The organism is Vibrio sp. PSi01, assembly GCF_054960695.1.
In genome coordinates, this window is the sequence record NZ_JBHNYN010000008.1 from 1 (window position 1) to 57,671 (window position 57,671).

Here is a 57,671-nt window from a genome sequence, read left to right on the forward strand (position 1 = left end):
CAGAGTTTCAGCTCTTTAAAACTGAAAATAGGGGTGTAGCTCCAATTGGCAGAGCAGCGGATTCCAAATCCGCGTGTTGGGAGTTCGAATCTCTCCACCCCTGCCATATTTAAGGCTCTAGCAGAAATGCTAGAGCCTTTTTGCTTTCTGGAGCTTGATAAATTATAGAAAGTAACTTGGTCTAAATAGCTCATTACGCTTCAAAATTCATCTATACCGAAATTTTTCTGTTTTCTCTTTTCCTACTTTATAGCTTTAACCCGTCTCATTCACTGGCTAGCACCAAAAATTTAAATACGATATGCACCTAATCCTAAATGACGACTAATATAATGAGTAAGCGTCAGTAATTTAGGATTATTATGAGGTTTTTTTTCGCACTGTTTGTATTCTTTTGTTCCTTTTCTTCATCAGCAACTTCGTGGGAGAAAGAGAGTCACCCTACTAATAACTCACCCTCATCAATTGGAAGTTATGCTAATGGCTGTCTAGATGGTGCGCAGGCTTTGCCTATTAATGGTTTGGGATATCAGATCATTCGTCCTCAAAGAGGGCGCTATTATGGCCATATAGAAGCTATAAGGTTTATTGAAAGGTTAGGTGGAACGACCAGCGAAAAACTCAATACTAATTTATTGGTCGGTGATATTTCACTTCCTAGAGGAGGGCGCTTTTCTTCGGGTCATTCAAGTCACCAAACTGGATTAGATATTGATATCTGGTTAAGGTTGACGAATAAAAGGCTATCTGAGAATGAACTTGCTGTCCCCAAGCCAATGAGTGTCGTGGATCTCACCAACTACAAGTTGCGTGAGTCGAATTGGACTGATGAGCATTTTCAGGTGATTCGCTATGCAGCTAGAGATGAAAAAGTAGTGCGTATATTTGTCCATCCAGTTATTAAACAAATCCTGTGTAACCAAGAGTCCTCAGATATGAAAGACAGAGCTTGGTTGGGGAAAATTAGGCCTTGGTGGGGGCACCATTCACATTTTCATGTACGCTTAAAGTGCCCCGAAGGTAGTTCGAACTGTATCGCGCAAGCAAACCCTCCAAAAGGTGATGGCTGTGGAGATGAACTTGCAAGTTGGGCTCCGAAAAATATTCCAGTCTCCCCCCCGAAAAAAGTCGCTAAGACTACTAAAAAGAAAAAAATAAAAGTGATGCCTAGTCAGTGTTTAGCTTTGATATCCAAGAAGTAATTTTAGTTACTAGGCTCAACTAGAGTGGTAATGCCATTGGTTTTCTCATTTCTAAAACTGGAGAAATGTCACACTTTTGTCTAGAGTTTATAAACACAAGATTAAGAACATCGTTTGATATTAATAAGAACAATAATGAGAATAGTACGAGCAGTTACGAATTTGATAACGTTTGGTCAGGAATGGAGTGTTTTTGGGGTGAAAGATGCGGCTTATGTGCAGTATGCGAAATCAGAGTCTGATGCCCGTCGATAGATAATTCAAGGATAAGACTATGACTATGATTTGTGCAAAGGAATTTTCAGAATGGTTAAGACATAGATTCAGTACAGAAAATTCAGGTATTTCTATTTCAAGAGATGACATTAATCACCTGACTGGTAGACAACGCTTAGACCCGAGTTTTGTTAATGATGTCCATTATGAGTTGATGCAGTATGGAATGGCATTTGTGACAGATACCAGTAGGGAAAATTTCTATCTTATTCCTATCGCGCAATCGATAAATTGGCGAGAGAGACTTGAATATCAATTTGAAAAGGAGCTCTTTTGCAATATTTATCCAATCGGAAAATCAGGTTAAAAAAAAGGTTCAGCTTATAATAAGTTGAACCTTTTCTTTATTAGGTCAAGCCTTGAATAATGACAAACTTTTCTAGCAGCTCGTCATCAGTTTCAATATGGTTTGGGTCAGTGATGATGCATTTTGTAATGGGGCACACTGACTGACATGTTGGCTTCTCATAGTGACCTTTACACTCAGTACATAAATCAGGATCGATCTCAAAGATACTGTCGCCCATAGTGATTGCACCATTTGGGCATTCAGGATCACACATATCACAGTTTATGCACTTGTCGGTAATTAACAGAGCCATATATTATTCTCAGCAAAAGTTTCTCAAGTAAAGGTTATTTACCTGATGCGTTACGTGTATCTTGACCTGCGCTTAAGTTACGCATCAGTAAGCCGTACTCTAAATCCAAATCTGCTGGTACAGGGATAAATACAAAGTGACCGTTACCTTTTGCATCGTCTACTGCTTCAGATTTACGGTTTTCCATAACTTCTAGTTTGAAAACAATGTTACCTTTCGGTGTCATCATTTCTAGGCTGTCACCAACTAGGAATTTGTTTTTCACTTCTACTTCAGCGAGGTCGCCACGGCGTTTACCTGTGAATTCACCAACAAACTGTTGAGTATCAGAGATAGAGTAACCGTATTCGTAGTTTTGGTATGAATCGTGAGTGTGACGACGAAGGAAGCCTTCAGTGTAACCACGGTGAGCTAGGCTCTCTAGTGTACCCATTAAGCTTTCGTCGAATGGTTTGCCTGCTACAGCATCGTCGATAGCTTTACGGTAAACCTGGGCTGTACGTGCACAGTAGTAGAAAGACTTAGTACGGCCTTCGATTTTTAGAGAGTGAACTCCCATCTTAGTTAGGCGCTCAACGTGTTGGATTGCGCGAAGGTCTTTCGAGTTCATGATGTAAGTACCATGCTCATCTTCAAACGCCGCCATTTTCTCTTCAGGTTTGTGTGATTCAGAAAGTAAAACGACTTCATCAGTTGGCTTACCAAGGCCTAGTGTGTTGTCAGGGCGCTCGTCTTGAACTTCAATACCTTGAGTTTCGACTTCTTGAATAGCAACGCCTGTAGGGTTAGCTTCAACGATCTGACCGTTTTCGTCTTCTTTTGCTGCTTCTGTCTTGTATTCCCAACGACAAGCGTTAGTACAAGTACCTTGGTTTGGATCGCGTTTGTTCATGTAGCCAGAAAGTAGGCAACGACCAGAGTAAGCCATGCATAGTGCACCGTGAACAAAGATCTCTAGTTCTGTTTCTGGACAGTGTTCGCGAATCTCTTCGATCTCTTCAAGTGAAAGCTCACGAGATAGGATCACACGCTCAACGCCTTGAGTTGACCAGAACTTAACGGTCGCCCAGTTTACGGCATTTGCTTGAACTGAAAGGTGGATCGGCATTTCAGGGAATGATTCACGTACCATCATGATAAGACCTGGATCTGACATGATAAGAGCGTCTGGGCCCATCTCAACAACTGGCTTAAGGTCGCGAATGAATGTTTTTAATTTAGAGTTGTGTGGCTGAATGTTACATACAACATATAACTTTTTGCCTTGAGCATGAGCTTCATCGATACCGATTTGTAGGTTTTCGTGATTGAACTCGTTGTTACGAACACGAAGGCTGTAACGTGGCTGGCCAGCGTAAACTGCATCTGCGCCGTAGGCGAATGCGTAACGCATGTTTTTAAGGCTTCCTGCCGGTGATAATAGTTCAGGTACAAATGGTTTTTGTGTAGTCATTGCTTCGTTCTCTAATCTGATCTCAAGTCAGGTTGATACCACCAAGTGATATCAAAGGGGCGCAAATTTTACGCTAAAATGAGTTTGGTTGATAGCCCTAAAGATAACAATGGTATTGCGAAGAGTGTTGTTAGGTGTTGATAAGCGGGGTGGCGAAGAAAACAAGCTCAGATATCGTCGACACCTGAGCTCTAAATCGAAACAATTAAGCGTTAGGTTGAGTTAACCCGCCTAATGATTCAAATAGGTTTGGAAGGAAAACACTGAACTCACCACAAAGTAGAGAGAAGTCTGCATCAAAACGTGCAGCTTGATCTTCACGAGGAATATCGTCGTTCTCATCTTTTAGTTCATCACTGAATTTCAGGCGCTTGATGCTGCCATCTTCAGCAAGGATGAACTCAATGCGATCTTGCCAGTTGATAAGAAGCTTAGTCACAACTTTGTTGGCTTCAATGTGGTTTTTAATCTCATCCGTTTCTAGTTCTTGTTTCTTAACTCGGACAATACCGCCGTCTTCTTGGATTGATTTTAGTTCAGCTTCATCAAGCATGGTGATTCCTTTAGGCGTATCACCTGATTTCACCCACTCTGTCAGAGTCGTTTCAATCGCTTGCTCTGGAATAGCTGGCACTACTGGTAGGCTACCCATAGTTTTACGTAGTAATGCCAATACGTCTTCAGCTTTTTTGTAGCTGCTAGCATCAACCACAATAAAGCCTTCTTTCGGCATGATCAGCGCGTAAGTGAAGTTACTGCGGCTGAAAGCTCGAGGAAGAAGGTCGATGATAATGTCTTCTTTTAGGCTATCTTTCTCTTTCTTTTTCAGAGGAGTACCAGACTCCGCTTCAAGTGTTTCTACTTTTGCATTTAATGAATCTTTGATCACAGAAGCAGGAAGCATTTTTTCTTCTTTCTTTGCACAGATTAGAATGCGGTTTTCTGATACGTGCGTCATCATATCGCCGTGTCTACCCATCGCATTTACCCAACCAAACTTCTGTTTGTCTTGGCTACCACAAGGGGTAAAACGGAACTCTTCAAGTTGTTTCTCTAGCTGATCTGCATTGAAATCAATATCACGGTTGAAGCGATAGACTAGGCAATTTTTAAACCACATAAATTTTTCTCATACCTTTTTAGAAGTGCCTCATGATATGAGATCTAAGTTGATTTGTCCCTAGCTCTGTATCAAAAGTTATAAAGTGAATTGTTTGAGACAGTTATATGAAAATTTGTTTTCAAAGGTCACAAAAGTGTCATAATTAACTCAGATAATGCAATGCGTTGATTAAATACAAAGGCTATTCAATTATGTCGAGAAGGATTCTGGTCGTTGAAGATGAAGCACCTATTCGTGAGATGCTGTGTTTTGTCCTTGAACAAAAAGGCTACCAAGCAGTAGAGGCTGAAGATTACGATACAGCGGTAAACAAGCTATGTGAACCTTTCCCAGATCTAGTATTACTAGATTGGATGCTACCTGGCGGTAGTGGGATAAACTTTATCAAGCACATGAAGCGTGAAGAGTTAACTCGCAACATCCCAGTAGTGATGCTGACGGCTCGTGGTGAAGAAGAAGACAAGGTTCGTGGATTAGAAGTCGGCGCTGATGATTACATCACTAAGCCATTTTCGCCAAAAGAGTTAGTGGCGCGTCTTAAAGCCGTTATTCGTCGTGTAACGCCAACTGCACTGGAAGATGTGATTGATGTTCAAGGTCTTAAGTTAGACCCTGTATCTCACCGCGTTACCGCAAGCGAAGGTCCGGTTGATATGGGACCTACAGAGTTCAAAATGCTGCACTTCTTTATGACTCACCAAGAGCGTGTGTATAGCCGAGAGCAACTATTGAATAATGTTTGGGGCACCAACGTTTACGTTGAAGATCGTACTGTTGATGTACATATTCGACGCCTGCGTAAAGCACTTGAATCCGCAGGTCACGACAAGCTAATCCAAACGGTTCGCGGCGCGGGCTACCGTTTTTCTACAAAGGCTTAGTGTGGCTTCGCTACCCAGTTTACGGAGTCCTGAATGGTTGAAAAGTTAACCTGGAAAAAGCTGGCTTGGGAGCTGGCTTTTTTTTACGCACCTTGGATTTTAGTCGGATGGATATTCGGTTACTTACCATGGTTACTGCTGGCTGCTACGGTATTGCAGCTCGGCTGGCATCTACACAATCAAATGCGTTTGTCCGCATGGTTGTGGGATGAGAAGCGTCTAACGCCACCATCAGGTTCTGGAAATTGGGAGTCTCTGTTCAATGGTATATATCGTATGCAGCAGAGGCAGCGTCGCAAACGCAAAGAGTTGACTAACCTAATTCGCCGTTTCAGAAACGGTGCGGAATCTCTGCCCGATGCCGTTGTGGTATTTCGCGGTGAAGGCAATATCGTTTGGTGTAATAAGCTCGCTCAGTATTTACTGGGCTTTCGCTGGCCAGACGATTCAGGGCAACCTATTTCCAACTTAATCCGCACGCCGGACTTCATCAAGTACCTTAACAAACAAGATTTCTCAGAGCCGTTAGAAATGCCATCGCCACTCAATGTGGAACGTATGCTTGAGCTGCGTATCGTGCCTTACACTGAAGGTGAGCACTTGATGGTAGTACGTGATGTTACTCAGCTAAAACAGCTGGAAGGCATGCGTCGTAACTTCTTTGCTAACGTTTCCCACGAACTGCGTACTCCAATGACTGTACTTCAGGGCTATCTTGAAATGACGGAAGATCCAGACATGATCGTTGGACCTATGTGGCCTAAAGCCCATGGCGTGATGATTGAACAACTGAATCGCATGAACAGCCTAGTGAACCAGCTCTTAACACTGTCAAAAATTGAAGCTGCTCCGATGCATGAGTTGGATGAAGTCGTCAATGTACCGGCTATGTTGGAAGTGCTTGAAAAAGAAGCCGCAAGTCTAAGTGGCGATCGGGAGCACAAGCTAGAATTTGATATTGATAAGAGTTTACGAGTTCTAGCTGATGAAGATCAGCTAAGAAGTGCTATATCGAATCTTGTGTACAACGCAGTCAAATACACACCGCCAGGCGCTACAGTTAAGGTTCGTTGGTATCAAACTAGCCAAGGCGCATGTTTGGACGTATCAGACACCGGAGACGGAATCGAGCCACAGCACCTGCATCGACTCACAGAGCGTTTTTATCGTGTTGATAAAGCCCGCTCACGCGATACGGGTGGTAGTGGGCTTGGGTTAGCGATTGTAAAGCATGCACTTAGTCATCATGACTCGCATTTAGAAATTCAAAGTGAAGTTGGTGTTGGTAGCCGATTCCATTTCACGCTTCCAAATAGACTAACCGTGTCATGAACAATTTGATACGCAGGATGCGTTTACCCATTAGTACATTATTAGCGTTTGCTGTGGTTAATCCTAGCTATGCTGAACAGAGCGTTGAGTCGCTTCCTAATTATTCTAAGGTACCAGGTATTTCTGGGAGCTTATTATCGGTAGGCTCGGATACTTTGGCTGGTATGACAACGTTATGGGTTGAAGAATTTAAATCTTACTATCCGAATGTTAACGCTCAGGTCCAAGCTTCAGGTTCTGCAACGGCACCTCCTGCTCTAACGGAAGGCACGGCTCACCTTGGTCCTATGAGTCGACCAATGCGCCTAAGAGAAGTAGAAGCATTCGAAAGAGAGCATGGCTATAAGCCAACAGCGCTTCGAGTTGCTATCGATGCTATTGGTTTGTTTGTACACCGTGATAATCCAATTGAAGGGCTAAATTTTCACCAGATAGACGCCATTTTTTCTGAGACATTACGCTGTGGTGCGACGAAACCTCTGAACAATTGGCAAGATCTAGGCGTAGACCAACCTTGGGCAAAACATCGATTCCAACTGTTTGGGCGTAATTCCGTTTCGGGAACCTACGGCTATTTCAAACAAAACGCATTGTGCGGTGGTGACTTTAAGAATCGAGTCAATGAACAACCAGGTTCTGCTTCAGTGGTTCAATCTGTCGCATCATCCGTCAGTGGGATAGGTTATTCAGGCATTGGTTATCGAGTCGCTGGCGTTAAATTAATTCCGATTGCAGAGCAAGGTTCGCAATTTGTTGAGCCTACTCGTGTCAATATTTTAAGCGGTGACTATCCATTGTCTCGCTTTTTATATGTATACGTGAACAAGCATCCCGATAAGCCGCTTTCTCCTGTTGAGAGAGAGTTTCTTACTTTTATATTCTCAAAGCAGGGGCAAGAGCTTGTAGAAAAAGATGGTTACTTAGCGATACCGTCTGAGTTTGCAGAGAAAGAGTTGGCAAAAGTCGGGCTCTGATTAAGGCGACTGGACGTAGAAAAAACGTATGAACAGCTTGCGAAGTCGCAGGCTGTTTTTGTGTTGAAGCTCTATCATTTAAGTATCAATGACCATCCTGCACACCCCCAGCGTTTTTGTTCTTCTCTGAGTTCATAATTAAGCAGTTGATTTTCAGCTAACCAGTTGCTGCAGGTACCTTTTAATACCCAATCACCATGTAGTTCAATCGTTAGGGTGACGTCAGGGACTAGTGCTTGACTTCGCTGTCGATTGAGTAAAATTGCGAGTCTTAATATGCGGATTAGCAGCGTTATTTGTTGTGGATCAAACAGGGAAAGTTCCGGTAAATCTTGTGGCTTGAGTGCTTTTCTTTGGTAACGAACCAATGTTGAGATCAGGCGTTGCTGCTCGATATTGAAACCGGGCATTGTCGTATGTTTGAGTAGATAAGCTGAATGGCGGTGATAGCCTTGAAATGCAATGCTTTGTCCAACCTCATGAAGCAATGCTGTCCAACCAACCAGATCATATAGCTCATTAGTGACTGTAGTAGTCACTTGAGGCTGCACTTGTTTCAATAATGCAAGAGCGAGTACTTTGACTTTCTGGCCATGGGCTACGTCAACATGGTATCGAGAGACTAGCGTTTCGGCAGTTCTTGTTCGAACATCAATATCTTTAAATCTATCCTCCATGTCATAAAGAACGCCTTCTCTCAGGGCACCATCAGAAAAATGTAACTCCTTGATGTCTAACGTATCCATGGCTGCTGAAAGAATGGTAACACCAGCTGCAAACACTGACTTTCTCTCATCATTTAGACCTGATAGGTCTAATTTCTCAGATGATGGAAATTCACATAAGTGGTTTTTTAAATAGGACAAACGTTGCGGCGTAATGAGGCCGTCGTTAAACCCTAATTCAGTGAGTACCTCTTTGATTGATTTAGTAGTACCCGATGAACCAAAGGCGATATCCCAAGTTAAAAAGTGGAAGTCATCAACCAAAGGAGTTAATAGTTGAATAGCTGCAGAATAGGCTTCGGAGAACTGTTGCGATGAGAGCTTACCATCAGCAAAAAAACGCTGAGTGAAACTGACACACCCCATTGATAAGCTATGCGTAATCTTGGGTGTAAAGCCTTGCCCCGCAACTATTTCGGTACTTCCTCCTCCGATATCAATCACGAGCTTAGTGTTGGAGGTTACTTGTGTATGCTCGACACCATTATAGATAATCCGAGCTTCTTCTGGGCCTGAAATTATTTCTATAGGAAAGGGGAATATGGTCTTCGCTCGTTCCAAAAATTCTTTTGAGTTCTTCGCTTTTCTTAGCGTGTGTGTGCCAACCACTCTGACATCATCAATTTTAAAGTCAGTGAGCCTTTCGGCAAAGAGTGTCAGGCATGCCAAGCCTCTTTCGATAGAACTTTCGGTTATACATTGATGCTCATTGAATCCGTCGGCTAATTTGACTTTTTGCTTATGTCGACTAACCAATTGTAGGTGTTGTTCAAAAACTTGAGCGACCACCATATGGAAGCTGTTCGAACCTAAATCGATAGCTGCGATACATCTGGGGCGTTTACTTTCGATTAACTGCATGATTTGTTCTCTTGCTTGTATTTCTTACGAGCCAGTTTCTCAATATGTTTAATATAGTGGTAAGTCGCAAGCTGTGACGTTGAATCATCTAAGCGGTTAGATTGTGGTGGTAAGTAATGGTTGCTCATTGTTCGGTCAAGTCTTCGGGCTTTGTTGCAGTCGTCAAAATGAAACTCAGTGATGTCGATAATAGTTTGCTTGATCTTTGGATCTAAAATTGGCGTCGCCACTTCGATTCTACGGTCAAAATTTCTCGTCATCCAATCAGCAGAAGATATATAGACTTTGGGATTATCATTATTACCAAAGATCATTACTCTTGGGTGTTCAAGAAAACGGTCTATCACGCTAATGATCTCTATATTGTCACTGACGTTGGGGAGCCCTGGAACCAAAGAACACATACCACGAATGATCATTCTCACTTTTACGTTTGCCTGACTGGCTTGATACAGTTTTTCGATGATCTCACGGTCGACTAAGTTGTTTAATTTCAGAGTGATCGATGCTGGTTTGTCATTTGCCGCATTCTGAATTTCATTGTCGATCAACTGATAAAGACGCTTTCTGGTATTTTTGGGTGAAACAATAAGCTGCTTAAATTGTACTTTTTGATAAGGGTTTTCAATGTATCTGAATACTTGCCGAACCTCTTGCGTTAACTCCTCATTTGCAGTCAGTAAAGAGAAGTCAGTATAGACGCGAGCCGTCACTTCGTGAAAATTGCCCGTTCCAATATGAGCATAATGTTCCAGCGCTTTGCCGTTTTTTCTTTTAATGAGCAGTAGCTTGGAGTGAATTTTTAAACTTGGTAGGCCATGGAGTACTTTGACACCAGCGTCTTGAAGAGTCTTCGCCCATTGAATATTGGCTTGTTCATCAAAGCGGGCTTGCAGCTCAACCACGACCGTCACTTTCTTACCATTATGTGCAGCATCAATAATGGAGTTAAGCAGCTTTGAGCCTTTAGCTACACGATAGACATTGATCTTTATAGCCTTTACCTTCGGGTCAAATGAGGCTTGTCTAACCAGTTCCGTGATGTGGTCAAAGGTGTGATAGGGATAATGTAATAAGATATCGCGTGCTTTGATAGCTTCAAAATAGTTAGGGTAATGGTTGAATTGAGCGCATTTAATTGCTGAGAGAGGGCGATTAATTAAGTCGTGTCGATTGAGGCTTGGGAACTCAGAAAAGTGTTTGAAGTTATGATATCGCCCACCTGCAATGACGCTGTCATAATCTGATAGCTTGAGCTTTAGTCGCAAATAACTCAGCATCTTTGATGGCATTTCAGATTCATAAATGAGGCGAATTGGCAGTGCTGTGAGACGCTGTTCTAAGCCTAATGACATTGCCTCTAGTAGGCCGTTGCTTTTCTGAAAATCGTAGTCTTTTTGCAGATCGTAATCGGCATCGCGAGTCATTTTAATGGCAAAGCAGCTCAACGAATCATAATCAAAGAACCCTTTTAGCAGGTCGTCTAAACAGAATCGAACTATATTATCTAATAAGATCAAAGTTGTACGTTGTGAATCTGAAGTCTCTGGAAGTTTGACAAAACGAGGGAGTTGTTCAGATGGGATCTCTAGTAAGGCATATTGAGAAGATCTATTACGGTTGATGTCGATGGCTAAATAGCTCTGATCATCTTTTAGGGTGTTGAGCAACAAGCTATCTTCGTTTAGCAATAAAGGGGTTAAGTGCGGGAGTATTTTCTTTCTAAAATATTTTCTAACCCATTCACTTTGTTCTGTGCTGATTTGCTGTTCGTTGACCAAAAAAATACGGTTACGTGCTAGTTCCAATAATAAATCATTATAAAGTTCATGGAAGTGAACCTCTAGATCTCTGGTTTTGTTCTGCATTTGGGTCAGCAAGGTTTTGGGAACATTTGTTGACGGTGGATCTTTTAACAAGATCTTACGTTTTACATCAGCAAATCGGACTTTGTAGAACTCATCGAGATTTTTGGAGTAAATGCCCAAAAAACGGACCCTTTCGATCAATGGAACCGATTTATCTGCCGCTTCTTGCAGTACTCTTTCATTGAAAGATAACCAGCTAAGTTCTTTTGTGACATAGTCTTTTTCCATCGTTATGATTAGTCCTAGAATGCAGGTTATTGAGGCGGTATTTTAATTTAGAACAATAAGATTCACAAAATGCACGATCTTATTTTAAGAAATAAGGTGAACAAACTTGTTATTAGTATCAGTTGTTTAACGTTACTTGTAATATAACTGTCATCTAAGGTACATATTATGTCAGTAGCTAAAAAAAGGTAGATAAACAGATGGCTTCAGCCCAATTTTCATTGAAAGAACGCGACAAAAAAAGATGGTTGAAAGATCGTCTCGTCCGTTTTTCCGTGACATGTGGCGGCGTCAGTGTTTTAGCTGCTTTGGTTTTGATCTTTGTTTACTTGGCGATGGTTATTTTACCCGTATTTTCTGATACCGGTTTAGAGACGGCTCAAGTCGTTAAAACCGTTGGTGTAGAAGAGCCTATCGCTTTATCTGTTGATGAATATGGCCAACATGCATTTACCATCGAAAAATCTGGTTTGGTACAATTTTGGGATTTAGACTCTCAAAAAAAACACTCTTACTTTGAGCGTAGTGTTGTAACCAATCCAATAGCTTTTTCTCGAAATACCCCTTCTGAAAATTGGTTTGCCTTTGCGGATGGCGCAAGCAACATGACTTTTTTCTACCCAGAGTATAGTGCGCCTGTGCTGCAAAAGGGCACAGAGACAGAGCCAAAAATAGAACAGATCACGCTCCCTGAGCCTTTTTTACACGATGAACCTGCAAATGGTGCTGTGATCGAACAATTCGCGTTTTCTAAAAGTGGACGTGATATCACCGTTATTGCTCAGTTAACAGATCAGCGAGTCCTTGTTAAGTGGTACCAGAGTGATCTTGCAGGTGCATATACTTTTAAAAAAAGCCAATGGCTATCGGACAAGCTAGGTTTACAGCAACAGCTGCTCATTACCCCTGATGGGCAAACTCTATACCTAAGATCTCAATCTGATCTCGTGATATTAAAGCGATCGGACGTTGGTTTTGATGTTCGCGAAGTCATTGATCTTAGTTTGAATGACGCGAAGCACGCCGTTAAAAGCATCGATTTATTATCGGGTGCTTACTCCCTGTTAGTAACGCATCAGGACGGACAAGTTTCCCAATGGTTTGATGTGCTGAAAGATGAACAGCGTAGTCTGACTCACATCCGCGATTTCCAACTGGCTGAAGAAGTGCAATTTATTTTGCCGGATACTTACCGAAAGGGTTTCTACAGCTTCTATAAGAATGGCACATTACAAAGCCATTATACGACCAGCGAGAAGCTCTCTCTATTTGAACGAGCATTTGATAAATCACCTACATTAGCAGCCATGTCTGCTAATGAATTACATCTGGCAACGCTAATTGACAACAAAATAAGCGTGGCTAAGGTCGACAATGAATACCCACAAATTTCGTTTTCATCGCTGTGGCAAAAAGTTTGGTATGAAAGCTATCCAGAGCCTCAATATGTTTGGCAATCAACGTCTGCCAATGATGATTTTGAAGAGAAGTTCAGTTTAGTCCCTATCACTTTCGGTACCATCAAGGCGGCTCTGTTTGCCATGATGTTTGCAGTACCGGTTGCTGTACTCGGAGCTATTTATACCGCTTACTTTATGTCTCCACGGATGAGAAGAGTAGTGAAGCCTTCGATTGAACTGATGGAAGCTTTACCGACAGTTATCATTGGCTTTTTAGCTGGCTTATGGTTTGCCCCAATCGTTGAAACCCATTTAACGGCTGTATTTTCATTAATGGTGTTGCTGCCATTAAGTACGCTATTGACTGGGCTAGCTTGGTTCTGTTTACCTAAGGTGGTGACGAGTCGCTTCTCTAATGGCTGGCATGCGCTGATTTTGATACCCGTTTTGATTGTCACTGTGGTTGCGGTATTTGCTGGTGGCAGCAGCATTGAAGCTTTGTTGTTTGATGGTGATATTCGAACTTTCCTGGCTAGTTATGGCGTCGATTTTGATCAACGTAACGCGTTGGTCGTTGGTTTTGCTATGGGCTTTGCGGTCATTCCTACGATTTTCACCATTGCAGAAGATGCTATTTTCTCAGTACCTAAGCACCTGTCAGATGGATCATTAGCTTTAGGCGCAACAGCGTGGCAGACCCTGATTTACGTCGTATTACTCACGGCCAGTCCCGGTATTTTTTCAGCAATTATGATGGGGCTAGGGCGTGCTGTCGGTGAAACGATGATCGTTTTGATGGCAACAGGTAATACACCGATCCTCGATTGGAATATTTTGGAAGGGATGAGGACGTTATCGGCAACGATCGCTGTCGAATTGCCAGAATCTGAAGTGGGCGGGTCTCATTTCCGCTTGTTGTTCTTAGCTGCACTCCTGCTGTTTATTTTTACGTTCGCGGTGAACTCAGTTGCTGAGTGGGTAAGACAAAGATTGAGAGATAAATATCGTGCTCTGTAGTTTTGATGTTTTGTCTCATTGCGTGCTTGAATCTCGTTGTTTCACTAAGGACACTGAGCGTTGTGCTATTCATGAAAACGATGACAGCTTTGTTTATGTGGACAACGTTCGAGGTTGGTGGTGATGGATAAGCTAAAATCATTAATATCTTGGATTAAATCTGGCTCTCCATGGATCTGGTTAACCGGCGGTGCAGTGAGTATTAGTATGCTTTCTGTTCTTGGTTTAATGTTATTGATTGGCTGGAAAGGGTTAACTTATTTTTGGCCGGCCCCGCTGTACCAATGGCAAGTTGAGTCTAAAGATCTATCTTTGGTTGTCGACCTTGATGAAACGGTGTCAAAGCAAGATGTGCTAATTGGTCAGTTGTATGAACGAAAATACATTCCGATAGAACAGGTACCACAAGCTCATGATCTTTTATCGCCACAAAACATTTCTACTGGGTTAATACAGCGCTTAAATATCAAAGTCGCAAACAGAGAACTTTACCCTGCTGATTTTGTATCAATACTGGATGTGAATTTACTAGAGCCAACCACCCCCTCTGAATGGGCTGTGATTGAACGCAGTCGTGGTGGGTATTTCTTTGGTAAACCCGTTGGCTTTAAAACGGCTTCTGGAACCTTTTACTCGAACATTGACCAAAAGCTTGAAGACGGTTTGGCGTTTGCCGATACATTGCGTGAAGAAACGTCACGTGTTGTAAATCAAGAGATACGTAACGTTAGTTGGCAATTAGAAAATTTACGTTTAGAAAAGCGTAAGCTAGAGCTAAATGAGTCAGTGAGTGATGACTATCTTAAAACATATACAGAAACCAAACTTGAATTAAACCGTCAATTAGATGAAGCCGAATTAAAGCTGGAGCATCTCAGAACGCAATTGAATGTGGAAAGTTTGCTGGTGGAAGATATGACAGGCGAAAAGGTAGAAATACCGCTCAGTCATATACTGGATTACTGGTATCCCAATAAAATGTCTTATCCTGAAAAGGTCGGGCATTGGGGTAAGCAAGTTTGGAAATTCTTATCTGAAAATCCGCGAGACTCCAATTCTGAAGGCGGGGTTTTTCCTGCTATTTTTGGTACTGTGTTGCTTGTAATACTGATGTCGATCGTAGTGATGCCTTTAGGCGTTGTTGCGGCTATTTACCTACATGAGTACGCAAAAAGTAACGCATTGACTCGTTTAATTCGTATTGCCGTGATCAATTTGGCGGGTGTTCCATCGATCGTATATGGTGTTTTTGGTTTAGGCTTTTTTGTTTATACCATTGGCGGATCAATCGATAGCTTATTTTATGCAGAGCGTTTACCTGCTCCAACATTTGGGACTCCTGGACTGCTTTGGTCTGCACTGACTTTAGCGGTATTGACGCTTCCGGTTGTTATTGTGACAACAGAAGAAGGTTTGACGCGAATTCCTAGCTCTGTAAGACATGGCTCTTTAGCGCTTGGTGCAACTCAATTTGAGACGCTATGGCGTATTGTGTTACCGATGGCAAGCCCTGCGATTATTACGGGGTTAATATTAGCGATTGCTAGAGCTGCGGGAGAAGTTGCCCCATTGATGTTAGTAGGGGTTGTTAAACTCGCATCAAGTTTGCCTGTTGATAGTCAGTTCCCTTACATACACTTAGATAGAAAGTTCATGCATTTAGGCTTTCATATCTACGATGTTGGTTTTCAGACTTCGAATATCGAAGCGGCACGACCTTTAGTGTATGCGACTTCATTTTTACTGGTTACGGTGATCGTTGGTTTGAATTTAACAGCCATCAATATCCGTAATAACTTGCGTGAAAAATATCGAACCTTAGGACAAGATTAAATGTTCTCAATTAATGAAACCTTGGGTTACCAAGCTCCACTAGATGTTCATAACCTAACTGACGAGCAAACCGCTATCTCAATTGAAGGGTTGAATCTTTATTATAAAGAAAGCCAAGCGCTCGATGATATCTCAATGCAGATTCCTAAAGGACAAGTGACCGCATTTATCGGCCCATCTGGGTGTGGTAAGTCGACCCTATTACGCTGTATTAATCGTATGAACGATTTGGTTGAGGGGTGTAAGGTTTCAGGGAAAGTAAAACTTCATGGTAAGAATGTCTATCACCCTAAGGTTGATGTGGCTACATTGAGACGTCGTGTTGGAATGGTTTTTCAACGCCCAAACCCTTTCCCTAAGTCTATTTATGAGAATGTGGTTTACGGTTTGAGACTACAAGGCATGAGTAACAGTCGAGATCTCGATGATGCTGTTGAACGTTCTTTGCGCGCAGCTGCGCTATGGGACGAAGTGAAAGACCGATTGCATGAGAATGCCTTTGGTTTATCTGGCGGTCAACAGCAGCGTTTGGTCATTGCCCGTGCAGTGGCGATTGAACCAGAAGTTCTGTTGTTAGATGAACCGACATCAGCATTGGATCCTATCTCTACGTTGACCATTGAAGAGTTGATTAACGATCTGAAAACCCAGTATACCGTAGTGATTGTTACTCATAACATGCAGCAGGCTGCTCGTGTTAGTGATCACACTGCCTTTATCCATATGGGAAAATTGATCGAGTACTCAGATACGGATTCAATCTTTACGTCTCCATTGAAAAATCAAACAGAAGACTACATAACAGGTAGGTATGGCTAACGTTTAATCGGAGCCACTCAGAGCTAAGCCACTCTTATATCAATGGCTTGTTTCATTTCTTTTCAAGGAGCTGATATGCATTTCGGTCGTCATATTTCAGGGCAATTCAACGTAGAACTAGAGTCTATCCGTACTCATGTACTTACCATGGGCGGGTTGGTGGAGCAGCAACTTTCGTTTGCGATGCAAGCTCTCCATAAAGATGACGTGGAACTGGCCAAAAAAGTGATTCGTGACGATCACAAAGTGAATGCAATGGAAGTATCTATTGATGAGGCTTGCACTCGTATTATCGCCAAACGTCAGCCTACAGCGAAAGATCTACGTTTGATTATGGCGATCATCAAAACAATTACTGATCTCGAAAGAATTGGTGATGTTGCTTCTAAGATCGCTCAAGGCGCGATAGAGATTCCATCGACCAAAGAACAAAAGTTCCACGTATCGCTAGAGCCACTTTGTAGACAAGCGATCACTATGCTACATCAAGTCTTGGACGCATTTGCTCGAATGGATGTTGATGCTGCGGCTGAGGTTCATAAGCTTGATGACAAATTGGATGCTGAATACGAAGCGGTGATTCGTCAGTTAATGACTTATATGATGGAAGACCCTAAGAATATCCCCAACATCCTACAAGTGATGTGGTCAGCCCGCGCGATTGAGCGAGTGGGGGATCGTTGCCAAAATATATGTGAATACATTATTTATTTTGTGAAGGGTAAAGATGTACGTCACCTTGGCGATCAAAGCCTAGATGACGCGCTCAAATAGAACTTATCTTCAGAACCTAACGATGGCACCTAGGTTGAGGTTGATGGTCGTATCGTAAGGCACAAAGGTCTTATTATGATCAAAAATATTCATATCAAAACCAGCGCGTAGCCCAAGCACTGGTGTTGCTTGGTAAACGTAGGCACCGCCTAGACTTAAACCATGCGCTGTCTTCTCTTCTATTTCAGTTGAACGTGTTTTCGCACCGTCATAACTGGCCATTCCGATCTCAGCTTGAAAACCGTGAATTTGATTTCGCCCAAACATATTTTGAATACCAATACGGTAAGCATCCACTGTTTCATCATAGCGACTGCTGTCATACCAAAGGTGGGAGTAGCTTAAGTACAGTGCCCCCGAGTTTGCCACATCAGTAATACCCGCCTGGATCCCAAAACCATGATAAGCGCCGATTTTTACTTCAGGAGATAGGTGAAGGCCGTTTGAAAATGCAGATGTTGAAAATAAAGCGGAAGTGAGAAGGAGTGTTTTTAATTTCATGGTACCACCGAGGTAAATTTAGCTCTCCTTAGCATTATGTCGCTCCATGTGTAAAACCAGTGAAGCAATTGAATAACACTCATATTGTAATATTTTAGAAAGAGTAGGCTAATTCGTATTGGTTATATCGGTGATAATGCCTACTTATTGGTACGCATGATTACTTTGCTCACAACCCAAACAGATTGTGAACAAAGTGTTTAATTGATGGAAAGCTATTCTTAGAACTTGTATCCGACAGTGAAAGATAACTGATCGATGTCATAGTCATCCATCATGATGAAGTTGAAGCGTAGGTCGGTATAAAGACCGAAATCAAAATTTGCTCTAACTCCGGTGCCTAGCAATAGAGAAGTATTGTTGTCTTTGATACTTGCACTACCGTCAGGCGTATTTAACGTGATCTTTTCCTCTACACGAGCAAAACCAATAGCACCGTATGGCTTTACATCAAAGCCATTGAGGAAGAATGCATAGCCGATGTCTGTGTCTATTTTGAAGGTTGAAACTTTAGTCTCATATCCATAGCCTTCAAAATTTTCATCTTCTTTACTCGTATCTGATGAGATATTCACACCAAAGATTCGGTTAATGTCATAACCATATTCGAGCTTTAACCCATTACCTAAATCGCTTCGAGAGAAATTTGAATCTAGATGATCGACTTCACTAGAAACAATACCGAAACCAATACGATGTCCAGAATAGTCTTTCTGAGCATAAGCTGATGAAGCAGAAGTGATTGCGATAACGGTTAGTGCTGTAGTTAGTAATTTCATATAAATAACGCTCTTAATGTTTAATTATTGCATCCTTATATTTGATTGACTCCCTGTCGATGGAGTGAATATTAAACAGTGTTATATTTTTAAGCTAAATAGGTTCTCGTATATCTGTAATAAGCATTACTTATTAATTTGTTGTAGTAGCGCATCTTTGATTACATCGAAAAGCCAGGATATGAGAGGGTTATTACGGTTTTTAGTGTGTATATGGCTGTAAACGCTGACATTTTTGTGTTTAGTGTCAAGATCTACATCTATAGCTCGCAGCGTTGGGTAGTTATCTATGGGGAATAGGTTGGAATGTGGCATGTACATATCTGAGTTCGCCACGACATCGATGATAGCCATCAAAATCTCGGAACGAAAGCCAATACTGTGTGGAATTGAACGTGACTCTAATATGTTGGCTGCATGGCTAAAATTGTCGTTCCAGCCAGGAGATATCATTGATGCTATTTCATAACCTGCTAACTCTTCGGGACTGACTGAAGCTTGCTTTATCGGATGATCCTTTCTTACAAATAATCGGCCGGTAATTTCCACCAGTTTTTTTACATAAATCTCTTTTGATGTAAAAGGAAGCTCGTAAGCAACGCCTAATAGAACCTCTCCTTTCTGTATATCTTCACAAGATGAGGTAGACCAACTTACAAGCTCGAGTTTTGAATTTGGTGCTTGTCTCATAAGCTCTTTATATAAGGTACCGGATAAACAAGCGAGTACTACAGGTGATAACGCTATCTTTAAGGGGTAGTCAATTTCACTTGGATTAAATCGATTGGATGCATTCACAGCTGTCATTAGGCCATCAAAGTGTGGTGTTATTTCATTGATGAGTTGCTCACTGAATGAGGTAGGTTGCAGGCCACCATGAACCTTTACGAAGAGGTCATCATTGAAGTGATATCTTAGCTTCTGTAGGGCTTGGCTGACTGCTGGCTGTGAAACAAAGAGTCGCTCCGCAGCCTTTCTGGTGTTTTTTTCTTGATAAACAATGAGGAATGTTCGTAACAGGTTTAAATCAAGAGTACTGAATAAGTCTTTAGCCATATCTATCCATGAAAATTTTCGGCACTATTAAATCTAATATACGTCAGTTAGTTAGATTAGTCGCGAGGTTCTCTTAGATTTGTGTTAGTGATTATTGCCCTAAACAATGAGGGCTTCTCTTACATCGGATATCTTATTAGCGTCGGTCACTGGGATCTGATAATCATCAATATCATCACTGCCCATTTGAGCACTTGAGTTGTTTTCCATTAGGCTTGGTCTTGTTGATTTTCCTGAAAGGTGAAGAGCTGGCACTTGGGTATTGCTTTGAATAATCTTAGCATTTGTTGCGTTGACGCCAGCCCCAGCCATGATATCGATTCTGCTATCGGCTTGTTTGACCATTGCTGCCAATACATCGATGCCTTGCTCTGCATTAACAGCAAGCCCTGACGTTAGGATTCTTTCGCATCCAAGTGTAATGATTTGTTCTAATGCTACTTGGTAGTCAGAACTTTGATCAATGGCTCTGTGGAACGTAATTCCAAGCTTTAATGAGTGCGCTTTGTCAGCCAGTTGCTGCATTTTTGGCATATCAATACTTCCATTAGGCTCTAACACGCCAAGTACGACCCCATTTACCCCGGCACTTGCACAAGCTTCAATATCTTCAAGCATACAGAGCATGTCGTCATCATCGAAAATGAAGTCGCCTTGTCTTGGCCGTATCATGGCATATACTGGAACTGACGAAACTTTTGCTGCTTGCTTCATCATTCCGAAGCTTGGAGTTAACCCGCCAAGTGACAAGGAAGAGCAAAGCTCAATTCGATTCGCACCGCCAGATAGTGCGTTATGTAGAGATTCTAAGTTATCGATACAGACTTCAATTTCGGTGTTCATCAGATTTATTCGTTCAAAAAGTTATTGATGAAATAATAGCAATCTAGATGTGATTCTGAATAGATGTTTGAAGAGGGAAATAGGGGTAAAGTTTTGCTTTGCAGTTACCCCTATTCATTGTGAGAAAGGGAATGGATTAAAGCGTGTAAAAACAAAAAGCCCGAAGCGTTAACTTCGGGCTTTTAATAGGACTTTACTTCTTAACTGATTGGCGGTGCGCTTTGCGCTATTAGCTTATGCTTTATTTCTCTTTATAGAGAGTCTTCCAACCATTAACCCGCGTTGAGTTCGGGCTTAAGAGGTAATTACTTGCTTAGGTCGCCAGCGTGCTCAGATAGGAATGCTGCAACACCTTTTGGAGATGCGTCCATACCTGATTTACCTTCTTCCCATTGTGCAGGACAAACTTCACCGTTCTTCTCGTGGAAGTTTAGTGCGTCTACCATACGTAGCATTTCGTCGATGTTACGACCTAGTGGAAGATCGTTCACTACTTGATGACGTACAAGACCGTCTGCGTCGATTAGGAAAGAACCACGGAAAGCAACGCCTGCTTCTGGGTGCTCAACATCGTATGCTTTGCAGATTTCGTGCTTAACGTCAGCAACTAGAGGGTATTTAACTTGACCGATACCGCCATCAGCGATAGCAGTGTTACGCCATGCGTTGTGAGAGAATTGTGAATCGATAGAAACACCGATTACTTCAACGCCTTTAGCTTGGAAATCTTCAAGACGGTTGTCGAAAGCGATTAGCTCTGAAGGACAAACGAAAGTGAAGTCTAGTGGGTAGAAGAAAACTACCGCTTTCTTACCTTTAGTGAATTCTGCGAAGTTGAAGTTATCAACGATCTCGCCGTTACCTAGAACAGCTGCTGCAGTAAAGTCAGGGGCTTGACGACCTACTAGTACCATTTGGAATCTCCTAAAAAATTAGTTGGCCCAACACATCTTTGTTTGGGCTCCGTTTCTACGGGACAAACTATAGTACAATCGGTACTATAGAAAAAAGCGAATTAAATAGATTAAGTTAATCGAAAAAAGCGATAAGCTTATTCTTTGCTCAGTCCTTAGGTCTGCTGACCTTTGTCCAACTTATCCTACTCATATTACAAAGTAATTTCATGAATAAATGGCCAAGTCTTAAGCAACTTTATTATCTCGTTACTCTTCACGAAACACGCCACTTCAGCGATGCTGCTGATCGCTGTTTCGTCAGTCAATCCACGCTAAGTAAAGGTATTCAAAACCTCGAAGAGCTGATTGGTTGCCCTTTGTATGAGAAAAAAGATAAAAAGAGTCCATTAGTATTTACACAAGCGGGTGAGCTGGTGGTTAAGCATGGTCGAGAGCTACTGGCGAAAGGGCAAGACCTTGTCGAGCTCGGAAACTTATGCAATGGGGATGCAATGCAAGGGCAGCTACGAGTAGGGTGTATTCCTACCATCGCGCCGTTCTTGTTGTGCGATTTAGTACAAGAAGTTAACCAACGCTTTCCACAGTTAAATTTGCTGTTACGTGAAGACACAACAACTAACTTATTAGCAGCGCTGCGTCATGGTGAGTTGGATGTTTTGATTTTGGCTTTGCCTGTCGATATCGACAACATGGAGAGCCAAGTTGTCGGGCAAGACCCGTTCAGAATGGTGATCAGTCGTAATCAAGCTGATGGCATTCGTGTTCCGATTAAATACGATGACTTGCCAGATGAGTCTGTATTTTTGCTGGAGAACGAGCACTGCTTAACCGAGCACGCGGTATCAGCGTGCAAGTTAACGGATAAAGAGAAGATAAACCCATTTACCGCCACAAGCCTACACACACTGGTGCAAATGGTGGCCAATGGTTTAGGAACCACCTTTATTCCACAAATGGCGATCGATCATGGCTTGCTGGAAAATCAAAACCTAGTGGTTATTGATCCTCCTGGTCAGCAAGCGTACCGAGATATTGGTCTTGTGTGGCGACCGAGCTCATCGCGCCGTGAAACATTCCATCAGTTAGCGGATGTGGTGTCTGAGTTGTTATAAAAAACCTAGAACATCAAAACAAAAAGAGCGGCCATTTTAGCCGCTCTTTCTATTTATTTTAGAAGAAAAACGCCACAAACTGTGGCGTTGGAAATTTATTTACAGCGTTAGATTTTGAAAAAACTCAGTAAGTCTTTTTGTTTCACTGCTAATGAAGATAACTCCTCACTCGCTTGTTTGCTTTGTTCGATTCCTGAAACATTTTGGTGAACGATATCAAAGGTTAAAGAAACATTTTGTGAAATATCCTGTGTGACTCCTGATTGCTCTTCAGATGCTGTTGCTACTTGTGTATTCATATCTGAAATCAGGCCAACAGACTCCGTTATTGATGCGAATGCCGTTCTAAGCTGTTCGCTGTAATGACGCGACTCGACGGCTAACGATAGGTTAGATTGCATGAACTGGTTGGCATCTTTTGCCTGTGCTTGAAGTCGAGAGATTATCTCTTGAATATCGACAGTTGATTGTTGTGTTTTAGCGGCCAGAGAACGAACTTCATCAGCAACGACAGCAAAACCACGCCCTTGCTCACCAGCTCGTGCTGCTTCAATTGCCGCATTTAACGCAAGCAAATTCGTCTGTTCGGAAATCGAGTTGATCACTTCAATAACAGTCCCGATCTCTACCGAGTACTCTTGCAGTTGATTGACGATGTTTGATGTTTCTTCGATTGAGTCTTCAACCTTGCGAGATATATCATCGGATGCATCGAGTGAAACTCCCCCCTCTTTGACATTGGAAGTTGCACCCGTTGCCGCGTTCTCAGCACTAGCAGCGTTGTGGCTGACTTCATTCGCAGTACTAGAGAGCTCATTGATGGCAGTTGCTATTTGTTCCATTTGACTCAGCTCTTGTTGAGCGTTCCCCTCGGTTTGGCTCATTACGGCTGTTAACTCGACTGAAGCTGCTGAAACGTTGTCTGAAATTTGGTGGAATCCATCGATGATGCGACGCAGTTCTTGGCGCATTTCTAAAATGTTGGCGTATATACCCGTTTCTTTACCTGTTACTGGAATCTGTTTTGAAAGATCGCCTGAAGCAACTTCTTCGACAATCGATTGAATCTCGCTAGGCTCCCCTCCTACAACTTTCCATACGCTTCGGTAAATGGAGATTGCAATGCCAAGGGCGATAGCGATAACAATGATTGAAAGTGCACCTAAGATAAATTGAGCATTTGAAAATCGTTCAACCATGCTTGGTCCTACAGAGTCTTGTTTTGACTTTGTGGATAGTTTGATTTCTTCAATTGTTTTTGCTGCGTTGCTACCAGCAACATCAAGGGTGCCAGAAACGATGCGGTTTCGTTCATTTATCGTGTCAACGACTTCTGAAAATGTCAGACGGTAGGCTTTAAAAGCGGTATTAAAATCAGTTAAGTATCGAATTTGCTCGTTCGACATTAGTTGAGATTCTATTGTTTCCACAAGCAACGCTGCTGATGCAAATTCTTTTTCTGCTCGCTGAGCATCTTCTGTGTTGTTACTGGTCAGAAATTTAGAAGCATATAATCTTGATAGCAATACGTGTTGTTGAAGTTGTCCTGAACTGACTGCAACCTCTAAATCCTCTTCAGCAGATGCTTGAGTCATCAAGTTAGTCACTGCTTGTCGCATTTTTAAACCTGATGGGTCTAAGCTCTCTTTTACTAAGCTATTTCTAGTATTGACCAGTTGAACAACTTGGCTAAACCCTTGGCTATACTGTTTAAGCTGCTTCTCTATCGCTAAGAACTCATTTTTATGGAGGTCGTCAAGATGAGCCTCTAACACTTCATCGATCAATTGAATTGATGTAGTGATGCGCTTGTCCAGTTCTGAAGCATGCGATGCAACAGGGTCCTTTATATATTTTAATGCAGATAAACGAGCTTCCAATATGTTGGCTTGGATTCGCCCTGTGGATACGCTTGTTAATGCGAGGGAACGATAGGTGTTAAATCCATCACTCGATTGATAAAAGCGCAATGAAGCAACGACTGAAATAACCAAAATTAGCGCAAGAATTACGCCAAAACCCAAGGACAGCAATTTCTTTAAACTCATACGTATCATTCCCAGAAAGGCAGTTTGTTTTTATTGTTAACAAATTTTTACATTATCCAAACGATAGATATATCAATAAATCCAATTAGAGCCTTACATTCTCATATATAAGAACAATAAGTGAGTTCGGTTTATTGAGAGGCTTGAACTTTGGAACTGGTCTCTAAGAAGAAATGAGGGATACAGTGAGTTTCACAGTGAATATGTGATTGTTGGACATGTAAAGAGCCTTGGATTGAAAGGCTCTAGGGGGATAGCAGATAGAACAACGTTGGCTAACTTTCGACTTCTTCCGGTTCTACTTCTTCTTGGAGTTCGAGTAGATTGATCGCTATCGTGACGAAGTCGCTATCAGTGATAATCCCTATTAATTCGTGGTCATCGACAACAGGTAAACAGCCCACTTTGTGCTTTTGCATATAAACAGCTGACTCTTTCAATCCAGCTCGCGGCTCTACCGACATAACGCTTTTGTGCATGATATCGTTGAGTGGTGTCGCAAGAGTAAATGATTGAGCTTGTGGGATGTTTTGTAGACTAGATTCTTGAGCGGCAAGAACGTCACGTTGTGTTACGACGCCTAATAATTTTCTGTCGGCATCTACAACTGGGATATGGCGGATATCAAGCGCTTCCATCATGTGCTTAGCATCGGCCAGTGAGTGTGAGCGCAATAGGGTATGAGGGTTGCGAGTCATCATATCTTCAACCTTGATCATACGAACCTCCTTCTTTTTTATTTGTTGCTATTACTATAGTTTTTTATCCAAAAAATAACTGAGACCTGACGCATTTTTGGGCGAGTTTTATGCAACTAATTCTTTAGTTTGAGGAGGTGAATCGTTAGCTTTATTTTACGCCTCTTTACAATAATCCAGTGCTGTAAACCTTGCTATTGCGGCTCGTGTGCCTATACTAGCCCACTGCGAAATTTTTAGTCGTGTTTGTCATCAGTTCCCGGTAATGAATTACTTATCGTAACGATCGATTAGCAAGCATGATTTATTATTCGTCAACGGCACGAATCTCATCAACTAAGACAAGACTAGACACATGCAAGTTTCAGATTTTCACTTTGACCTACCAGATGAACTTATTGCTCGTTACCCTCAAGAAGAGCGTACAGCAAGCCGCCTGCTTAAATTAGACGGCAATAATGGCAACCTGACGGATGGTTCGTTTAAAGACGTTTTAGACTTGGTTGAGCCGGGCGATCTTGTCGTTTTCAATAATACTCGAGTTATTCCTGCTCGCGTGTTCGGTCGCAAGGCATCAGGCGGTAAGCTTGAAGTGTTGGTTGAACGAATGCTCGACGAGAAGAGTATTCTAGCCCACGTTCGTTGTTCTAAATCTCCCAAACCAGGCACTAAATTGTTTCTTGGTGAGAATGACGAGTATGAAGCTGAAATGGTAGCGCGTCATGATGCGTTGTTTGAAATCCATTTCACTTCCGACCAAAGCGTATTAGAAATTCTTAACAGTGTTGGTCACATGCCACTGCCACCTTACATCGATCGTCCTGATGAAGACGCAGATAAAGAGCGTTACCAGACGGTTTACAATGAGAAGCCCGGTGCCGTTGCTGCGCCAACAGCTGGCCTTCACTTTGATGACAAGCTAATGGCTGACATGAAAGCTAAAGGTGTAGAGTTTGCTTACGTGACACTTCACGTAGGTGCGGGCACATTCCAACCAGTAAAAGTTGATAATATCAATGATCATCACATGCATGCTGAGTACGTTGAGGTACCGCAAGAAGTGGTTGATGCCGTTGCTGCAGCAAAAGCTCGTGGCGGTCGTATTATTGCCGTTGGTACAACATCAGTGCGCTCACTAGAAAGTGCAGCGCAAGATGCACTGAAGAAGGGCACCGAATTAGTTCCTTTCTTTGGCGATACAGAAATTTTCATCTTCCCTGGTTATGAATATCAGTTGGTGGATTGCTTGATTACCAATTTCCACTTACCAGAATCAACACTGATTATGTTGGTGAGTGCATTTGCTGGCTACGACAATGTGATGGGCGCATACGATCACGCAGTGAAGAGCGAATATCGCTTCTTTAGCTACGGTGATGCGATGTTCATCAATAAGAAAACGAGCTAATCTAACTCGTTATAAACGATATAAAAAGAATTTACGGGTGCTAGCAGTAAGCTAGGAGTTGGGCAGAGTGTCTGTCTAATCTCTCGCAGGGAATACGCGACCGCTCCTCATAGAACTCGCGAGATTGAACTTATGTTTAGCTTAAGGTTCTGAATTATCAGTCAGATTGTTTCTCTGGCATATTGGAGGCTTCGTGAAATTAAAATACGAACTTAAAAAAACAAACAGCGGCGCACGTCGTGGTCAACTTCAGTTTGAACGTGGTACCGTTGAAACACCAGCATTCATGCCAGTAGGTACTTACGGTACGGTAAAAGGTATGACGCCTGAAGAAGTGAAAGACACCGGTGCTGAAATCCTACTAGGTAATACGTTCCATCTATGGTTACGCCCTGGTCAAGAAATCATGAAGCTGCACGGTGACTTGCACGATTTCATGAACTGGAAAGGACCTATCCTGACTGATTCAGGCGGTTTCCAAGTATTCAGCCTAGGTGCGACGCGTAAAATCACTGAAGAGGGTGTTCACTTCCGTAACCCTGTAAACGGTGACAAGATCTTCATGGACGCTGAAAAGTCGATGGAAATCCAAAAGGATCTAGGCTCAGACATCGTAATGATCTTTGATGAATGTACGCCTTACCCTGCGACGCATAAAGAAGCTAAAGACTCGATGGAGATGTCTCTTCGTTGGGCTCAACGTTCACGTGATCACTTTGATAAGCAAGAAAACCCGAACTCACTGTTCGGTATTGTACAAGGTGGCGTATACGAAGACCTTCGTGATGTGTCCGTTAAAGGCCTAACAGAAATTGGTTTTGACGGTTACGCTGTTGGCGGCCTAGCAGTAGGCGAACCAAAAGAAGACATGCACCGTATTCTTGAGCACACATGTCCTCAATTACCTGAAGATAAGCCACGTTACCTAATGGGCGTAGGCAAGCCTGAAGACTTGGTTGAAGGTGTTCGTCGAGGTATCGACATGTTTGACTGTGTAATGCCAACGCGAAATGCACGTAATGGCCACCTGTTTGTAACTGAAGGTGTGATCAAGATCCGTAATGCGAAGCATAAAATGGATACAACACCACTAGATTCAGAGTGTGACTGTTACACTTGTAAGAACTATAGCAAGTCGTACTTACACCATTTGGATCGTTGTAATGAGATCCTAGGTGCTCGACTGAACACGATTCATAACCTGCGTTTCTACCAGCGAGTAATGTCAGACATTCGTCAGTCTATCGATGAAGATCGCTTTGAAGAGTTCGTTGCAGAGTTCTACGCAAGAATGGGGCGTGAAGTGCCACCACTAGGTAAAGAATCTTAGTATTTCTTTTTTTGCGAGCCCCATCTCTCTTCCGAGAGTTGGGGCTTGAAAATAAAGGGGTGCAACCCAATTAGACAAACAATTACGAAAATATAATAGAGGATGTTTTAAATGTTTATTTCTCAAGCTCACGCAGCAGCAGAAGGTGCACCAGCAGGCGGCGGTTTCGAAATGCTTATCATGCTAGGTATGTTTGCTGTGATCTTCTACTTCATGATCTACCGTCCACAAGCTAAGCGTGTTAAAGAGCACAAGAACCTTATGTCTTCAATGGGCAAAGGCGATGAAGTTCTTACAAGCGGTGGCTTAATCGGTAAGATTACTAAGATTGCTGAAGACAGCGACTACGTTGCTATCGAATTGAACGCAAACAACGAAGTAGTTATCAAGAAAGACTTCGTTACAGCAGTGCTACCAAAAGGTACTCTGAAATCTCTATAAACAGCTAGAGGATCCTCGCTGTGCTAAACCGTTATCCGTTATGGAAGTATTTGATGGTGATGTTTGCCATCGCTATTGCTGCGTTATACGCACTTCCAAATATATACGGTGAAGATCCGGCAGTTCAAGTTACAGGGGCGCGCGGCGCCTCTGTAGATCTGTCTACGCTGGATGCTGTCACCGATGCTCTTGAAGCAGAGAGCCTTTCTACTAAATCCGTTGCTCTAGAGAACGGTTCCATTCTTGTTCGCTTTAACGATACAGATACGCAAATTAGTGCCCGTGATATCATCACAGAAGCACTAGGTGATGATGTTATCGTTGCTTTAAACTTAGCGGCTTCAACTCCTGATTGGCTTGAATCTATTGGTGCTGCACCAATGAAGCTCGGTCTTGACCTACGTGGCGGTGTTCACTTCTTAATGGAAGTGGATATGGATGCTGCAATGGAAAAGCTGGTTGGCCAACAAGAAGAAGCGTTCCGCAGTGAACTTCGTGAAGAAAAGATTCGTTACCGTGCAATTCGCCCATCAGGTAAAGATGCGGTTGAAGTGATTCTGCGTAACGAAGAGCAGCTTGCTGAAGCGAAATCGCTACTGCAATCTAAACACCAAGACATGACGTTCGTCGATTCTGCATCTAACGGTCGTTTTTCTTTGGTTGCAAACTTCACAGAAGCTCGTCTTCAAGAAATCCGTAACTACGCGGTAGAGCAAAACATCACTATCCTACGTAACCGTGTTAATGAACTTGGTGTAGCTGAGCCTTTGGTTCAACGTCAAGGTGCTAGCCGTATCGTAGTGGAATTGCCTGGTGTTCAAGACACGGCGCGCGCTAAAGAAATTCTTGGTGCGACGGCAACACTTGAATTCCGTGAAGTGGATAGCAGTGCTGATTTAGCCGCTGCCGCTTCTGGTCGTGCCCCTGCGGGTAGCGAAATCAAGCAAGATCGTGATGGTCGTCCTGTTGTACTTCAGAAGCGCGTTATCTTAGGCGGTTCAAGTATTACTGACGCAAGCTCAAGTGTTGATGAATATGGTCGTCCACAAGTTAACATCTCGCTAGACAGCGAAGGTGGTAGCAAGATGTCTGCGTTCTCTCGTCAGAATATCGGTAAGCTAATGGCAACGGTATTTGCAGAGTATAAAGACAGCGGTCGTAAAACGCCTGAAGGCCGAGTGATTCTAAGTAAGCACGAAGAAGTGATTAACCAAGCGACGATTCAATCTGCACTTGGCCGTAACTTCCGTATTACAGGTATCGACTCAACGGCTGAAGCTCATAACTTGGCACTTCTACTACGTGCTGGTGCATTGATTGCGCCTATCTCGATTGTAGAAGAACGTACGATTGGTCCATCTATGGGGCAACAAAACATCGATATGGGTATCATGGCGATGGTTTGGGGTATGGCTGCAGTAATGCTGTTTACACTGCTTTACTACCGAACTTTCGGTCTGATCGCGAACGTCGCTCTGATGGCTAACCTTGTGTTGATTATTGGTGTCATGTCGATGATTCCTGGCGCGACAATGACGCTACCAGGTATTGCCGGTATCGTATTGACGGTTGGTATGGCAGTCGATGCCAACGTTCTTATCTTTGAGCGTATACGTGAAGAACTTCGAGATGGACGCAGTCCACAACAAGCAATTCACCAAGGCTATGCAAACGCATTTAGTACAATCGCCGATGCCAACATCACTACACTACTGACAGCAATCATTCTGTTTGCTGTAGGTACAGGTGCGATTAAAGGCTTCGCGGTAACGTTATCAATCGGTATCTTGACTTCAATGTTTACAGCTATTGTCGGAACACGTTGTATCGTGAACCTGATGTATGGCGGCAAACGCGTTAAGAAACTGTCGATCTAAGGCTAGGAATTAATATGTTTCAGATTCTAAAAGCAGAAAAAATGATCGACTTTATGCGTTGGTCAAAGGTTGCCTTTGTATTCTCTATCTTGATGATTGGTACTGCTATCTTCACCTTAACAACGAAGTCGTTGAACTGGGGTTTAGATTTTACCGGCGGTACGCTGATTGAAGTGGGTTTCGAGCAACCAGCAAACCTACCTGACATTCGAAGTGCACTAGAAGCTGAAGGCTTTGGTGATGCTACGGTTCAGAACTTTGGTTCTGCGCGTGAGGTAATGGTTCGTCTACGTCCACGTGACGGTGTTGCAGGCGAAACGCTTGGTAACCAGATCCTGACTGCAATTAAAGATGGTACTGGTGAGCAAGTTGAAATGCGCCGTATCGAGTTCGTTGGTCCAAACGTGGGTGATGAACTAACAGAAGCTGGTGGCCTTGCTATTCTAGTTTCTCTTATCTGTATCTTGATCTACGTGTCAGTGCGATTTGAATGGCGTTTGGCTGCAGGTGCTGTATTAGCCCTAGCACACGACGTTATCATCACACTAGGTGTGTTCTCTCTAATGCAAATTGAGGTAGACCTTACTATCGTAGCAGCCTTGCTGACGGTGGTCGGTTACTCCCTCAACGATACCATAGTGGTATTTGACCGGATTCGTGAGAACTTCCGTAAGATGCGTAAGGGTGAAGCACCTGAAGTACTGAACAGCTCAATCACACAAACATTGAGCCGTACATTGATCACTTCTGGTACAACGTTATTCGTAGTTATCGCACTGTTTGTTCAGGGCGGCGCTATGATTCACGGCTTCGCAACTGCACTTCTACTGGGTATTACGGTTGGTACATACTCTTCTATCTACGTTGCATCTGCACTGGCTATGAAGTTGGGTATTACGCGTGAACACCTAATGCCACCGCAAGTGGACAAAGAAGGTGAAGAGTTTGACGAGATGCCTTAGGCCTTGGCTTAATAAGTTTCGCTAAACAAAAAAACCGCTGCCTAGTCAGCGGTTTTTTTACGTCTGTATTTTGTCGATAAGCTCAATGCAATTCATCAGCGAAGTGTGTTGTGCTCATCGCGACTAACCGCCATCTTGCTCGTAGCTCGTATCACAGATACAAAAAAGCCCCGCAATAGCGAGGCTTTGAAAATCTTCTGCTCTTAACTAAAGAGCATTAACGTAAGGTCTGAATTACTTCAGCATACCTTCGTTAGAGTTTTCACGAACGTGCTTAAGAATAGACTTAACACCACGAGCGCTTGAAGCAACAACATTACCAGACGTCATGTAATCAGTACCGCCAGCAAAGTCAGTCATGATAGCACCAGCTTCACGAGCGATTAGATCGCCAGCAGCTAGATCCCATGGCTTAAGACCAAGTTCTAGGTAACCGTCAACACGACCAGCCGCTAGGTAACATAGGTCAAGAGCTGGAGAACCAGTACGACGGAAGTCAGCGCAATCTACGAATAAAGCTGAGATGATTTTCATGAAAGATTCAGAGTGTTGTTTTTGCTTGAATGGGAAACCAGTCGCTAAAACAGTACCTTGAAGGTCTTTAAGTTGAGTAACACGCATACGAGCGTTGTTAAGTTGAGCGCCAGCGCCACGTTGAGCAGTGAATAGCTCGTTTAGCATTGGGTCATAAACACAAGCAACTTCTGTACGACCGTTCATACGAACAGCAATAGATACAGAGAAGTGAGGGAAACCTTTTACAAAGTTGTTGGTGCCATCTAGTGGGTCAACGATCCATTGTACGTCAGAGTCTTTACCTTCAGTCAGGCCTGACTCTTCAGAAATAATGCTGTGCTCTGGGTAAGATGATTTGATTGTCTCAATAATCATGTACTCAGCTTCTTGAGCAATGTTAGTAACGTAATCGTTGTTACCTTTTAGAGATGTTTCGATCTTATCAGTTGTTTCAAGAGATTTAGCAATATGGTTGCCAGCTTTACGCGCAGCGCGTATCGCAATGTTTAGCATTGGATGCATATGGTTTTTCCCACAAGATGTTAAAGAACAATTTAAAGCGGCGGCGAGTATACCAAAGTTTCCGTAAAAGGGAAGTGGTTATTTTTTGAACTCTTGGTTTCACATTCCGTTAAGGGTCTGACCATTTTACTTTGCTATGTGTTAATATCTCGCGATTATTTTTAAAGTGGTGTCATATAGCATGTTAGACAATGTAAAAGTCGTTCTGGTTGGTACGTCTCATTCGGGAAATATCGGCTCAGCAGCTCGCGCAATGAAAGTGATGGGTTTGAGTCAGTTGGTTCTTGTAGACCCTCAATGTGAAGTTGACGAGCAGACCTTAGCACTGGCTGCGGGTGCAGGTGACATCGCAGAAAACGCGACCATTGTTTCTACTCTAGAAGAAGCAGTAAAAGACTGTGGTTTGGTTGTAGGCTCAAGTGCTCGTTCTCGTACGCTTGAGTGGCCAATGCTTGAGCCTCGCGAGTGTGGCGAAAAGTTTGCCGTTGAAGGTCAAAAACATCCAGTCGCATTAGTGTTCGGTCGTGAACGTACTGGCTTAACGAATGACGAGTTGCAGAAATGTCACTATCACGTATGTATCCCTGCTAACCCAGAATACAGCTCATTAAATCTAGCGATGGCGGTACAGACTCTGAGCTACGAAGTTCGTGTTGCACACCTTGATATGGTGGCTAGCCAATATCAGCCACAACAACAAGATGACTACCCACGTCACGAAGAACTAGAAATGTTCTATGAGCACCTTGAAAAAGTGATCATTGATACCCAATTTATCTCTAAGGATAAGCCGGGTCAGGTGATGAACAAGTTACGTCGTCTATTCAGCCGTGCTCGCCCAGAGCTTCAAGAGATCAACACTTTGCGCGGTATTTTGACTTCGATTGAGAAGAGTAAATCGGGCAAATAAATCCCATACAACCTCTAGGGATGAATACTTGACTAAAATAGTCAACTAAATACTTGACCAATTTAGTCGGGTATGGGAAAATTCCAACCACATAAACAATGTGGATACGGTGTGATATGAAACTTACATCTAAAGGAAGATATGCGGTAACAGCTATGCTAGATGTAGCACTGCATTCGCAAAAAAGCCCAGTTCCTCTGGCTGATATTTCAGAGCGACAAGGCATCTCGTTATCTTACTTAGAACAACTCTTTTCTAAGTTACGTAAAGCTGGCTTAGTTGCTAGTGTTCGCGGCCCTGGTGGTGGTTACCGCTTAGGTGCTGAAGCGAGCGACATTGCTGTCGGAACTGTTATTGCAGCAGTAGACGAATCAGTGGATGCAACCAAGTGTCACGGTCGAGCAGATTGCCAAGGTGGTAGTCGTTGTTTAACTCACACTCTTTGGCGTGATTTAAGCTCCCGAATCAGCAGCTTCTTAAATGACATTACGCTCGGTGAGCTAATGAAAGATAACGAAGTTTTAGAGATTTCTGATCGTCAAGATATCGATCTTGCGGTTAATAATGGTTTTGCACATAAAAATACGAGCACTACAACGATTAGTGCAGCACCTCACGGTGTTAATGCCCGCTCTTAGCGGTCAGTTTTTACATTGGAGTAGAAAATGAAACTGCCTATTTACTTTGACTATTCAGCTACATGCCCAGTCGATCCACGTGTTGCTGAAAAAATGGTTCAGTGCATGACGATGGACGGTAACTTCGGTAACCCTGCATCTCGTTCACACCGTTACGGCTGGCAGGCAGAAGAATCAGTAGATAATGCTCGTGAGCAAATTGCCGATCTACTAAATGCAGACCCACGTGAGATTGTTTTCACGTCAGGTGCTACAGAGTCAGACAACCTTGCTATCAAAGGTGCAGCGCACTTTTACGAGAAGAAAGGTAAGCACGTAATCACGTGTAAAACAGAACATAAAGCGGTTCTTGATCCATGTCGCCAACTAGAGCGTGAAGGTTTTGAGGTGACTTACCTTGAGCCTGAAGCAAACGGCATCATTGATTTAGACAAGCTACAAGCAGCAATGCGTGAAGATACGGTTCTTGTTTCTATCATGCACGTAAACAACGAGATTGGTGTAATCCAAGATATCTCTGCAATCGGCGAATTATGTCGTTCACGCAAGATCATCTTCCACGTTGATGCGGCTCAGTCTGCGGGTAAAATCCCACTAGATGTAAAAGAGATGAAAGTTGACCTTATCTCTCTTTCTGCACACAAAGCATACGGCCCTAAAGGCATTGGTGCTTTGTACGTTCGTCGTAAGCCACGTATTCGTCTTGAAGCACAGATGCACGGTGGAGGTCACGAACGTGGTTTCCGTTCTGGTACGCTTGCTACTCACCAAATCGTGGGTATGGGTGAAGCTTTTGCTGTCGCTAAACAAGACATGCAGAAAGATTATGACCACGCACTAGCACTTCGCGAGCGTCTATTGAAAGGGGTTCAAGATCTAGAAGCAGTAACGGTAAATGGCGACTTAGATCAACGTGTACCACATAACCTAAACGTGAGCTTTGCTTTCGTTGAAGGTGAATCTCTGCTTATGTCTTTAAAAGACTTAGCGGTATCATCAGGTTCTGCATGTACATCAGCGAGTCTTGAGCCTTCATACGTTTTACGCGCTCTTGGCTTAAACGATGAACTGGCACACAGCTCAGTACGTTTTTCATTCGGCCGTTTCACTACGGAAGAAGAAATCGACTACGCGATTGCACAAATCCGTGTAGCAGTAAATAAATTACGCGACATGTCTCCTCTATGGGATATGTATAAAGAAGGGATTGATTTGAACACTGTTGAGTGGGCTCATCACTAATCTCACGGAAATAGAGGATTCGAGGTAACTATCATGGCATATAGCGAAAAAGTAATTGATCACTACGAAAACCCACGTAACGTAGGTTCGTTTGATAAAGAAGATCCAAGTGTAGGTAGCGGCATGGTTGGCGCACCAGCTTGTGGTGACGTAATGAAACTGCAAATCAAAGTATCTGCAGAAGGTATTATTGAAGACGCAAAATTCAAGACTTACGGTTGCGGTAGCGCAATCGCTTCTAGCTCACTAGTAACTGAGTGGGTTAAAGGTAAAAGTATTGATGAAGCAGCTGCTATTAAAAACTCTGAAATCGCAGAAGAGTTAGAGTTGCCACCAGTGAAAGTTCACTGTTCAATTCTTGCTGAAGATGCAATCAAAGCAGCGGTTGCGGATTACAAAAAGAAGCACTAATCGTTTCTACAACGTAATCACTTCAAAAAAGTAATATTTGGGAGCACCCTTTGTGCTCCCCCTGAGTTCTCAATTTATATAAAACACAAGGTTGTAGTATGGCCATCACCATGACAGATACGGCAGCAAGCCGAGTTCAAGCTTTCCTAGATAACCGAGGTAAAGGTATCGGGTTGCGCTTAGCGGTAAAAACTACTGGCTGTTCGGGTATGGCGTATGTACTGGAATTCGTTGACGAGCTCAACGAAGAAGACGAAGTGTTCGAGCATTCAGGTGTTAAGGTCATCATTGATCCAAAGAGCCTAGTTTACCTAGACGGTACTGAGCTTGATTACGTAAAAGAAGGCCTAAACGAAGGTTTTGAATTCAACAACCCTAACGCGAAAGGCGAATGTGGTTGTGGTGAGAGCTTCAATGTATAAACGCCTCAATCGTTGAGCGTTTATAATGAGCGAAGAATAAAATTAGGCTCTAAGTAAAGAGCCTAAACTTAGGACCACCGTTACATGAATCATTTCGAATTATTTGGGCTACCACTTCAGTTTCAACTGGATGGTAGCCTTCTTTCTTCTCAGTTTAGAGATCTGCAACGCCAATTCCACCCTGATAAATTTGCCACGGCTTCTGAGCGAGATCGCTTGCTGGCTGTGCAAAAAGCTGCGCAAATCAATGATGCGTACCAGGTGTTGAAAAATCCAGTCAGCCGCGCTGAATACCTGTTAGTTCAACATGGTGAGGATATTCGTGGTGAGCAGCAGACTATGCAAGATCCTATGTTCCTGATGGAGCAAATGGAATTGCGTGAAGAGCTGGAAGATATCGCCGACAGTTCTGATCCTGAAGATGCTTTGTTTGCATTTGAAGGAAAGGTTAGCAAAATGTATAAACAACAATTAAGCGCTATCCAACAAGAACTCGACAGCGAAGCTTGGTTAGAAGCTGCAGACCGAGTAAGAAAGCTTAAGTTTATTGCAAAATTAAAGAATGAAATCGAGTTAGTTGAAGATCGTTTGATCGGCTAGTTCGTATAACAAGGACACATCCATGGCACTACTTCAGATTGCAGAACCAGGGCAAAGCGCCGCTCCTCACCAGCACAAGCTTGCAGTGGGTATTGATTTAGGTACAACAAACTCATTGGTTGCGTCAGTGCGCAGTGGTGAGGCAAGCACGCTTGTTGATCAACAAGGTCGCAGTATTCTCCCTTCCGTTGTTCACTATCAGTCAGAGTCGTACACCACCGGTGATGAAGCGCGTGTAAATGCACAAACTGATCCTAAAAATACCATTATCTCAGTTAAGCGATTAATCGGTCGTTCACTGTCAGATATTCAACAGCGATACCCATCTCTGCCATATCAGTTTGAAGAAAGTGATAATGGCCTGCCTGTGATTAACACAGCGCAAGGAAATAAGAACCCAATTCAAGTATCTGCAGATATTCTTCGTGCACTCGGTCAACGTGCTGAGTCGACGTTAGGTGGTGAATTGGCTGGTGCCGTGATTACCGTCCCTGCGTACTTTGATGATGCACAACGTGCAGGTACCAAAGACGCAGCGCAACTTGCTGGTCTTCATGTGTTACGTCTTCTTAATGAACCCACTGCAGCTGCGATTGCTTATGGCTTGGATTCAGGTAAAGAAGGGGTAATCGCTGTTTATGACTTAGGCGGTGGTACGTTTGATATCTCTATCCTACGCCTGTCTAAAGGTGTCTTCGAAGTTTTAGCAACCGGTGGTGACTCTGCATTAGGCGGCGATGACTTTGACCATTTAATTGCGGATCATTTCCAAGAGCAAATGGGCTTGTTAGAGCTGACAGCAGAACAGAACCGTATTCTTCTAGACGCAGCAACAGAAGCGAAGATTGGCTTATCTGAAGCTGAAAGCGTTAATGTTGAAGCACTAGGTTGGTCTGGCTCATTAACTCGTGAAGAGTTCGAAGAGCTCATCAAGCCACTAGTTAAGAAAACGCTGCTTTCGTGCCGCCGAGCACTGAAAGATGCGGAAGTTGACGCGGATGAAGTACTAGAAGTCGTGATGGTAGGTGGTTCAACTCGTACCTTACTTGTTCGTGAAATGGTCGGTGGCTTCTTTGGTCGTACTCCATTAACCAGTATTAACCCTGATGAAGTGGTTGCGATTGGCGCATCGATTCAAGCGGATATCTTAGTTGGCAACAAGCCTGACTCTGAGATGCTGCTATTGGATGTTATCCCTCTGTCACTGGGTATCGAAACCATGGGTGGCTTAGTCGAAAAGATCATCCCTCGTAATACCACGATCCCAGTTGCTCGTGCACAAGAGTTTACCACGTTCAAAGACGGTCAAACTGCAATGACAGTACACACCGTGCAAGGCGAGCGTGAGATGGTTGATGACTGTCGTTCACTGGCTCGATTTGCTTTGAAAGGCATCCCGCCGATGACAGCAGGTGCTGCTCATATTCGCGTTACTTACCAAGTGGATGCTGATGGTTTACTGTCGGTTACCGCAATGGAGAAGAGCACTGGCGTTCAAGCTGAAATCCAAGTTAAGCCTTCTTACGGTCTAAGCGATAACGAAGTGGCCAGCATGCTGAAAGATTCGATGACGTTTGCAAAAGAAGACATGCAAGCGCGTGCTCTTGCTGAGCAACGCGTAGAAGCGGATCGAGTTATTGAAGGCTTAATTGCTGCGATGCAAGCCGATGGTGATGAGTTGCTGGATGAGCAAGGCAAGCAACAACTTGTTCAAGCCATTGAAGCACTGATTGAAGTGCGCAATGGCGACAATGCCGATGCCATTGAACTAGAAATTAAAAATATCGACAAAGCGAGCCAAGACTTTGCTTCTCGTCGTATGGATAAATCAATTCGTGCTGCACTGTCAGGTCAGTCAGTCGATAATATTTAATAGTTAGAGAATAGATAAACATGCCAAAGATTATTGTTTTACCTCACGAAGATCTATGTCCAGAAGGCGCTGTTTTAGAAGCAAAAACTGGTGAGACGGTTCTTGATGTTGCATTGAAGGCCGGTATTGGTATTGAACACGCATGTGAGAAGTCGTGTGCATGTACTACATGTCACGTTGTGATTCGTGAAGGCTTTGATTCTTTAGAAGAGAGCGATGACCTAGAAGACGACATGCTAGATAAAGCATGGGGCTTAGAGATGGAATCCCGCCTAGGTTGCCAAGCTAAAGTTGCTGATACGGATCTTGTTGTAGAGATTCCAAAGTACACGCTGAACCTAGCTTCTGAAGATCACTAAGAACTTGTTTTTAGTAACGGTTTCTATGGTTATAACTGTGTAATTATTATTTAGACAACCATTACTAGAACAGCCATGTTAAGAAACAGGCCTAGAATATAGATCATAAAGGTGACAGAGCGTCGCTGATAAAAATAAGGAAGTGTTATGAGCTTGAAGTGGATTGATTCGCGAGATATCGCAATTGAACTATGTGATTTGTACCCAGATACTGACCCTAAAACGGTTCGTTTTACCGATTTGCATCAGTGGGTGTTAGACCTTGAAGAGTTCGACGACGCGCCGAACAACTCTAATGAGAAAATCTTAGAGGCTATTATTTTGTGCTGGATGGATGAGATGGATTAATCCTCTTGTCTAATGATTAGGTTGTGGGTTGGCATCAGTCCAATATAAAACGCAGCCAAGTTAACAATTCTTACTAAAAACAGCGGACCTTATGGTCCGTTTTTTTATCAAAATGACATTTTACTCCTACATAATGCTAACATCAGTGCGCTAATAAAAAATAATCAGAACCACTTAATAACGGTGGTTCATGACAAGGAGAAATCATGTCTACACAGATGTCAGTATTTTTAAGTCAAGAAGCTGCCCAGCCTCAGTGGGGAGCTAGAGCTATTTTATCGTTTTCTGAAGCAGGAGCGACAATTCACATTGGTGAAGGTCACGATTTAGGCGCAGTTCAACGTGCTGGTCGTACGCTTGACGGACAAGGTATCGCATTCGTTTCACTTCGTGGTGAAGGTTGGGATCTAGAAAGCGTTTGGGCTTTCTACCAAGGCTACCGTGGACCAAAGAAAAAGAATGCATTGGAATGGGATGCACTTTCAGAAGCTGATCAAGTAGAGCTAGAAGCTCGCATTCGTGCTACTGATTGGACTCGTGACATTATCAACAAAACCGCTGAAGAAGTGGCACCTCGTCAATTAGCGACAATGGCTGCTGAATACATCAAGTCAGTGGCGCCAGCAGGCACAGTGAAAGCGAAAATCGTTAAAGATAAAGATCTACTAACTGAAGGTTGGGAAGGCATCTACGCAGTAGGGCGTGGCTCTGAGCGTACATCAGCAATGCTTCAATTGGATTTCAACCCAACAGGCGACGAAAATGCACCTGTATTTGCTTGTCTAGTCGGTAAAGGTATCACTTTCGACTCAGGCGGTTACAGCATCAAGCCAGGTCAATTCATGACAGCAATGAAGGCTGATATGGGCGGCGCTGCAACCATCACTGGTGGCCTTGGTCTTGCAATTGAACGTGGCTTGAACAAGCGTATTAAGCTTATTCTATGTTGTGCAGAGAACATGATCTCTGGTCGTGCATTGAAGCTTGGCGACATCATTACCTACAAAAATGGTAAGACGGTTGAGATCATGAATACTGACGCTGAAGGTCGCTTGGTTCTTGCTGATGGTTTGATGTACGCAAGTGCACAAAATCCAGAATTGATCATTGATTGCGCAACGCTAACTGGCGCAGCGAAAAATGCACTAGGTAACGACTACCATGCACTATTAAGCTTCGATGATGAACTGTCTCACCAAGCGCTAACGGCTGCGAACCAAGAGAAAGAAGGCCTATGGCCACTGCCTCTTGCTGATTTCCACCGTGGTATGCTGCCTTCAAACTTTGCTGATCTTTCAAACATCAGTTCAGGAGATTACACGCCGGGTGCAAGTACCGCTGCTGCATTTCTTTCTTACTTTGTAGACGACTACAAAAAAGGTTGGATTCACCTGGATTGCTCAGGTACTTACCGTAAATCTGCAAGTAATAAATGGTCGGCTGGTGCAACGGGTATGGGTGTTCGTACGCTCGCTCGCCTTCTTATCGATCAAGCAAAATAATAATAAGAATGTGCGGTATTTCGATGCCGCTCATTCAGAAACTAAGATCGAATGATCTCAGTAATTTCAGTCTTTAATAACAAAAAAATGAAGTGAAGGAATCCCTATGGCTCTAGAAAGAACGTTCTCAATTGTTAAGCCAGATGCAGTTAAGCGTAACCTTGTTGGTGAAATCTACCACCGCATCGAAAAGGCAGGCCTAGAAATTATTGCTGCTAAAATGGTTCGTCTTACTGAAGAACAAGCAAGTGGCTTCTACGCAGAACACGAAGGCAAAGAATTCTTCCCGGCTCTTAAAGAGTTTATGACTTCTGGTCCTATCATGGTTCAAGTACTTGAAGGCGAAAACGCGATTGCTCGTTACCGCGAATTGATGGGCAAAACAAACCCAGAAGAAGCAGCATGCGGCACTATCCGTGCTGACTACGCTATCAGCATGCGTTACAACTCAGTACATGGCAGTGACAGCCCTGAGTCAGCAGCTCGTGAAATCGAATTCTTCTTCCCAGAATCTGAAATTTGCCCGCGCCCAGCTGAATAAGCAGACAACAGCAAGTATCAATAAAGGCTTCACTTCGGTGAGGCCTTTTTTGTATCTGATGGATTGTGGGAAAAGAGGTGCAGTTAAAAGAGAGATTCCAGATACCTCGTCCCTCGGTTCTGGAATGACGAGGTTTGAGGAACTCGTGACCTGATGACTATGAATGGAAAGTTACTGAGTAAGTTTTTACGTTATTCCCGATAGCGACGGAGGAGCTTAATCGGTAATCTTTTCTTCAAATTGGTTAATCTCAGGCCGATAAATTAAATTGTTCAAATTTTAATCATTTAAGTTTGAATGTCTTAGTAAACACAGGGTTTTACAGTGCTTGTTGAAGTTGCGTAAAGCCTGTACAATTCGCGCCCTTAATTATTGTTCCGTCACTGAGAGGCATCATGACCACAGCTAAAGTCAATCTACTCGATTTTGATCGTAAAGGTCTTCGTAAATTTTTCACAGAAGAACTGAATGAGAAAGCGTTTAGAGCAGAGCAAGTGATGAAGTGGATTTATCACTTCGGTGTCGATGACTTCGAACAAATGAACAACATTAACAAAAAGTTACGTGAGAAACTTCAACGTCGTTGTGAGATTGTTGCACCTGTTGTTTCTGAAGCTCAGCACTCTACAGATGGCACAATTAAATGGGCTATGAGCGTTGGCGACCAAGACGTTGAAACCGTATACATCCCAGATGGTGACCGTGCGACGCTATGTGTATCTTCACAAGTTGGTTGTGCACTTGAGTGTAAATTCTGTTCAACAGCTCAACAAGGCTTTAATCGTAACCTAAAAGTTTCAGAGATTGTTGGTCAAATTTGGCGTGCATCTCGTGAGATCGGTCTAGAGAAAGAAACAGGTCGTCGCCCAATTACTAACGTTGTAATGATGGGTATGGGTGAACCTCTATTGAACATGAAGAATCTAATTCCATCATTAGAAATCATGCTTGATGATCTTGGCTTCGCACTGTCTAAGCGTCGTGTAACGGTATCAACTTCTGGTGTTGTATCTGGCCTTGACCAAATGACTGATAACATCGACGTAGCACTTGCGATTTCTCTACATGCACCAAACGATGCACTACGTAGCCAAATCATGCCGATCAACGACCGTTGGGATATCCAAGACTTCCTAGCGTCTGTTCGTCGTTACATTGCTTCTTCAAATGCTAACCGCGGTAAAGTAACCGTTGAGTACGTTCTATTGGATCATGTGAATGACGATATGGACCATGCTCGTGAACTTGCTGAGCTAATGAAAGATACGCCATGTAAGATTAACTTGATTCCATTTAACCCTTACCCAGGGTCACCTTACAAGAAGCCAAGTAATTCTCGTATTGATCGCTTCCAAAAAACGCTGATGGAATACAACTACACAGTAACGGTTCGTAAAACTCGTGGTGATGACATTGATGCCGCATGTGGCCAATTGGTGGGTGATGTTATTGACAGAACCAAGCGTACCAAAATGCTGAAAGCCGCCTCAGAAGCTAACCTCATTGCAGGTGGTGTGATTGAAGTAAAAGCGGTTTAAACGCGATTGGAATTTAAACAAGCCAGAAGTCTAACTTCTGGCTTGTTGCTTTTTGGGAGAGTTAATTTCCAATTTTTAGACTTTTTTCCCATGCTTTCTTACATTTTTCGTCAAATTTTGGACAAAACCATGAGCTGACGGTAAATTTTGTTTAAAGTGTTTTTGCCTTGTAATGGCATTAGCTTATGATTAACTAATCTTAAATTAATTTTAAGTGCTCGCTTGTTACTGATCATCAATATGTCTATTTAGGTTGGCTACTTGATAAACTAGCTTCCTGAGAGCGTCGTTCATAACGGTATGACCGATGTTTGTCTTTAAGGGTTGATGATTTAAGTAACAGGAAAAATTCCACATAAAGTGGGTTGCTAGATTGAGCTTAAACGACAATAAAAACATGCTCTCATCAACCTGCGATAATACTTTAGAAGTTCACTCTCTATGAACACAGAACACGACACAAAAACACCTGAAATAGTTGCACCGACTTTAGAAGCAGGAACACTGCTTAAAAATAAACGTGAATCTCTTGGTTTAACACAAAAGCAGATCTCTGATCGCTTGAAGCTTCGCGTTACTTTGATTCAACAAATCGAAGAAAACCAGTTCGAATCTGACCAAGTGGCAACGTTTATGCGTGGCTACATTCGCTCATATGCGAAGTACGTTAATCTTGATGAGAAAGTGGTTTTAAATGCGCTTCATCATTCTGGTGACGCTCAACATCAAGAACAAGAAATGCTGAGCTTTTCTCGTAAGACCAAAACCGAAAAGCACAATAGCCGTATTATGTTCCTAACTTGGAGTATTTTCGCGGTGATTGTAGGCATGTCTTCATTGTGGTGGTGGCAGAACCAACAGCAAGACACCTTGTCTCAATCTCTGGTTAATACCGAAAGCTCAGAAGAGCTAATGGTCGATGAGTCGCTAGACCCTGAATTAACGTCATTAGAAGTGATTGAAGCTGAACAAAACACAGAGACATCTTTTGTTACTGAAAACTCTGATGATCTGACTTCTACAAATACAGCTGAAACTTCAGAAACTATTGAACCAGTTGAACAGATGGAAGAAGCACAACAAGCTGCAGACGTCGCTTCTGTTACGGCAGAATTAGAAACGGTAGCTCCAGAATCTGTGGTTAACGAGCTAGTGATGCAGTTTTCTGCTGATTGCTGGATCCAAGTGAAAGATGCTTCGGGTAAAACGTTGTCTACTGGCATCAAAAAAGCAGGCCAGACCTTAAATCTTTCTGGAGCTGCACCATATAAAGTGATTCTGGGTGCGCCTGAAGGCGTATCGATGACATTTGCAAGTGAACCTGTCGACCTTTCTGGGTATACTTCAGGCAAAGTAGCTAGAATAACCTTACCTTAGAGTTAATATGCAACACGAATCTCCTATTATTCGTCGCAAATCAACCCGTATTTATGTGGGTGATGTGCCGATCGGTGATGGTGCACCAATTGCTGTGCAATCCATGACCAACACAAGAACAACTGATGTAGCCGCGACCGTTGCTCAAATTCGAGCTTTGGAAAAAGTGGGTGCTGATATCGTTCGCGTATCTGTTCCTACTATGGATGCCGCTGAAGCGTTTAAGTTAATCAAGCAGCAAGTATCTGTTCCTTTGGTTGCTGATATTCATTTCGACTACCGTATCGCCCTTAAAGTGGCTGAATATGGCGTTGACTGTTTGCGTATCAACCCTGGTAACATCGGTAATGAAAGTCGTATCCGCTCCGTTGTTGATTGTGCTCGCGATATGAATATTCCGATTCGTATTGGTGTTAACGGCGGCTCTCTTGAAAAAGAGATCCAAGAGAAATACACAGAACCGACAGCCGAAGCGCTTGTTGAATCCGCAATGCGTCACGTCGATATCCTAGACCGTTTGAACTTTGATCAATTTAAAGTCAGCGTTAAGGCTTCTGATGTCTTCCTCGCCGTCGGCTCTTACCGTTTGCTGGCTAAGCAGATTGACCAACCACTTCACCTTGGTATCACCGAAGCGGGCGGTGCTCGTGCTGGCTCTGTGAAGTCAGCTGTGGGTCTAGGTATGCTTCTTTCTGAAGGTATCGGTGACACGCTGCGTATCTCGCTAGCGGCAGATCCTGTTGAAGAGATCAAAGTTGGCTTTGATATTCTTAAATCTTTGCGCATTCGCTCGCGTGGCATCAACTTCATTGCGTGCCCGAGCTGTTCTCGTCAAGAGTTCGATGTTATTAACACCGTTAACGCCCTTGAAGAGCGCTTAGAAGACGTTATTACCCCAATGGACGTATCAATCATCGGTTGTGTGGTTAACGGCCCTGGTGAAGCTGAAGTGTCTCACTTAGGTTTAGCCGGTAGTGCACGTAAAAGTGCCTTCTACGAAGACGGTAAGCGTCAGAAAGAGCGCTTCGACAACGATGATCTTGTCGACAAACTTGAAGCTAAGATTCGTGCAAAAGCGTCAGTGCTTGATAAAGCAAATCGCATTGATGTAGAAAACTTAGAAGATTAATACAACGCGATGGGGTGTGACTGTCTATTCGCACTAACACCTGGTCGTGAGAAATTACGGAATAAATACTGTGGCTAAAAATATCCAAGCAATTCGAGGCATGAACGACTGCCTTCCAACTCAATCACCACTGTGGCAGAAAGTAGAAAGCGCAGTTAAAAACGTGGTGAGTGCATACGGTTACAACGAAGTACGTATGCCTATCGTTGAAGAAACAAACCTATTTAGCCGTGCCGTTGGTGAAGAGACAGACGTTGTTTCTAAAGAGATGTACACCTTTGACGACCGCAATGGCGATAGCCTAACGCTGCGTCCAGAAGGCACAGCTGGTTGTGTACGTTCATGTATTCAAAATAGCCTTATCAACCGTGATGAACAGCGCCTATGGTACATGGGCCCGATGTTCCGCCACGAGCGTCCTCAAAAAGGTCGTTACCGTCAATTCCACCAATGTGGTGTTGAAGTGTTTGGCTTAGACGGTCCAGACGTTGACGCAGAACTTATCATGATGACAGCTCGCCTATGGCGTGAGCTAGGTATCGATAAGCACGTTCGCCTAGAGCTAAACTCCATCGGTTCTCAAGAAGATCGCGTAAGCTACCGCACTGCGTTAGTGGCTTTCCTTGAGCAACACATTGATGTGCTAGATGATGATTGTAAACGTCGTATGCACACTAACCCTCTACGTGTACTTGATACTAAGAACCCTGATGTTCAAGCTATCTTAGGTGACGCACCTCGACTATCTGAATATCTAGGTGAAGAATCGAAGCAACATTTTGCTGGTTTGTGTGAACTTCTTGACGCTGTTGGTATCGAATACCAAGTTAATGAGCGTCTAGTACGCGGCCTAGATTACTACAACCGTACCGTATTTGAGTGGATCACAGACAGCCTTGGTGCTCAAGGTACAGTATGTGGCGGCGGCCGTTACGATGGTCTTGTTGAGCAACTGGGCGGAAAAGCAACCAATGCAGTTGGCTTCGCAATGGGTCTAGAGCGTCTGGTTCTGATGATGGAAACGCTAGAACTAACAGAAGTTCGCCGTAGCGTTGATGTTTACATGGTTGCGGCTGGCGAAGGCACTATGATCGCAGGCATGCAACTAGCGAATCAATTACGCGACACTGTAGAAGGCGTGCGTGTGATGAACCACTTTGGTGGTGGTAACTTCAAGAAGCAATTCAAACGTGCTGACAAAGTAGGTGCCGTTGTGGCGCTAGTGCTTGGTGAGAACGAAGTTGCTGATAATACCGTTGTACTAAAAGATTTGGTTGGCGGCGAGCAAGAAACCGTGTCTCAAGCGGAAGTTGCAGAGAAAGTTGCTGCGCTAATCTAATTAGCCATTGAGCAAACGCTCATAATGAATATTAACGTCAGCACTATGCTGGCGTTTAAAGAATTAAAGAGGACAGGAAGTGGAACTTTACGATAGCGAAGAGCAACAGGTTGAAGCCATTAAAGATTGGTGGAAAGAGAACGGTAAAGCCGTAATCTTTGGTGCGGTTATTGGTTTAGGTGGTCTATTTGGTTGGCGCTATTACCAAGATTCAGTCCTTGAAGCGCGTGAAGCTGCTTCAGAAAGCTACACCTCTGTCATTTCAGCTCTTGATGCTAAGGGCGTTGATGCTCAATCTGACATTCAAGCTTTCATCGACGCAAATAAAGACGCTGAGTATTCCGTTCTTGCTGCTATGCAACTAGCAAAAGCACAAGTACAAGCGGGCGAACTTGCAGCGGCACTTGAACAGCTTGAGTGGGCAAAATCGGCAACTAAGGATGCGGCTCTAGCGCCACTTCTTACTTACCGTGTTGCACGTATCAAAGCTGAGCAAGGTGAATTTGACGCAGCATTGACTGATCTTGAAGCGATGACTGACGAATCCTGGAAAGGCCGTGTTGCTGAACTACGTGGTGACATTTCACTTCGTAAAGGCGATACAGACGCAGCATACAGTGCTTACACAGAAGCACAGCAAGCTGTTGATGCTAGCCAAACGCTTCAAATCAAACTTGACGACCTAGCTAAATAAGGCGCTTTGAATGAAGAAGATGTTTCCCAAAGCGGCGTTGTGTGCGATTGCTCTTGGCCTGTTAGCAGGCTGTGCGGGTGAAGAAGACACAGTCATTATGGCTCCAGTACCAACAGTAAATAGCGAGTTCACTCCTAAACAGGAATGGTCTACGTCAGTTGGTGATGGTGTTGGTCACTACTTTTCAAAACTATCGCCAGAACTGGCGTACGACAAAGTATTTGTTGCAAGCCGCGAAGGTTTGGTTAAAGCGCTTGATCCTGAAACGGGTAAAGAGCTCTGGAAAGTCGATCTAGAGAAAGACGTACTGGCTCGTTTATCGGGTGGCTTAACGGCGGCTTACGGCAAAGTATTTGTTGGTTCTGAGAATGGCGAAATGATCGCGTTGGACGAATCGACGGGTGAAGAGCTATGGCGTGTTTCAGTGAATGGCGAGGTGCTTGCATCCCCAGCGACTGAAAACAATATGGTACTGGTTCATACTAGTCGCGGCATGATGATTGCTCTAGACCAAGAGACCGGTGAGCAAAAGTGGACAATCAGCACTGAAGTTCCAAGCCTAACACTCCGTGGTGACAGTACGCCTGTTGCTGTTTCTGGTGGTGTTTTCTGGGGTACGGCAAATGGTCGTCTAGCTGCCGCTATTGTTGACCGTGGCCAGCTTATTTGGCAACAGCCAGTAGGTACGCCAAAAGGCGCAACGGAAATTGATCGCTTAGTGGATGTTGATGCATCTCCAGTTGTTCTTGGTGGTACTTTGTATACCGTTGGTATCAATGGTCAATTGATTGCTATCGATCTTCGAGCTGGCAAGCCAATTTGGAAACGTAACTATTCGTCAGCGATTGATCTCGCGAGTGATGGCAGTCGTTTGTTTGTGGTTACCGATAAAGACCATGTGGTTGCAGTTGATGCTCGTAGTGGTACTGAACTTTGGAGCACTCCATTGTTAGAAAACCGCTTACTGACAGCACCTGCTATTATTAATGGTTATGTTGTCGTGGGTGACACCGAAGGTTATCTGCACTGGTTAGATCGTTCATCTGGTGAGTTTGTTGCTCAACAGTTAGTCGATGATAGCGGCTTTGCGGTTGCACCAATTGAATTGCCTGAAGGCTACTTAGTGACGACTCGCAATGGCGATGTAAAGAAACTAACGATTAGCCAATAAAAGCGTGATACAATTCACAGTCGGCTCCTGGTTGGTAACAGCCAGGAGCCGTTTTGTTGTTAAAAATTAATAAACCGTGTGGTTATAGGTAAGAGTTTAAACTTGCGAACAAGTGCTTACCTATAACTACATTTAGAGAAGAAATTGTAGAGGTTGTTATGGTACCTGTTGTTGCTCTAGTAGGGCGTCCGAACGTAGGTAAATCTACGTTATTTAACCGATTGACTCGAACTCGTGATGCATTGGTTGCGGATTTTCCTGGCTTAACGCGTGACCGTAAATACGGTCATGCTCATTTTAGCGAGCATGACTTTATTGTTATTGACACTGGTGGTATCGACGGTACCGAAGAAGGTGTTGAAACTAAAATGGCTGAACAGTCGCTAGCGGCGATTGATGAAGCTGATGTCGTTCTATTTATGGTAGATGGCCGTGCTGGTCTAACACCTTCAGACGTAGCGATTGCTAAGCACCTTCGTCAACTAGAAAAGCCTTCAATGCTAGTAGTAAACAAGGTTGATGGTATTGACCCTGATGCGGCAAGTGCTGACTTCTGGCAACTAGGTGTAGAAGACATGTATCAGATCGCTGCTGCGCACGGTCGTGGTGTAACAGCGTTGATTGATCTTGCTCTTAACCCATTTGCGGAAGCGCTTAAAGCTGAGAATGGCGAAGTAAGCGATTTGACTGAGTTTGAAGACGAAGAAGAAGAGCAAGTTGATTTCACTGAAGAAGAAGCGGAAGAAGAATTCAAGCGCCTTCAAGATCAACCGATCAAGCTAGCGATCATTGGCCGTCCTAACGTAGGTAAATCAACATTAACTAACCGTATTCTTGGTGAAGAACGTGTTGTTGTTTACGATATGCCGGGCACAACCCGCGACTCTATCTACATTCCAATGCAGCGTGATGAGCGTGAATACGTTCTAATTGATACTGCGGGTGTTCGTCGTCGTAAAAATATCAACGAAACGGTTGAGAAGTTCTCAGTGGTTAAAACACTGAAAGCGATTGAAGATGCAAACGTTGTATTGCTGCTTATCGATGCTCGCGAAAACATCTCCGATCAAGATCTAAGCTTGTTAGGCTTTGCATTGAACGCGGGTCGTTCAATTGTTATTGCAGTAAACAAATGGGATGGCCTAGATAACGACGTTAAAGATCGCGTTAAGAAAGAATTAGACCGTCGTTTAGGTTTCGTTGATTTCGCACGTATTCACTTTATTTCTGCACTTCATGGTACAGGCGTTGGTCACTTGTTTGAGTCTGTTCAAGAGGCTTACAAGTCAGCAACGACTCGTGTTGGTACTTCTGTGCTAACTCGTATCATGAAAATGGCAACCGATGATCACCAACCGCCTATGGTTCGTGGCCGTCGTGTGAAACTGAAATACGCGCACGCTGGTGGCTACAACCCACCTATTATCGTTATCCACGGTAACCAAGTTCGCAACTTGCCAGATTCATACAAGCGATTCTTGATGAACTACTATCGTCGTTCACTAGAGATTATGGGTACACCTATTCGCATTCAATTCCAGAACAGCGAGAACCCATTTGAAGCGAAAACAAACAAGCTGACAATCTCTCAAGAACGTAAACGTAAGCGCATGATGAGCATGGTTAAAGGTCGTAAGTAAACCTTTCCAATAGATTTGATACCCGAGCCTGTCTCGGGTATTTTTTTAAGCAAAATTCACGTTAAGCCACAAAGACACATTTTTGTTTCGCTGTGGCTTAACGAATCAGACTCGATTTCAAAAGAAGAACAATATGACCACTAGCGATTTGATTACACAAGCTGAAGCAATCCCACCAACCATTACTCAATTTTGTCATAAAGCGTGGCAACTTACGGCGAAAGCGCTGTATGTAGAAAGCGACAGCAGTAAAACTTACCTGATCACTGATGTGACGCCTTTTCATCCTGTGAGTCATATTTGGCCCGATCACCCAGCAGACCAAGGCTTCGTCAATGTTGGTAACGAGCAATATCCTGTGGAAGACTGCCTTGTTGGTGCAATAGAACAATCTACTGGAAAACTTCACATCGCAGCCGATATTCCTGTTAAACGTGATACGGAAGGCTGGGCGTTTGTGGTTGTCCACCAGCTACCTGTATTAGTTTCTATGATTAATGTTAACGATGAAGTGCTGTTGTCGGTTGATAAAGAGTACCAAGCCAGTTTGAGCCGAGGTCACAGTGCTGGCCACATTGCTTTCTTAGCGTTGAATAAAGTATTGGCTGAGAGCTACTGGCGGAAAGATGCCGACAGAAAAGATCCGCTCGGCAGTTACGACTTTAATAGCTACGCACAAGTGACTAGCTTTGTGACTCCTGAGTTGTGTACTGATAAGTATCGTTTGGGCAAAACCCTGAAGAAGCGTGGTTTGAACGTAGCAGATATGCTAACCAATATTGATGGTATCGAAGCTGACATCAATCAGATGATTAAAGGTTGGCTCGCAGATTCGACGCCAGTGGCAATGAGATTGGAAGGCGAGGCATTAACAGACTCTCGCTATTGGGAATGGCAATTGGATAGCGATACTTTAGTGTCGATTCCGTGTGGTGGTACTCACATAGATAATACTTCAGAGCTTGGGGCGTTATCGGTTAAGTTAACTCAGCTAGATGAGCAACATATTGAAATGCTAACGCATGTAATTCGATGATTTCGGTTACAGATCGAAATTACTTATTCTGTTTAACCTGTTTTTATATGTAATTATCAAAATAAATAACCATTTAAAATTGAAATGCAGCACATGTAACTTATGCTTTCGGTGTGTGGTGATATAAATATTCTTTTTGGGGTAGATCGCTGATCAAAATAGATAAAGCAAAAGATCAACCTATGATCTTCGATTGTGTGTTGTGGTTATTTAGTGTGTTATTATTAACCAACAGCAAGCTTGCATAAGAACAGGCTGCACCCGACTACACAATTGAAAGCTTTAGTGAATGGAACAACAATTTTTATTAGAAGGCCACCGAGCAGTGAATCGTTTGCTTCGAAAGCTTGCACTTGGAATGGATCGTAAGGATTTAAACCATAAGATCATTCAGCTTACAGAGCAGCTTTTTGGGCAACGTATGGCCTCAATATTACTGCTTAACTCAAAGTCGAACACTTTACACATCGAATGCGCGCCTAACTTGCCCGATTTTTATAATCAGCAGATAGAAGGTATTGGAATTGGCGTTGGTATTGGTTCTTGTGGAGAGGCTGCTGCGCTTAAGAAAGCTGTTATGGTCTCTGATATTAATACTCACTCAAATTGGGCGCCTTTCTTAACCTTGACCAATCAAGCCAACTTACACGCTTGTTGGTCGGTGCCCATCATCTCTTCGCATGGCCACGTGCTAGGTACATTTGCGATTTACAGCCGATGCATTTCAGAACCTCATGAATTTGAACTCGAGATCTTGGAGCTGCTTGCTTCTTTGTATTCAGTAGCGCTAGAGAAATACGAGCTAGAGAATCAACTCAACTTTTTTGCCAGTCATGATTCGCTGACGCATTGCTTGAACCGCCGAGCATTGTTAAGTGAAGCTAAGAAGGTTTTAGTTAAACGATGTTTTGCGGACAAAGTGATGGCCTGCCTGTTTGTTGATGTTGATAAATTCAAGTTAATCAACGATACGTATGGCCATAGCTTTGGCGATGATGTTCTGTTAGCCGTTGCAAAAGTTCTCGATGAAGCGACTACGGCATGTGCCAAGGTAGGTCGTTACGGCGGTGACGAGTTTGTAGTGTTTTCTTGCTTTGATACCGAACAAAAAGTGTCAGACTTTTATCACAGCTTAGAAAAAGCGTTGGATAAAGCTCTCTATATTAATGGCGTTCAGTTTTCAGTCAGTGTTGGGATTGCTTGTGAAAAGTCGCCTAAAGGGCTCGATCAGTTGATTGCGTCAGCTGACAAAAGCATGTATCAAATCAAGCAAGCCAAGGCGAAGAAAGAGTAGATTGCTTATTAGTACTGAAAGTAAAAAGTTAGGATTTCCTATGAGTGAAAATATCTGCCCTAAATGCCAGTCAGAACTTAGCTGGGATGGTAAATACCACTGTGAAAGCTGCCAAGATCACTTTACAAAAGTGGGCTTTTGTCCTGAGTGCAGCAGCCAATTAGAGAAGCTTCAAGCTTGTGGGGCTGCGAGCTATTTCTGCAATGGTGATTGTAACGAGCTTAAATCTAAGTCGAGAGTGAAATTCGAGTTTCAACAAGCCGAATAGTCTTACCTCTCAATGGCAAGACGATAATCTGAGGTGTTTTTTGTAGGTCTAGTATGAAAATATTGGGCCTTTTTTGTATTTAGCGAATATGCGTGTGTCATCTTGGTTCAATCTTATCGTCACTGCACCAGCATGAAACATAGTAACCTTGTCGCTATGCACTGCATTGGTGTTAACTTAGTTAAAGTACTATTAAATACAAAGGCTTAAAACTTTGTTGGTTATGTTTTAAGTTTGGCACTCTTCTTGTAACTCTGTAATTGAATAACAAAAATACAACTATGGAGTAACAATCATGAACAAGGTGTTCAATTTATCGCTAGCTGCACTGTGTACAACACTTTCATTTTCTTCTGCAACAGTGCTTGCGGCTGACGATACCATTAAAGTCGGCGTTCTACATTCATTGTCAGGCACTATGGCGATCAGTGAAACAACGCTAAAAGATACCGTTCTTATGCTCATCGACGAGCAAAACAAAAAAGGTGGCTTACTTGGTAAGAAGCTTGAGCCTGTAGTTGTTGACCCTGCGTCAAACTGGCCGTTGTTTGCTGAGAAAGCACGTGAGCTTATCGAGAAAGAAAAAGTGGATGTGGTATTTGGTGGTTGGACATCGGTATCACGTAAATCCATGCTGCCAGTTTTTGAAGAGCTAAACAGCATCCTTTTCTACCCAGTACAGTATGAAGGCGAAGAGTCCTCTAAAAACGTTTTCTACACCGGTGCTGCGCCAAACCAACAAGCGATTCCTGCCGTTGATTACTTAATGGATGAACTTGAAGTGGAACGTTGGGTGCTTGCAGGTACCGATTACGTTTATCCACGTACCACCAATAAGATCTTAGAGGCCTACCTAAAAAGTAAAGGTGTCGCAGAAGAAGACATCATGATCAACTACACACCGTTTGGTCATTCTGATTGGCAATCTATTGTTTCAGATATCAAGAAGTTTGGTGAAGCTGGTAAGAAAACCGCCGTTGTATCTACTGTGAATGGCGATGCAAACGTACCTTTCTATAAAGAGCTTGGTGCTCAAGGTGTTTCATCTGAAGACATTCCAGTGATTGCATTCTCGGTTGGCGAAGAAGAGCTATCGGGCATGGATACTGAACCTCTAGTGGGTCACTTAGCGGCATGGAACTATTTCATGAGCGTCGATACCGAAGTCAATGAAGAGTTCGTTGAAACATGGCAGTCATTCATTAAGAGTGACAAACGTGTAACGAATGACCCGATGGAAGCACACTATATTGGTTTCAATATGTGGGCTCAAGCTGTGACTAATGCGGGCACAACCGATGCTGAAGCGGTGCAAGATGCATTGATTGGTGTGTCTGTTCCAAACCTATCTGGTGGCTACTCAACCATGCTACCAAACCACCACATAACTAAACCTGTATTGATTGGTGAGATTCAAGATGATGGCCAGTTTGACATCGTTTGGGAAACCACAGGCCTTGTTGCAGGTGATGCTTGGTCTAACTACTTACCTGAATCAGCAAAACTATTCTCTAGTTGGTCTAAGCCATTCTCATGTGGTGCGTTCAACGTTGAAACTAAAAAGTGTTCTGGTGGTAACTAGAGTTATTCGCTCTTAGCTGATAACTAGTTACTGGTTATCAGCTTTCGTTACTGGTTATCAGCTTTCGTTACTGGGTGTTAGCTATTACCGGTAACTACTAGCTATGAATATTGAGCCTTCTCTTTAGGGAAGAGTGCTTCTGCATGGAGGCGCAACGAAAGAGAAGGCTCAAATTAGTTTCAAGTCACAACAACTATCCAAACATCCACCAAGTAAAAAATAACAATATCTAACTTGTTGGTTAAGGAAGCAGGGATGAAGAACGTATTAAACGTATTTAAGGCGCTGTTGCTCATGGCTATCAGTGCTCAGTTGGCTTTTGCTGGAATAACGGATGAAGCTAGCTTTACCAAGGCGCTAGTTGGTAAAAAAACATCGGATAAAGAGCTAGCCATCGATTGGATCATTGAGACACAAACGGAAGACGTGTCGAAGGCTATTTTAGATGGATGGTTAAACGGCAATCTCTATTACTTCAATGATAAAAAAAACGAACATTATAAACAGCTCTATCTCATTCAAAACACCAAAACAGCCACTTCAGCTCAGTCTGTATGGGATGAATCAACTCTCAATATCGACAATGCTAAGCTGTTTAAAAAGGTGCGCGTAAACAACAAACTTCGCGGGATCTTACGGGGTGAAATTGCCTCTATTGGATTAAATAGCAGTAACCCAGATGTGCGTTATCAAGCGGTTCTCGATCTACTGGGAACTAAGGATGCCACTATCATCGATCGTTTATCCGAACTTAGAGAAAATGAGACCGATGGTAAAGTCGCTGAACTAATGGATTTGTCATTAGCTATTTTTACCTCGCTTGATAACAGTGCAACAACTGAAGCTCGAGTAACATCGATTGAACGAGTGGGCGACTTTAAGCATTCAGTCGTTCTAAAAACACTGAACCAACTACTTAACGGTGAGCAAGAACCAAGCATTTTGGCTGCAACAGAGCGTGCGATGGACGATTATCAACAAAGCCAAGCTCTGTACTCAGGTGTTGAAACCGTATTCTTTGGCTTGAGTTTAGGTTCGGTATTGGTACTAGCGGGCATTGGCTTAGCGATCACCTTTGGTGTGATGGGCGTTATCAACATGGCTCATGGTGAGCTGATCATGATTGGCGCTTACACCACCTATGTATTGCAACTTCTGATGCCGAATCATATTGGTTTAGCGCTAATACTTTCTATTCCTGCAGCATTCATCGTTTCGGGCTTAGTGGGTATTGCGATTGAGCGAAGCGTGATTCGTCACCTTTATGGGCGTCCATTAGAAACCTTGCTCGCCACCTTTGGTATCAGCTTAATCTTACAGCAAGCCGTTCGCTCTATTTTCTCTCCGCTGAACCGATCAGTGAGTACACCTGAATGGATGTCTGGTGCGCTTCAATTGAATCCTATGCTATCGCTGACTTATAACCGTCTTTACATCATCTTGTTCTGTGGCTTGGTGTTTATGGGGTTATTGATGGTTCTGAAAAAGACACCGTTAGGCCTTCAGGTTCGTGCCGTTTCTCAAAACCGTGGTATGGCTCGTGCGATGGGGATTCGATCGGAACGTGTTGATGCGATGACCTTCGGTTTAGGCTCTGGCGTCGCAGGTGTTGCGGGTGTAGCGCTTTCTCAACTGACTAACGTTGGCCCAAATATGGGGCAGGCGTACATCATTGATTCTTTCATGGTGGTGGTGTTTGGCGGGGTTGGCAATTTATGGGGCACACTAGTCGCAGGGCTCAGCCTTGGCTTATTTAATAAGATTTTAGAACCATGGGCTGGTGCGGTTCTCGCCAAGATCCTAGTACTGGTTTTCATCATTCTGTTTATTCAAAAACGTCCACGCGGACTATTCCCGCAACGTGGCCGTGCGGCTGAAGGTTAAGGACAACATCATGCAGTCTAAATCATTTGTACTTTCGGCGATGCGTGGTGACAAAGGTGGTCAACTGACCATCCTTGCCATTCTTGCGGCCGTCATTCTTATTCCGCTGGCTAACACCATGTTGCCAAGTGGACACCCGCTTCATGTTGAGACTTTTACAATCTCATTAATGGGCAAATACCTGAGTTACGCAATGTTGGCGTTGGCGCTCGATCTTGTGTGGGGCTACCTCGGAATCTTGAGTCTAGGCCATGGCGCTTTCTTTGCGCTTGGTGGCTATGCGATGGGCATGTACTTAATGCGCCAGATTGGTGACCGTGGGGTATATGGTGACCCAATCCTACCTGACTTCATGGTGTTTCTTGATTGGTCGGCGTTGCCATGGTTCTGGCAGGGCTTTGATCAGTTCTGGTTCGCCTGCCTAATGGTGGTGTTGGTACCGGGCGCATTGGCTTATTTGTTCGGTTATCTGGCTTTCCGTTCTCGAGTGTCAGGGGTGTATCTTTCTATCATGACTCAAGCGTTAACTTACGCATTGATGCTGGCGTTTTTCCGCAACGAAATGGGCTTTGGTGGTAACAATGGATTGACGGACTTTAAAGACATCATCGGTCTGAGCTTGCAAAGTGATGCAGTCAAGATAGGTCTGTTTGTTGCGACTGGTATTGCGCTAATCCTCAGCTACATCGCGTGTCGCATGGTGGTGACCAGTCGATTAGGGCGAGTGGCTTTAGCGATTCGTGATACTGAATCTCGCACTCGATTCATGGGTTACGACGTCGATGGTATCAAGCTGTGGGTCTTCGTTCTGTCTGCGGTTATCGCGGGTATTGCTGGTGCTTTATATGTGCCTCAAGTCGGTATCATCAACCCGGGAGAGTTTGCTCCGCTTAACTCGATTGAGATAGTGGTTTGGGTTGCCTTGGGTGGTCGTGCCACTCTGTTTGGTGCCATCGTTGGTGCCCTGATCATCAACTACGCCAAGAGTTGGTTTACGGTTGAATTCCCAGAGGTGTGGTTATTCGCCCTAGGTGGTCTATTTGTACTTTCAACCATGTACTTCCCACAAGGTGTGATTGGCTTTGTTAGCGAGAAATGGCAACAACTGCGTAAGGCGTCGGGTTCACGAGGCAAGGGACAAGGAAAATCAGATAAGGATGATCAGTCAGAAAACAAGGAGGTGATCGTATGACCACATTTAGTAACGTTAAGGAATCGGTTCAAGCCTTCACTCGCCGAGACGAAGTCTTTGATTACCTCAAGCCTGATGTTCATCCTGCCATCGATACCCGTCATAACGTGTTGTTGTACGTGGAAGGCGTTAACAAAAACTTCGATGGTTTCCAAGCGATCAACGACCTCAATCTTTATATCAAAGAAGGCGAACTGCGCTGCATCATCGGTCCTAATGGCGCGGGTAAAACCACTATGATGGATATCATTACGGGTAAAACAAAGCCAGATACTGGTGATGTGTGGTTAGGCTCGAACATTA

Annotated in this window: 53 protein-coding genes and 1 tRNA gene (1 of these 54 running past the window's edge); 41 read left to right on the plus strand and 13 right to left on the minus strand. The window is 43.4% G+C overall.

The window, feature by feature from the left end:
• Positions 1-29 precede the first annotated feature (29 nt).
• The 3 genes from ACFI6G_RS12695 to ACFI6G_RS12705 all read left to right on the plus strand — a co-directional run bounded on the left by ACFI6G_RS12695 (position 30) and on the right by ACFI6G_RS12705 (position 1,785).
• Positions 30-106, plus strand: a tRNA-Trp gene (locus tag ACFI6G_RS12695).
• Positions 107-362: 256 nt separating this feature from the next.
• The gene (gene mepA, locus ACFI6G_RS12700; RefSeq protein ID WP_010440429.1) at positions 363-1,202 is read left to right on the plus strand and encodes a penicillin-insensitive murein endopeptidase; all 840 of its coding nucleotides are present in this window, start codon (positions 363-365) and stop codon (positions 1,200-1,202) included.
• Between the two features lie 274 nt (positions 1,203-1,476).
• Entirely contained in the window at positions 1,477-1,785 is a 309-nt protein-coding gene (locus ACFI6G_RS12705) for a hypothetical protein (RefSeq protein WP_010440431.1), read from the plus strand.
• Between the two features lie 40 nt (positions 1,786-1,825).
• Here the strand turns inward: ACFI6G_RS12705 and ACFI6G_RS12710 are convergent, their stop codons facing one another.
• The 3 genes from ACFI6G_RS12710 to rdgC all read right to left on the minus strand — a co-directional run bounded on the left by ACFI6G_RS12710 (position 1,826) and on the right by rdgC (position 4,653).
• Positions 1,826-2,080, minus strand: coding sequence for a YfhL family 4Fe-4S dicluster ferredoxin (locus ACFI6G_RS12710; protein ID WP_004735061.1), 255 nt, complete (start codon positions 2,078-2,080; stop codon positions 1,826-1,828).
• Between the two features lie 34 nt (positions 2,081-2,114).
• Positions 2,115-3,533 carry a prephenate-dependent tRNA uridine(34) hydroxylase TrhP gene (gene trhP, locus ACFI6G_RS12715; RefSeq protein WP_010440433.1) on the minus strand — a complete coding sequence of 473 codons (1,419 nt, stop codon included), beginning with the start codon at positions 3,531-3,533 and terminating at the stop codon, positions 2,115-2,117.
• A gap of 205 nt (positions 3,534-3,738) precedes the next feature.
• Positions 3,739-4,653 carry a recombination-associated protein RdgC gene (gene rdgC, locus ACFI6G_RS12720; RefSeq protein WP_010440435.1) on the minus strand — a complete coding sequence of 305 codons (915 nt, stop codon included), beginning with the start codon at positions 4,651-4,653 and terminating at the stop codon, positions 3,739-3,741.
• A gap of 194 nt (positions 4,654-4,847) precedes the next feature.
• On the opposite strand from rdgC, the gene phoB reads away from it, so the two are divergent.
• From phoB to ACFI6G_RS12735, 3 genes are read left to right on the plus strand one after another with little or no spacing between them, the layout of a single operon-like run.
• Positions 4,848-5,537 carry a phosphate regulon transcriptional regulator PhoB gene (gene phoB / locus ACFI6G_RS12725; protein ID WP_004735064.1) on the plus strand — a complete coding sequence of 230 codons (690 nt, stop codon included), beginning with the start codon at positions 4,848-4,850 and terminating at the stop codon, positions 5,535-5,537.
• Between the two features lie 33 nt (positions 5,538-5,570).
• The gene (gene phoR, locus ACFI6G_RS12730; RefSeq protein ID WP_102315775.1) at positions 5,571-6,869 is read left to right on the plus strand and encodes a phosphate regulon sensor histidine kinase PhoR; all 1,299 of its coding nucleotides are present in this window, start codon (positions 5,571-5,573) and stop codon (positions 6,867-6,869) included.
• 17 nt (positions 6,870-6,886) lie between these two features.
• A complete protein-coding gene (locus ACFI6G_RS12735; RefSeq protein ID WP_010440438.1) occupies positions 6,887-7,843 on the plus strand; it encodes a PstS family phosphate ABC transporter substrate-binding protein in 957 nt (318 codons plus the stop codon).
• 74 nt (positions 7,844-7,917) lie between these two features.
• Here the strand turns inward: ACFI6G_RS12735 and ACFI6G_RS12740 are convergent, their stop codons facing one another.
• Together ACFI6G_RS12740 and ppk1 are read right to left on the minus strand one after the other, a co-directional pair.
• A complete protein-coding gene (locus tag ACFI6G_RS12740; RefSeq protein WP_102315776.1) occupies positions 7,918-9,429 on the minus strand; it encodes a Ppx/GppA phosphatase family protein in 1,512 nt (503 codons plus the stop codon).
• Entirely contained in the window at positions 9,420-11,525 is a 2,106-nt protein-coding gene (gene ppk1, locus ACFI6G_RS12745) for a polyphosphate kinase 1 (RefSeq protein ID WP_010440444.1), read from the minus strand. Before ppk1 ends, ACFI6G_RS12740 begins: the two co-directional genes overlap by 10 nt.
• Before the next feature lie 200 nt (positions 11,526-11,725).
• Between ppk1 and ACFI6G_RS12750 the strand changes: the two genes are divergently transcribed.
• The 4 genes from ACFI6G_RS12750 to phoU all read left to right on the plus strand — a co-directional run bounded on the left by ACFI6G_RS12750 (position 11,726) and on the right by phoU (position 17,368).
• Entirely contained in the window at positions 11,726-13,942 is a 2,217-nt protein-coding gene (locus tag ACFI6G_RS12750; protein ID WP_010440448.1) for an ABC transporter permease subunit, read from the plus strand.
• Between the two features lie 123 nt (positions 13,943-14,065).
• A complete protein-coding gene (pstA, locus tag ACFI6G_RS12755) occupies positions 14,066-15,775 on the plus strand; it encodes a phosphate ABC transporter permease PstA (protein WP_010440449.1) in 1,710 nt (569 codons plus the stop codon).
• A complete protein-coding gene (gene pstB, locus ACFI6G_RS12760; RefSeq protein ID WP_010440452.1) occupies positions 15,776-16,594 on the plus strand; it encodes a phosphate ABC transporter ATP-binding protein PstB in 819 nt (272 codons plus the stop codon).
• 75 nt (positions 16,595-16,669) lie between these two features.
• Positions 16,670-17,368: a phosphate signaling complex protein PhoU gene (phoU, locus tag ACFI6G_RS12765; protein WP_009848270.1), complete on the plus strand. Its 699-nt coding sequence runs from the start codon at positions 16,670-16,672 to the stop codon at positions 17,366-17,368.
• A 9-nt stretch (positions 17,369-17,377) separates the two neighbouring features.
• Here the strand turns inward: phoU and ACFI6G_RS12770 are convergent, their stop codons facing one another.
• The 5 genes from ACFI6G_RS12770 to ACFI6G_RS12790 form a co-directional block, all read right to left on the minus strand.
• The gene (locus tag ACFI6G_RS12770; RefSeq protein ID WP_010440456.1) at positions 17,378-17,869 is read right to left on the minus strand and encodes a hypothetical protein; all 492 of its coding nucleotides are present in this window, start codon (positions 17,867-17,869) and stop codon (positions 17,378-17,380) included.
• A 221-nt stretch (positions 17,870-18,090) separates the two neighbouring features.
• Entirely contained in the window at positions 18,091-18,648 is a 558-nt protein-coding gene (locus ACFI6G_RS12775) for a porin family protein (protein ID WP_010440457.1), read from the minus strand.
• A gap of 126 nt (positions 18,649-18,774) precedes the next feature.
• Entirely contained in the window at positions 18,775-19,704 is a 930-nt protein-coding gene (locus tag ACFI6G_RS12780; protein ID WP_016784851.1) for a LysR family transcriptional regulator, read from the minus strand.
• A 99-nt stretch (positions 19,705-19,803) separates the two neighbouring features.
• A complete protein-coding gene (locus ACFI6G_RS12785; RefSeq protein ID WP_016789119.1) occupies positions 19,804-20,547 on the minus strand; it encodes a copper homeostasis protein CutC in 744 nt (247 codons plus the stop codon).
• Positions 20,548-20,852: 305 nt separating this feature from the next.
• On the minus strand, positions 20,853-21,461 hold the full coding sequence (locus ACFI6G_RS12790; protein WP_010440476.1) for a peroxiredoxin C: 609 nt from the start codon (positions 21,459-21,461) through the stop codon (positions 20,853-20,855).
• Positions 21,462-21,670: 209 nt separating this feature from the next.
• Here ACFI6G_RS12790 and ACFI6G_RS12795 point away from each other — a divergent pair, with 209 nt between their 5' ends.
• Complete coding sequence (locus tag ACFI6G_RS12795) at positions 21,671-22,576, plus strand: hydrogen peroxide-inducible genes activator (RefSeq protein ID WP_010440478.1); 906 nt, start codon at positions 21,671-21,673, stop codon at positions 22,574-22,576.
• Between the two features lie 107 nt (positions 22,577-22,683).
• Here ACFI6G_RS12795 and ACFI6G_RS12800 read toward each other — a convergent pair whose 3' ends face one another.
• Together ACFI6G_RS12800 and ACFI6G_RS12805 are read right to left on the minus strand one after the other, a co-directional pair.
• The gene (locus ACFI6G_RS12800) at positions 22,684-24,624 is read right to left on the minus strand and encodes a HAMP domain-containing methyl-accepting chemotaxis protein (protein ID WP_016794101.1); all 1,941 of its coding nucleotides are present in this window, start codon (positions 24,622-24,624) and stop codon (positions 22,684-22,686) included.
• A gap of 275 nt (positions 24,625-24,899) precedes the next feature.
• Positions 24,900-25,343 carry a CBS domain-containing protein gene (locus ACFI6G_RS12805; protein WP_010440484.1) on the minus strand — a complete coding sequence of 148 codons (444 nt, stop codon included), beginning with the start codon at positions 25,341-25,343 and terminating at the stop codon, positions 24,900-24,902.
• Positions 25,344-25,677: 334 nt separating this feature from the next.
• Between ACFI6G_RS12805 and queA the strand changes: the two genes are divergently transcribed.
• The 5 genes from queA (at position 25,678) to secF (ending at position 31,340) form a co-directional block, all read left to right on the plus strand.
• Entirely contained in the window at positions 25,678-26,730 is a 1,053-nt protein-coding gene (gene queA / locus ACFI6G_RS12810; protein ID WP_010440488.1) for a tRNA preQ1(34) S-adenosylmethionine ribosyltransferase-isomerase QueA, read from the plus strand.
• Between the two features lie 193 nt (positions 26,731-26,923).
• Positions 26,924-28,060, plus strand: a complete 1,137-nt coding sequence (tgt, locus tag ACFI6G_RS12815) for a tRNA guanosine(34) transglycosylase Tgt (protein WP_010440490.1) — start codon at positions 26,924-26,926, stop codon at positions 28,058-28,060.
• 111 nt (positions 28,061-28,171) lie between these two features.
• Entirely contained in the window at positions 28,172-28,501 is a 330-nt protein-coding gene (gene yajC / locus ACFI6G_RS12820; RefSeq protein ID WP_010440492.1) for a preprotein translocase subunit YajC, read from the plus strand.
• 20 nt (positions 28,502-28,521) lie between these two features.
• Positions 28,522-30,378 carry a protein translocase subunit SecD gene (gene secD, locus ACFI6G_RS12825; protein WP_080572723.1) on the plus strand — a complete coding sequence of 619 codons (1,857 nt, stop codon included), beginning with the start codon at positions 28,522-28,524 and terminating at the stop codon, positions 30,376-30,378.
• 14 nt (positions 30,379-30,392) lie between these two features.
• Positions 30,393-31,340: a protein translocase subunit SecF gene (gene secF / locus ACFI6G_RS12830; protein WP_016788422.1), complete on the plus strand. Its 948-nt coding sequence runs from the start codon at positions 30,393-30,395 to the stop codon at positions 31,338-31,340.
• 234 nt (positions 31,341-31,574) lie between these two features.
• Here the strand turns inward: secF and suhB are convergent, their stop codons facing one another.
• Entirely contained in the window at positions 31,575-32,378 is an 804-nt protein-coding gene (gene suhB, locus ACFI6G_RS12835) for an inositol-1-monophosphatase (protein ID WP_010440508.1), read from the minus strand.
• Between the two features lie 181 nt (positions 32,379-32,559).
• Between suhB and trmJ the strand changes: the two genes are divergently transcribed.
• The 25 genes from trmJ to urtD all read left to right on the plus strand — a co-directional run.
• Positions 32,560-33,288: a tRNA (cytosine(32)/uridine(32)-2'-O)-methyltransferase TrmJ gene (gene trmJ, locus ACFI6G_RS12840; RefSeq protein WP_010440509.1), complete on the plus strand. Its 729-nt coding sequence runs from the start codon at positions 32,560-32,562 to the stop codon at positions 33,286-33,288.
• Between the two features lie 116 nt (positions 33,289-33,404).
• Entirely contained in the window at positions 33,405-33,926 is a 522-nt protein-coding gene (gene iscR, locus ACFI6G_RS12845; RefSeq protein ID WP_010440512.1) for a Fe-S cluster assembly transcriptional regulator IscR, read from the plus strand.
• A 27-nt stretch (positions 33,927-33,953) separates the two neighbouring features.
• Positions 33,954-35,168: an IscS subfamily cysteine desulfurase gene (locus ACFI6G_RS12850; RefSeq protein ID WP_010440514.1), complete on the plus strand. Its 1,215-nt coding sequence runs from the start codon at positions 33,954-33,956 to the stop codon at positions 35,166-35,168.
• A 33-nt stretch (positions 35,169-35,201) separates the two neighbouring features.
• Positions 35,202-35,579, plus strand: a complete 378-nt coding sequence (gene iscU / locus ACFI6G_RS12855) for a Fe-S cluster assembly scaffold IscU (protein ID WP_004735094.1) — start codon at positions 35,202-35,204, stop codon at positions 35,577-35,579.
• Positions 35,580-35,677: 98 nt separating this feature from the next.
• A complete protein-coding gene (gene iscA, locus ACFI6G_RS12860) occupies positions 35,678-36,001 on the plus strand; it encodes an iron-sulfur cluster assembly protein IscA (RefSeq protein ID WP_010440519.1) in 324 nt (107 codons plus the stop codon).
• A gap of 84 nt (positions 36,002-36,085) precedes the next feature.
• Positions 36,086-36,601, plus strand: coding sequence for a co-chaperone HscB (hscB, locus tag ACFI6G_RS12865; protein WP_010440522.1), 516 nt, complete (start codon positions 36,086-36,088; stop codon positions 36,599-36,601).
• A 22-nt stretch (positions 36,602-36,623) separates the two neighbouring features.
• Positions 36,624-38,474 carry a Fe-S protein assembly chaperone HscA gene (gene hscA, locus ACFI6G_RS12870; RefSeq protein WP_016793719.1) on the plus strand — a complete coding sequence of 617 codons (1,851 nt, stop codon included), beginning with the start codon at positions 36,624-36,626 and terminating at the stop codon, positions 38,472-38,474.
• A 20-nt stretch (positions 38,475-38,494) separates the two neighbouring features.
• Positions 38,495-38,833 carry an ISC system 2Fe-2S type ferredoxin gene (gene fdx / locus ACFI6G_RS12875; protein WP_010440525.1) on the plus strand — a complete coding sequence of 113 codons (339 nt, stop codon included), beginning with the start codon at positions 38,495-38,497 and terminating at the stop codon, positions 38,831-38,833.
• A 147-nt stretch (positions 38,834-38,980) separates the two neighbouring features.
• Positions 38,981-39,181: a Fe-S cluster assembly protein IscX gene (gene iscX / locus ACFI6G_RS12880; RefSeq protein ID WP_010440526.1), complete on the plus strand. Its 201-nt coding sequence runs from the start codon at positions 38,981-38,983 to the stop codon at positions 39,179-39,181.
• Between the two features lie 206 nt (positions 39,182-39,387).
• Positions 39,388-40,683, plus strand: a complete 1,296-nt coding sequence (pepB, locus tag ACFI6G_RS12885; protein ID WP_102277609.1) for an aminopeptidase PepB — start codon at positions 39,388-39,390, stop codon at positions 40,681-40,683.
• A gap of 106 nt (positions 40,684-40,789) precedes the next feature.
• On the plus strand, positions 40,790-41,224 hold the full coding sequence (ndk, locus tag ACFI6G_RS12890) for a nucleoside-diphosphate kinase (protein WP_010440533.1): 435 nt from the start codon (positions 40,790-40,792) through the stop codon (positions 41,222-41,224).
• Between the two features lie 395 nt (positions 41,225-41,619).
• Positions 41,620-42,762, plus strand: a complete 1,143-nt coding sequence (rlmN, locus tag ACFI6G_RS12895) for a dual-specificity RNA methyltransferase RlmN (RefSeq protein ID WP_010440536.1) — start codon at positions 41,620-41,622, stop codon at positions 42,760-42,762.
• 441 nt (positions 42,763-43,203) lie between these two features.
• On the plus strand, positions 43,204-44,139 hold the full coding sequence (rodZ, locus tag ACFI6G_RS12900) for a cytoskeleton protein RodZ (RefSeq protein WP_010440538.1): 936 nt from the start codon (positions 43,204-43,206) through the stop codon (positions 44,137-44,139).
• A 7-nt stretch (positions 44,140-44,146) separates the two neighbouring features.
• Positions 44,147-45,268: a flavodoxin-dependent (E)-4-hydroxy-3-methylbut-2-enyl-diphosphate synthase gene (gene ispG, locus ACFI6G_RS12905; protein ID WP_009848294.1), complete on the plus strand. Its 1,122-nt coding sequence runs from the start codon at positions 44,147-44,149 to the stop codon at positions 45,266-45,268.
• A 70-nt stretch (positions 45,269-45,338) separates the two neighbouring features.
• Entirely contained in the window at positions 45,339-46,607 is a 1,269-nt protein-coding gene (gene hisS / locus ACFI6G_RS12910; RefSeq protein ID WP_016784836.1) for a histidine--tRNA ligase, read from the plus strand.
• Positions 46,608-46,686: 79 nt separating this feature from the next.
• The gene (locus ACFI6G_RS12915) at positions 46,687-47,301 is read left to right on the plus strand and encodes a YfgM family protein (RefSeq protein WP_010440549.1); all 615 of its coding nucleotides are present in this window, start codon (positions 46,687-46,689) and stop codon (positions 47,299-47,301) included.
• A gap of 10 nt (positions 47,302-47,311) precedes the next feature.
• Positions 47,312-48,472 carry an outer membrane protein assembly factor BamB gene (gene bamB / locus ACFI6G_RS12920; protein WP_010440552.1) on the plus strand — a complete coding sequence of 387 codons (1,161 nt, stop codon included), beginning with the start codon at positions 47,312-47,314 and terminating at the stop codon, positions 48,470-48,472.
• A gap of 158 nt (positions 48,473-48,630) precedes the next feature.
• Positions 48,631-50,112: a ribosome biogenesis GTPase Der gene (gene der / locus ACFI6G_RS12925; RefSeq protein ID WP_010440555.1), complete on the plus strand. Its 1,482-nt coding sequence runs from the start codon at positions 48,631-48,633 to the stop codon at positions 50,110-50,112.
• A gap of 133 nt (positions 50,113-50,245) precedes the next feature.
• On the plus strand, positions 50,246-51,148 hold the full coding sequence (locus ACFI6G_RS12930) for a metal-dependent hydrolase (protein ID WP_016788416.1): 903 nt from the start codon (positions 50,246-50,248) through the stop codon (positions 51,146-51,148).
• A 289-nt stretch (positions 51,149-51,437) separates the two neighbouring features.
• Entirely contained in the window at positions 51,438-52,442 is a 1,005-nt protein-coding gene (locus ACFI6G_RS12935) for a sensor domain-containing diguanylate cyclase (RefSeq protein WP_016793724.1), read from the plus strand.
• A 40-nt stretch (positions 52,443-52,482) separates the two neighbouring features.
• Positions 52,483-52,710: a zinc ribbon domain-containing protein gene (locus tag ACFI6G_RS12940; protein WP_010440564.1), complete on the plus strand. Its 228-nt coding sequence runs from the start codon at positions 52,483-52,485 to the stop codon at positions 52,708-52,710.
• 295 nt (positions 52,711-53,005) lie between these two features.
• Positions 53,006-54,292, plus strand: a complete 1,287-nt coding sequence (gene urtA / locus ACFI6G_RS12945) for an urea ABC transporter substrate-binding protein (RefSeq protein ID WP_010440568.1) — start codon at positions 53,006-53,008, stop codon at positions 54,290-54,292.
• Between the two features lie 255 nt (positions 54,293-54,547).
• A complete protein-coding gene (urtB, locus tag ACFI6G_RS12950) occupies positions 54,548-56,176 on the plus strand; it encodes an urea ABC transporter permease subunit UrtB (protein WP_016789118.1) in 1,629 nt (542 codons plus the stop codon).
• A 10-nt stretch (positions 56,177-56,186) separates the two neighbouring features.
• Positions 56,187-57,368, plus strand: coding sequence for an urea ABC transporter permease subunit UrtC (gene urtC / locus ACFI6G_RS12955; protein WP_016767140.1), 1,182 nt, complete (start codon positions 56,187-56,189; stop codon positions 57,366-57,368).
• Positions 57,365-57,671: the start of an urea ABC transporter ATP-binding protein UrtD gene (gene urtD / locus ACFI6G_RS12960; RefSeq protein ID WP_016767142.1), read on the plus strand. Its footprint extends 536 nt past the window's final position; 307 of the gene's 843 nt are visible here — the first part of the coding sequence; it begins with the start codon at positions 57,365-57,367; its stop codon lies off the right edge, out of view. The genes urtC and urtD overlap by 4 nt, the downstream gene beginning before the upstream one ends.

What these genes read in the sequence shown, in the direction of transcription:
- queA (WP_010440488.1), top strand. Translation starts at nt 25,678, where the DNA reads ATGCAAGTTTCAGATTTTCACTTTGACCTACCAGATGAACTTATTGCT.
- yajC (WP_010440492.1), top strand. Translation starts at nt 28,172, where the DNA reads ATGTTTATTTCTCAAGCTCACGCAGCAGCAGAAGGTGCACCAGCAGGC.
- ACFI6G_RS12940 (WP_010440564.1), top strand. Translation starts at nt 52,483, where the DNA reads ATGAGTGAAAATATCTGCCCTAAATGCCAGTCAGAACTTAGCTGGGAT.
- ACFI6G_RS12735 (WP_010440438.1), top strand. Translation starts at nt 6,887, where the DNA reads ATGCGTTTACCCATTAGTACATTATTAGCGTTTGCTGTGGTTAATCCT.
- iscU (WP_004735094.1), top strand. Translation starts at nt 35,202, where the DNA reads ATGGCATATAGCGAAAAAGTAATTGATCACTACGAAAACCCACGTAAC.
- hscA (WP_016793719.1), top strand. Translation starts at nt 36,624, where the DNA reads ATGGCACTACTTCAGATTGCAGAACCAGGGCAAAGCGCCGCTCCTCAC.
- rodZ (WP_010440538.1), top strand. Translation starts at nt 43,204, where the DNA reads ATGAACACAGAACACGACACAAAAACACCTGAAATAGTTGCACCGACT.
- ACFI6G_RS12800 (WP_016794101.1), bottom strand. Translation starts at nt 24,624, where the DNA reads ATGAGTTTAAAGAAATTGCTGTCCTTGGGTTTTGGCGTAATTCTTGCG.
- phoB (WP_004735064.1), top strand. Translation starts at nt 4,848, where the DNA reads ATGTCGAGAAGGATTCTGGTCGTTGAAGATGAAGCACCTATTCGTGAG.
- urtC (WP_016767140.1), top strand. Translation starts at nt 56,187, where the DNA reads ATGCAGTCTAAATCATTTGTACTTTCGGCGATGCGTGGTGACAAAGGT.
- bamB (WP_010440552.1), top strand. Translation starts at nt 47,312, where the DNA reads ATGAAGAAGATGTTTCCCAAAGCGGCGTTGTGTGCGATTGCTCTTGGC.
- iscA (WP_010440519.1), top strand. Translation starts at nt 35,678, where the DNA reads ATGGCCATCACCATGACAGATACGGCAGCAAGCCGAGTTCAAGCTTTC.
- ACFI6G_RS12790 (WP_010440476.1), bottom strand. Translation starts at nt 21,461, where the DNA reads ATGGTACTAGTAGGTCGTCAAGCCCCTGACTTTACTGCAGCAGCTGTT.
- ACFI6G_RS12805 (WP_010440484.1), bottom strand. Translation starts at nt 25,343, where the DNA reads ATGATCAAGGTTGAAGATATGATGACTCGCAACCCTCATACCCTATTG.
- pstA (WP_010440449.1), top strand. Translation starts at nt 14,066, where the DNA reads ATGGATAAGCTAAAATCATTAATATCTTGGATTAAATCTGGCTCTCCA.
- ACFI6G_RS12780 (WP_016784851.1), bottom strand. Translation starts at nt 19,704, where the DNA reads ATGGCTAAAGACTTATTCAGTACTCTTGATTTAAACCTGTTACGAACA.
- iscX (WP_010440526.1), top strand. Translation starts at nt 38,981, where the DNA reads ATGAGCTTGAAGTGGATTGATTCGCGAGATATCGCAATTGAACTATGT.
- fdx (WP_010440525.1), top strand. Translation starts at nt 38,495, where the DNA reads ATGCCAAAGATTATTGTTTTACCTCACGAAGATCTATGTCCAGAAGGC.
- trhP (WP_010440433.1), bottom strand. Translation starts at nt 3,533, where the DNA reads ATGACTACACAAAAACCATTTGTACCTGAACTATTATCACCGGCAGGA.
- rlmN (WP_010440536.1), top strand. Translation starts at nt 41,620, where the DNA reads ATGACCACAGCTAAAGTCAATCTACTCGATTTTGATCGTAAAGGTCTT.
- ACFI6G_RS12930 (WP_016788416.1), top strand. Translation starts at nt 50,246, where the DNA reads ATGACCACTAGCGATTTGATTACACAAGCTGAAGCAATCCCACCAACC.
- ACFI6G_RS12740 (WP_102315776.1), bottom strand. Translation starts at nt 9,429, where the DNA reads ATGCAGTTAATCGAAAGTAAACGCCCCAGATGTATCGCAGCTATCGAT.
- hscB (WP_010440522.1), top strand. Translation starts at nt 36,086, where the DNA reads ATGAATCATTTCGAATTATTTGGGCTACCACTTCAGTTTCAACTGGAT.
- ACFI6G_RS12775 (WP_010440457.1), bottom strand. Translation starts at nt 18,648, where the DNA reads ATGAAATTACTAACTACAGCACTAACCGTTATCGCAATCACTTCTGCT.
- mepA (WP_010440429.1), top strand. Translation starts at nt 363, where the DNA reads ATGAGGTTTTTTTTCGCACTGTTTGTATTCTTTTGTTCCTTTTCTTCA.
- ispG (WP_009848294.1), top strand. Translation starts at nt 44,147, where the DNA reads ATGCAACACGAATCTCCTATTATTCGTCGCAAATCAACCCGTATTTAT.
- ACFI6G_RS12710 (WP_004735061.1), bottom strand. Translation starts at nt 2,080, where the DNA reads ATGGCTCTGTTAATTACCGACAAGTGCATAAACTGTGATATGTGTGAT.
- urtB (WP_016789118.1), top strand. Translation starts at nt 54,548, where the DNA reads ATGAAGAACGTATTAAACGTATTTAAGGCGCTGTTGCTCATGGCTATC.
- ACFI6G_RS12705 (WP_010440431.1), top strand. Translation starts at nt 1,477, where the DNA reads ATGACTATGATTTGTGCAAAGGAATTTTCAGAATGGTTAAGACATAGA.
- secF (WP_016788422.1), top strand. Translation starts at nt 30,393, where the DNA reads ATGTTTCAGATTCTAAAAGCAGAAAAAATGATCGACTTTATGCGTTGG.
- ACFI6G_RS12750 (WP_010440448.1), top strand. Translation starts at nt 11,726, where the DNA reads ATGGCTTCAGCCCAATTTTCATTGAAAGAACGCGACAAAAAAAGATGG.
- der (WP_010440555.1), top strand. Translation starts at nt 48,631, where the DNA reads ATGGTACCTGTTGTTGCTCTAGTAGGGCGTCCGAACGTAGGTAAATCT.
- phoU (WP_009848270.1), top strand. Translation starts at nt 16,670, where the DNA reads ATGCATTTCGGTCGTCATATTTCAGGGCAATTCAACGTAGAACTAGAG.
- ACFI6G_RS12935 (WP_016793724.1), top strand. Translation starts at nt 51,438, where the DNA reads ATGGAACAACAATTTTTATTAGAAGGCCACCGAGCAGTGAATCGTTTG.
- ACFI6G_RS12795 (WP_010440478.1), top strand. Translation starts at nt 21,671, where the DNA reads ATGAATAAATGGCCAAGTCTTAAGCAACTTTATTATCTCGTTACTCTT.
- ppk1 (WP_010440444.1), bottom strand. Translation starts at nt 11,525, where the DNA reads ATGGAAAAAGACTATGTCACAAAAGAACTTAGCTGGTTATCTTTCAAT.
- ndk (WP_010440533.1), top strand. Translation starts at nt 40,790, where the DNA reads ATGGCTCTAGAAAGAACGTTCTCAATTGTTAAGCCAGATGCAGTTAAG.
- pstB (WP_010440452.1), top strand. Translation starts at nt 15,776, where the DNA reads ATGTTCTCAATTAATGAAACCTTGGGTTACCAAGCTCCACTAGATGTT.
- ACFI6G_RS12850 (WP_010440514.1), top strand. Translation starts at nt 33,954, where the DNA reads ATGAAACTGCCTATTTACTTTGACTATTCAGCTACATGCCCAGTCGAT.
- phoR (WP_102315775.1), top strand. Translation starts at nt 5,571, where the DNA reads ATGGTTGAAAAGTTAACCTGGAAAAAGCTGGCTTGGGAGCTGGCTTTT.
- iscR (WP_010440512.1), top strand. Translation starts at nt 33,405, where the DNA reads ATGAAACTTACATCTAAAGGAAGATATGCGGTAACAGCTATGCTAGAT.
- trmJ (WP_010440509.1), top strand. Translation starts at nt 32,560, where the DNA reads ATGTTAGACAATGTAAAAGTCGTTCTGGTTGGTACGTCTCATTCGGGA.
- suhB (WP_010440508.1), bottom strand. Translation starts at nt 32,378, where the DNA reads ATGCATCCAATGCTAAACATTGCGATACGCGCTGCGCGTAAAGCTGGC.
- rdgC (WP_010440435.1), bottom strand. Translation starts at nt 4,653, where the DNA reads ATGTGGTTTAAAAATTGCCTAGTCTATCGCTTCAACCGTGATATTGAT.
- ACFI6G_RS12785 (WP_016789119.1), bottom strand. Translation starts at nt 20,547, where the DNA reads ATGAACACCGAAATTGAAGTCTGTATCGATAACTTAGAATCTCTACAT.
- pepB (WP_102277609.1), top strand. Translation starts at nt 39,388, where the DNA reads ATGTCTACACAGATGTCAGTATTTTTAAGTCAAGAAGCTGCCCAGCCT.
- urtA (WP_010440568.1), top strand. Translation starts at nt 53,006, where the DNA reads ATGAACAAGGTGTTCAATTTATCGCTAGCTGCACTGTGTACAACACTT.
- ACFI6G_RS12770 (WP_010440456.1), bottom strand. Translation starts at nt 17,869, where the DNA reads ATGAAATTAAAAACACTCCTTCTCACTTCCGCTTTATTTTCAACATCT.